General features: G+C 50.1%; 50 protein-coding genes, 6 tRNA genes and 1 riboswitch (1 of these 57 only partly in view). Of the genes, 31 read left to right on the forward strand and 25 right to left on the reverse strand.

Annotated features, from left to right (window positions below; all coding sequences use genetic code 11):
• The 8 genes from ACM67B_RS03480 to ACM67B_RS03515 form a co-directional block, all read left to right on the forward strand.
• On the forward strand, positions 1–404 hold the end of the coding sequence (locus tag ACM67B_RS03480) for a CobW family GTP-binding protein (protein WP_416190164.1). It extends 520 nt beyond the left edge of the window; the window shows 404 of its 924 coding nt (coding positions 521–924); the start codon falls outside the window, past its left edge; it ends in the stop codon at positions 402–404.
• 120 nt (positions 405–524) lie between these two features.
• Complete coding sequence (locus ACM67B_RS03485) at positions 525–1,571, forward strand: ABC transporter permease subunit (protein ID WP_416190165.1); 1,047 nt, start codon at positions 525–527, stop codon at positions 1,569–1,571.
• Between the two features lie 43 nt (positions 1,572–1,614).
• The gene (locus tag ACM67B_RS03490; protein WP_416190166.1) at positions 1,615–1,920 is read left to right on the forward strand and encodes a hypothetical protein; all 306 of its coding nucleotides are present in this window, start codon (positions 1,615–1,617) and stop codon (positions 1,918–1,920) included.
• Between the two features lie 42 nt (positions 1,921–1,962).
• A complete protein-coding gene (locus ACM67B_RS03495; protein ID WP_416190167.1) occupies positions 1,963–2,985 on the forward strand; it encodes an ABC transporter permease in 1,023 nt (340 codons plus the stop codon).
• Positions 2,986–3,158: 173 nt separating this feature from the next.
• Complete coding sequence (locus tag ACM67B_RS03500; protein WP_416190168.1) at positions 3,159–4,709, forward strand: fatty acid--CoA ligase; 1,551 nt, start codon at positions 3,159–3,161, stop codon at positions 4,707–4,709.
• A gap of 51 nt (positions 4,710–4,760) precedes the next feature.
• A complete protein-coding gene (locus tag ACM67B_RS03505) occupies positions 4,761–6,308 on the forward strand; it encodes an ABC transporter ATP-binding protein (RefSeq protein WP_416190510.1) in 1,548 nt (515 codons plus the stop codon).
• 62 nt (positions 6,309–6,370) lie between these two features.
• Complete coding sequence (gene trxA, locus ACM67B_RS03510) at positions 6,371–6,703, forward strand: thioredoxin TrxA (RefSeq protein WP_165009972.1); 333 nt, start codon at positions 6,371–6,373, stop codon at positions 6,701–6,703.
• 486 nt (positions 6,704–7,189) lie between these two features.
• Positions 7,190–8,509, forward strand: coding sequence for a DUF445 domain-containing protein (locus ACM67B_RS03515; protein WP_416190169.1), 1,320 nt, complete (start codon positions 7,190–7,192; stop codon positions 8,507–8,509).
• Between the two features lie 807 nt (positions 8,510–9,316).
• On the opposite strand, the gene ACM67B_RS03520 is transcribed toward ACM67B_RS03515, so the two are convergent.
• Entirely contained in the window at positions 9,317–10,513 is a 1,197-nt protein-coding gene (locus ACM67B_RS03520) for an acetate kinase (RefSeq protein ID WP_416190170.1), read from the reverse strand.
• A 297-nt stretch (positions 10,514–10,810) separates the two neighbouring features.
• On the opposite strand from ACM67B_RS03520, the gene ACM67B_RS03525 reads away from it, so the two are divergent.
• From ACM67B_RS03525 to ACM67B_RS03555, 7 genes are all read left to right on the forward strand, one after another.
• The gene (locus ACM67B_RS03525) at positions 10,811–11,128 is read left to right on the forward strand and encodes an HLGFF motif protein (protein WP_416190171.1); all 318 of its coding nucleotides are present in this window, start codon (positions 10,811–10,813) and stop codon (positions 11,126–11,128) included.
• A complete protein-coding gene (ccoS, locus tag ACM67B_RS03530; protein WP_095502862.1) occupies positions 11,128–11,322 on the forward strand; it encodes a cbb3-type cytochrome oxidase assembly protein CcoS in 195 nt (64 codons plus the stop codon). Before ACM67B_RS03525 ends, ccoS begins: the two co-directional genes overlap by 1 nt.
• Positions 11,319–12,617 (forward strand): MFS transporter, encoded by a 1,299-nt coding sequence (locus ACM67B_RS03535; RefSeq protein WP_416190172.1) that lies wholly within the window; start codon positions 11,319–11,321, stop codon positions 12,615–12,617. The genes ccoS and ACM67B_RS03535 overlap by 4 nt, the downstream gene beginning before the upstream one ends.
• A gap of 90 nt (positions 12,618–12,707) precedes the next feature.
• Positions 12,708–13,685: a DNA polymerase III subunit delta' gene (locus ACM67B_RS03540; protein WP_416190173.1), complete on the forward strand. Its 978-nt coding sequence runs from the start codon at positions 12,708–12,710 to the stop codon at positions 13,683–13,685.
• Between the two features lie 9 nt (positions 13,686–13,694).
• Complete coding sequence (locus ACM67B_RS03545; RefSeq protein WP_416190174.1) at positions 13,695–14,051, forward strand: PilZ domain-containing protein; 357 nt, start codon at positions 13,695–13,697, stop codon at positions 14,049–14,051.
• 20 nt (positions 14,052–14,071) lie between these two features.
• Complete coding sequence (locus ACM67B_RS03550) at positions 14,072–14,848, forward strand: TatD family hydrolase (RefSeq protein ID WP_416190175.1); 777 nt, start codon at positions 14,072–14,074, stop codon at positions 14,846–14,848.
• Between the two features lie 60 nt (positions 14,849–14,908).
• The gene (locus ACM67B_RS03555) at positions 14,909–15,148 is read left to right on the forward strand and encodes a DUF333 domain-containing protein (protein ID WP_416190176.1); all 240 of its coding nucleotides are present in this window, start codon (positions 14,909–14,911) and stop codon (positions 15,146–15,148) included.
• An 88-nt stretch (positions 15,149–15,236) separates the two neighbouring features.
• Here ACM67B_RS03555 and lysM read toward each other — a convergent pair whose 3' ends face one another.
• Positions 15,237–15,713: a peptidoglycan-binding protein LysM gene (gene lysM, locus ACM67B_RS03560; protein ID WP_095502856.1), complete on the reverse strand. Its 477-nt coding sequence runs from the start codon at positions 15,711–15,713 to the stop codon at positions 15,237–15,239.
• A gap of 178 nt (positions 15,714–15,891) precedes the next feature.
• Between lysM and ACM67B_RS03565 the strand changes: the two genes are divergently transcribed.
• Positions 15,892–16,560 (forward strand): sulfite exporter TauE/SafE family protein, encoded by a 669-nt coding sequence (locus ACM67B_RS03565; protein WP_416190177.1) that lies wholly within the window; start codon positions 15,892–15,894, stop codon positions 16,558–16,560.
• Positions 16,561–16,758: 198 nt separating this feature from the next.
• Here ACM67B_RS03565 and ACM67B_RS03570 read toward each other — a convergent pair whose 3' ends face one another.
• The 3 genes from ACM67B_RS03570 to xseA form a co-directional block, all read right to left on the reverse strand.
• Positions 16,759–17,565, reverse strand: coding sequence for a sulfite exporter TauE/SafE family protein (locus tag ACM67B_RS03570; protein WP_416190178.1), 807 nt, complete (start codon positions 17,563–17,565; stop codon positions 16,759–16,761).
• Positions 17,566–17,571: 6 nt separating this feature from the next.
• Entirely contained in the window at positions 17,572–18,324 is a 753-nt protein-coding gene (gene pssA, locus ACM67B_RS03575) for a CDP-diacylglycerol--serine O-phosphatidyltransferase (protein ID WP_416190511.1), read from the reverse strand.
• Positions 18,325–18,457: 133 nt separating this feature from the next.
• Positions 18,458–19,813, reverse strand: a complete 1,356-nt coding sequence (gene xseA / locus ACM67B_RS03580; RefSeq protein WP_416190179.1) for an exodeoxyribonuclease VII large subunit — start codon at positions 19,811–19,813, stop codon at positions 18,458–18,460.
• A gap of 393 nt (positions 19,814–20,206) precedes the next feature.
• Here xseA and lpxK point away from each other — a divergent pair, with 393 nt between their 5' ends.
• From lpxK to thiC, 8 genes are all read left to right on the forward strand, one after another.
• On the forward strand, positions 20,207–21,253 hold the full coding sequence (lpxK, locus tag ACM67B_RS03585) for a tetraacyldisaccharide 4'-kinase (protein ID WP_416190180.1): 1,047 nt from the start codon (positions 20,207–20,209) through the stop codon (positions 21,251–21,253).
• A 51-nt stretch (positions 21,254–21,304) separates the two neighbouring features.
• Entirely contained in the window at positions 21,305–21,487 is a 183-nt protein-coding gene (locus ACM67B_RS03590) for a Trm112 family protein (protein ID WP_096294814.1), read from the forward strand.
• Entirely contained in the window at positions 21,484–22,242 is a 759-nt protein-coding gene (gene kdsB, locus ACM67B_RS03595; protein ID WP_416190181.1) for a 3-deoxy-manno-octulosonate cytidylyltransferase, read from the forward strand. The genes ACM67B_RS03590 and kdsB overlap by 4 nt, the downstream gene beginning before the upstream one ends.
• A 111-nt stretch (positions 22,243–22,353) precedes the next feature.
• Positions 22,354–23,001 carry an adenylate kinase gene (gene adk, locus ACM67B_RS03600; protein ID WP_416190182.1) on the forward strand — a complete coding sequence of 216 codons (648 nt, stop codon included), beginning with the start codon at positions 22,354–22,356 and terminating at the stop codon, positions 22,999–23,001.
• A 147-nt stretch (positions 23,002–23,148) separates the two neighbouring features.
• The gene (gene pyrF / locus ACM67B_RS03605; RefSeq protein WP_416190183.1) at positions 23,149–23,886 is read left to right on the forward strand and encodes an orotidine-5'-phosphate decarboxylase; all 738 of its coding nucleotides are present in this window, start codon (positions 23,149–23,151) and stop codon (positions 23,884–23,886) included.
• A gap of 124 nt (positions 23,887–24,010) precedes the next feature.
• Positions 24,011–24,973, forward strand: coding sequence for a D-glycero-beta-D-manno-heptose-7-phosphate kinase (rfaE1, locus tag ACM67B_RS03610; RefSeq protein ID WP_416190184.1), 963 nt, complete (start codon positions 24,011–24,013; stop codon positions 24,971–24,973).
• A 68-nt stretch (positions 24,974–25,041) separates the two neighbouring features.
• Entirely contained in the window at positions 25,042–26,046 is a 1,005-nt protein-coding gene (gene rfaD / locus ACM67B_RS03615; RefSeq protein WP_416190185.1) for an ADP-glyceromanno-heptose 6-epimerase, read from the forward strand.
• 124 nt (positions 26,047–26,170) lie between these two features.
• A riboswitch (TPP riboswitch) is annotated at positions 26,171–26,268 on the forward strand.
• A 98-nt stretch (positions 26,269–26,366) separates the two neighbouring features.
• Positions 26,367–28,241, forward strand: a complete 1,875-nt coding sequence (thiC, locus tag ACM67B_RS03620; protein WP_416190186.1) for a phosphomethylpyrimidine synthase ThiC — start codon at positions 26,367–26,369, stop codon at positions 28,239–28,241.
• 425 nt (positions 28,242–28,666) lie between these two features.
• Here thiC and ACM67B_RS03625 read toward each other — a convergent pair.
• The 11 genes from ACM67B_RS03625 to ccoG form a co-directional block, all read right to left on the reverse strand.
• Positions 28,667–28,756 (reverse strand) — tRNA-Leu (locus ACM67B_RS03625).
• Between the two features lie 30 nt (positions 28,757–28,786).
• A tRNA-Cys gene (locus ACM67B_RS03630) sits at positions 28,787–28,860 on the reverse strand.
• A 41-nt stretch (positions 28,861–28,901) separates the two neighbouring features.
• Positions 28,902–28,977: transfer RNA gene (locus ACM67B_RS03635), tRNA-Gly, on the reverse strand.
• A gap of 22 nt (positions 28,978–28,999) precedes the next feature.
• A tRNA-Gly gene (locus tag ACM67B_RS03640) sits at positions 29,000–29,075 on the reverse strand.
• A gap of 28 nt (positions 29,076–29,103) precedes the next feature.
• Positions 29,104–29,179: transfer RNA gene (locus tag ACM67B_RS03645), tRNA-Gly, on the reverse strand.
• 17 nt (positions 29,180–29,196) lie between these two features.
• Positions 29,197–29,272, reverse strand: a tRNA-Gly gene (locus tag ACM67B_RS03650).
• A 94-nt stretch (positions 29,273–29,366) separates the two neighbouring features.
• Positions 29,367–29,939, reverse strand: a complete 573-nt coding sequence (pgsA, locus tag ACM67B_RS03655; protein ID WP_416190187.1) for a CDP-diacylglycerol--glycerol-3-phosphate 3-phosphatidyltransferase — start codon at positions 29,937–29,939, stop codon at positions 29,367–29,369.
• 129 nt (positions 29,940–30,068) lie between these two features.
• Positions 30,069–30,605 carry a type IV secretion protein Rhs gene (locus ACM67B_RS03660; RefSeq protein ID WP_416190188.1) on the reverse strand — a complete coding sequence of 179 codons (537 nt, stop codon included), beginning with the start codon at positions 30,603–30,605 and terminating at the stop codon, positions 30,069–30,071.
• Positions 30,598–31,140, reverse strand: coding sequence for a DUF2062 domain-containing protein (locus ACM67B_RS03665; RefSeq protein ID WP_416190189.1), 543 nt, complete (start codon positions 31,138–31,140; stop codon positions 30,598–30,600). Before ACM67B_RS03665 ends, ACM67B_RS03660 begins: the two co-directional genes overlap by 8 nt.
• A gap of 154 nt (positions 31,141–31,294) precedes the next feature.
• Complete coding sequence (locus ACM67B_RS03670; protein WP_416190512.1) at positions 31,295–31,789, reverse strand: FixH family protein; 495 nt, start codon at positions 31,787–31,789, stop codon at positions 31,295–31,297.
• A 58-nt stretch (positions 31,790–31,847) separates the two neighbouring features.
• Positions 31,848–33,383: a cytochrome c oxidase accessory protein CcoG gene (ccoG, locus tag ACM67B_RS03675; protein ID WP_416190190.1), complete on the reverse strand. Its 1,536-nt coding sequence runs from the start codon at positions 33,381–33,383 to the stop codon at positions 31,848–31,850.
• Between the two features lie 203 nt (positions 33,384–33,586).
• On the opposite strand from ccoG, the gene ACM67B_RS03680 reads away from it, so the two are divergent.
• On the forward strand, positions 33,587–34,888 hold the full coding sequence (locus ACM67B_RS03680; protein ID WP_416190191.1) for an aminotransferase class I/II-fold pyridoxal phosphate-dependent enzyme: 1,302 nt from the start codon (positions 33,587–33,589) through the stop codon (positions 34,886–34,888).
• Positions 34,889–35,034: 146 nt separating this feature from the next.
• Complete coding sequence (gene tkt, locus ACM67B_RS03685; protein WP_095503749.1) at positions 35,035–37,014, forward strand: transketolase; 1,980 nt, start codon at positions 35,035–35,037, stop codon at positions 37,012–37,014.
• 66 nt (positions 37,015–37,080) lie between these two features.
• Here tkt and mutY read toward each other — a convergent pair whose 3' ends face one another.
• Positions 37,081–38,130, reverse strand: coding sequence for an A/G-specific adenine glycosylase (gene mutY, locus ACM67B_RS03690; protein ID WP_416190513.1), 1,050 nt, complete (start codon positions 38,128–38,130; stop codon positions 37,081–37,083).
• Between the two features lie 184 nt (positions 38,131–38,314).
• On the opposite strand from mutY, the gene ACM67B_RS03695 reads away from it, so the two are divergent.
• Positions 38,315–39,355 carry a zinc-dependent alcohol dehydrogenase family protein gene (locus ACM67B_RS03695; RefSeq protein WP_416190192.1) on the forward strand — a complete coding sequence of 347 codons (1,041 nt, stop codon included), beginning with the start codon at positions 38,315–38,317 and terminating at the stop codon, positions 39,353–39,355.
• Positions 39,356–39,535: 180 nt separating this feature from the next.
• Here ACM67B_RS03695 and acnB read toward each other — a convergent pair whose 3' ends face one another.
• Positions 39,536–42,121, reverse strand: a complete 2,586-nt coding sequence (gene acnB / locus ACM67B_RS03700; protein WP_416190193.1) for a bifunctional aconitate hydratase 2/2-methylisocitrate dehydratase — start codon at positions 42,119–42,121, stop codon at positions 39,536–39,538.
• Positions 42,122–42,371: 250 nt separating this feature from the next.
• Positions 42,372–43,670 carry an ATP-dependent Clp protease ATP-binding subunit ClpX gene (gene clpX / locus ACM67B_RS03705; RefSeq protein ID WP_416190194.1) on the reverse strand — a complete coding sequence of 433 codons (1,299 nt, stop codon included), beginning with the start codon at positions 43,668–43,670 and terminating at the stop codon, positions 42,372–42,374.
• Positions 43,671–43,942: 272 nt separating this feature from the next.
• On the opposite strand from clpX, the gene ACM67B_RS03710 reads away from it, so the two are divergent.
• Entirely contained in the window at positions 43,943–44,884 is a 942-nt protein-coding gene (locus tag ACM67B_RS03710) for a serine hydrolase (protein ID WP_095503744.1), read from the forward strand.
• 133 nt (positions 44,885–45,017) lie between these two features.
• Positions 45,018–45,788, forward strand: a complete 771-nt coding sequence (locus ACM67B_RS03715) for a M48 family metallopeptidase (protein ID WP_416190195.1) — start codon at positions 45,018–45,020, stop codon at positions 45,786–45,788.
• Between the two features lie 94 nt (positions 45,789–45,882).
• On the opposite strand, the gene ACM67B_RS03720 is transcribed toward ACM67B_RS03715, so the two are convergent.
• From ACM67B_RS03720 to ACM67B_RS03745, 6 genes are all read right to left on the reverse strand, one after another.
• Positions 45,883–46,587, reverse strand: coding sequence for an SIMPL domain-containing protein (locus ACM67B_RS03720; RefSeq protein ID WP_416190196.1), 705 nt, complete (start codon positions 46,585–46,587; stop codon positions 45,883–45,885).
• A 121-nt stretch (positions 46,588–46,708) separates the two neighbouring features.
• Positions 46,709–48,115: a Trk system potassium transporter TrkA gene (gene trkA / locus ACM67B_RS03725; RefSeq protein WP_100563446.1), complete on the reverse strand. Its 1,407-nt coding sequence runs from the start codon at positions 48,113–48,115 to the stop codon at positions 46,709–46,711.
• 109 nt (positions 48,116–48,224) lie between these two features.
• Positions 48,225–49,706 carry a DASS family sodium-coupled anion symporter gene (locus tag ACM67B_RS03730; protein WP_416190197.1) on the reverse strand — a complete coding sequence of 494 codons (1,482 nt, stop codon included), beginning with the start codon at positions 49,704–49,706 and terminating at the stop codon, positions 48,225–48,227.
• Positions 49,707–50,011: 305 nt separating this feature from the next.
• Positions 50,012–51,268: a complex I 51 kDa subunit family protein gene (locus tag ACM67B_RS03735; protein WP_416190198.1), complete on the reverse strand. Its 1,257-nt coding sequence runs from the start codon at positions 51,266–51,268 to the stop codon at positions 50,012–50,014.
• Positions 51,265–52,893, reverse strand: a complete 1,629-nt coding sequence (locus ACM67B_RS03740) for an FAD-binding protein (RefSeq protein WP_416190199.1) — start codon at positions 52,891–52,893, stop codon at positions 51,265–51,267. Before ACM67B_RS03740 ends, ACM67B_RS03735 begins: the two co-directional genes overlap by 4 nt.
• A gap of 1 nt (position 52,894) precedes the next feature.
• Positions 52,895–53,530, reverse strand: a complete 636-nt coding sequence (locus ACM67B_RS03745; RefSeq protein WP_416190200.1) for a 2Fe-2S iron-sulfur cluster-binding protein — start codon at positions 53,528–53,530, stop codon at positions 52,895–52,897.
• An 826-nt stretch (positions 53,531–54,356) separates the two neighbouring features.
• Between ACM67B_RS03745 and ACM67B_RS03750 the strand changes: the two genes are divergently transcribed.
• Positions 54,357–55,880 (forward strand): fumarate hydratase, encoded by a 1,524-nt coding sequence (locus ACM67B_RS03750; protein WP_416190201.1) that lies wholly within the window; start codon positions 54,357–54,359, stop codon positions 55,878–55,880.
• Positions 55,881–56,063: 183 nt separating this feature from the next.
• The gene (locus ACM67B_RS03755; RefSeq protein ID WP_416190202.1) at positions 56,064–57,479 is read left to right on the forward strand and encodes a PhoH family protein; all 1,416 of its coding nucleotides are present in this window, start codon (positions 56,064–56,066) and stop codon (positions 57,477–57,479) included.
• The last annotated feature ends 192 nt before the right edge of the window (positions 57,480–57,671 follow it).

Raw genomic sequence — 57,671 nt, forward strand, 5'->3', positions numbered from 1 at the left:
CCAAATTGTTCCCGCCCAAAGCCAAAGTGGTTGAAGTGGAAAATGCCCAGCTTGATATCCAATGGCTGGATATTCCGGTGGTGGAAAAATCACGCTACCGCATCAAAGCCTTGCCCGACAACACCATGGGTTTCCAATCCGAAGGCTTCACTTTCCCTGCCGGTAAAGAATTTGACGGCGAACGCCTGACCCACTTTTTCAACGACCTGCCGAAAATGACCGAAGGTTTAGTGCGCGCCAAAGGTGTGTTCCAAGTGCTTGGCACATGGGTGTGGCTCAATTGGGTGGACGGCCAGTGGGGCGCCAACCAAGTTTCATGGCGACGTGATTCGCGTTTTGAACTGATTGCCAAATCGTTTGATGCGGATTTGATTCAGCAGAAATTGAATGAAGCGATGGAGTAAGGCCGTTTGAACAGTTAATACACGGCAAACACATTATTGAGCCATTGATAAGCGCAACAAGGCCGTCTGAAAACCTTAAACCTTTTTCAGACGGCCTCAACACTCAAGAAAGCAAATCCCATGTGGCGTTATATTTTCCAACGCTTGTTACTGTTAATCCCCACGCTGCTCGGTATTCTGGCGGTAACGTTTGCGATTATCCAATTCGTACCCGGCGGGCCAGTGGAGCAGATGGTGCAGCAGTTGACCCAAAGCGCGGCGGTGGGTGAAGCGGGCAGCGGTGCGGCGAATATGATGAAATCGGGCAACTTAAGCGCCGATGACATGGCGGCGTTGAATGCGCTTTATGGGTTTGACAAGCCGCCGTTGACGCGTTTTGTCGAGATGGTCGGCCGTTTTGCCCGCTTTGATTTGGGCGAGAGCTTTTTTCATCATCAAACGGTGTTTGAATTGGTGAAAGAAAAAATGCCCGTGTCGATGAGCTTGGGGCTATGGACGTTTTTCCTGACCTATCTGATTTGTATTCCGCTCGGCATTGCCAAGGCGGTGCGCGACGGCAGCCGTTTTGATATGGTCACCGGCATGGTGGTGTTGGTCGGCTATACCATTCCGCCGTTTGTGTTGGGTTTGGTGTTGCTGGTGTTGTTTGGCGGCGGTAGCTTTTTTTCGTGGTTTCCGCAGGGCGGTTTGGTGAGCGATGATTGGGAAAATTTCAGTACGTTTGCCAAAATCAAAGATTATCTGTGGCACATGGCCTTGCCGATTACCGCTTCGGTGGCCGGTAATCTGGCGGTGATGACGGTGTTGACCAAAAACGTATTTCTCGAAGAAATCCGCCGTCAATATGTCTATACCGCCCGTGCCAAAGGCTTGCCGGAAAAGCAGATTTTGTGGAAGCACGTGTTCCGCAATGCCATGATTCCGCTGATTACCGGCTTTCCTGCCGCCTTTATCGGCGCGTTTTTCACCGGCAGCCTGCTAATTGAAACGCTGTTTTCGCTCGACGGGCTGGGCTTGTTGTCATACGAAGCGGTAATGAAGCGCGATTATCCGGTGGTGATGGGGACACTGTATGTGTTCACGCTGATGGGGCTGCTGGCGAAATTGTTGTCGGATATTTCTTATTCGTGGGTGGATCCGCGCATTCATTTTGGCGGGCAGAAATAGGGCGATACATGGGTAGGAAGCGCAAAATTTTCTGGGTATGGTGTTGGCTATATTTGCTGTTGGCTGGGTTTATGCCCAATACCGCACCACTAATCAAGCCATTACCGGTGAAGTATGGGCAAGGCCGATAGGCGGTGATTCTTTGGAATTATCCAACTGGACTTGCTGCGGCGGAATGTGCAGCGTCAACGATAAAAACCAATACATCATTACATATGAAACAGGTCAGTCGAAAATATTGGGCAAAGTAACCGATCGCCGCTGGCGCTTGGATAACGATATTGAGATTACGATTACGACCGATGACGGCAAGCGGGCAGATTTTTTACTGCATGAAAAAGAATGGTAACAGGCCGTCTGAAACCTTTCAGACGGCCTCAAAAGCACAACGATGAAGACACTTTCCCAAAATCCCACATGGCAGGCTTTTAAGCAGCACAAGCGCGGTTGGTTGGCGTTACGCGTGCTGGCGGTGCTGTTTGCCGTGGCGTTGGCCGCGCCGCTGTGGAGCAACGATAAGCCGCTGTGGATTCAATATCAGGGCAAGACCTATTTTCCGCTCGTCAACACTTATCATGAAACCGAATTCGGCGGTGATTTCGATACGCCTACCGATTATCTCGACCCCTTAATCCGCCAAAACATCACGTCCGACGGCAATTTCGCCTTTTACCTGCCCAATCCTTACGCCGCCAACACTTTAAACGATTTCGATACCGAACCCGATCCGGCGAGGCCGTCTGAACGGCATTGGCTGGGCACGGACGACCGTGGCCGCGATGTGTTGGCGCGTTTGGTGTACGGTTTCCGCGATTCGCTGCTGTTCGCCTTGGCTTTGACCGCCATCACCACATTTATCGGCGTGGTGATGGGCGCGGTGCAAGGCTATTTCGGCGGCAAAACCGATTTGCTGATTCAGCGTTTTTTGGAAATCTGGGGCGGCTTGCCTGAGCTTTATTTGCTGATTATTTTGTCGTCGTTTTTTAATCCGAGCTTGCTGATTCTATTGCTGCTGTTGTCGCTGTTCGGCTGGATGGGCTTGTCGGACTATGTCCGCGCCGAATTTTTGAAAAACCGTCAGGCCGATTATGTGCTGGCGGCAAAAAGCATGGGCGTGGGCAACGGCACGATTATGTGGCGGCACATTCTGCCCAACAGCCTCACGCCGGTGTTGGCATTTTTGCCGTTCCGTATTTCCGGCGCGGTATTGGCTTTAACCAGTTTGGATTTTTTAGGATTGGGCGTACCCGCTTCGCAAGCCAGCTTGGGCGAACTGTTGGCGCAGGGCAAAGATAATCTTGATGCATGGTGGATAGGCTTGTCGGCAGTTGGCGCGTTGACCGTGATGTTGCTGCTGTTGGTAATGGTCGGCGAAGGCTTGCGCCATGCGTTTGACGTGCGGGCACGGAATTGATTTTCAGACGGCCTTTGCTGAATAATCTTGCCTGTTTGCCGAAAATCTCATCAGAACTTGCTTGTTTTTACGCGAGATGCCTTACTTTCTTTATGCCGATTCTATAAAATACAGGCGGCTCGCCAACGGGCGTTCATGCTGGGCATATCAAATCATTCCAATAAGAAAACTTTATGAATTATCTTTATTGTAATTTTTACCAAATGTTGTCGGCGGCAAACCATAAATCCGCCAAAAATACAGCTATTTTCAATGATCAGGAAAAAATCAGCTATCGCGAGCTTAAGCAGAAAGTCGATGCGGTCTCCGCTTATTTGCAAAGCATTGATGTAAAGTTTAGCGACAAAGTGGCACTGGCGGTATCGAATTCACCTGAATTTATCGTGGCTTACTTTGCTGTTACGGCGCTGGGCGCAGTGGCGGTGCCAATGAACACGTTTTTGAAAAACGATGAATTTGCCTATATTCTCAATGATTGCGGTGCCAAGTTTTTGTTTGCTTCAGACGGCCTGAAAGAAATCAAAGGCTTGGAAGACAAAACCAAGCTGGAGAAAATCATTTGGATCGGCGATAAACCGTTGGCTAATCCAAAACACGGCCATTTTTCGGCGGCTTTGTCGTTTCCGGAAAAGCCGGATTTAAGCCATCAGCCCGCCATTGATGATTTGGCGCACATTATCTACACATCGGGCACCACGGGTCATCCTAAGGGTGCGCTGATTACCTATAAAAACCTGTTTTCCAATCTGCAAGGCGTGGAGCAGGTGTTTAAAATTTCGCGTAAAGACCGCTTTGTCGTGTTCCTGCCGATGTTCCACAGTTTCACGCTGACGGCGATGGTGTTGCTGCCGATTTATATGGCCTGCTCGATTATTTTGGTGAAATCGGTGTTTCCGTTTTCCAATGTGTTGAAACAGGTTTTGCTCAAGCGCGCGACCATTTTCTTGGGTGTGCCGGCGATTTACACTGCAATGGGTAAGGCGAAAATTCCGTGGTATTTCCGCTGGTTCAACCGCGTGCGCCTGTTTGTCAGCGGCGGTGCACCTTTAGCCGAACAAACCATTTTGGATTTTAAGGCCAAGTTCCCCAAAGCCAAGCTGATTGAAGGTTATGGCTTGAGTGAGTGTTCGCCGGTGGTTTCTGTCAACACACTAGAGCAGCAAAAAGTCGGCAGCGTGGGAAAACCTTTACCGGGCTACCAAATCAAAGCGGTTGACGACGAATTGATGGAAGTAGAAAAAGGCGGTGTAGGCGAACTCATCGTCAAAAGCGATGCGGTGATGCAGGGTTATCTGAATATGCCGGGCGCAACCGATGAAGCGATTGTCAACGGCTGGCTGCGCACAGGCGATTTGGTGCAGATTGATGATGATGGCTTTATTTTCATTGTCGACCGCAAAAAAGATTTGATTATTTCCAAAGGCCAAAACATTTATCCGCGCGAGATTGAAGAAGTGCTGTATAAAATGGATGCGGTGGAAGCAGCGGCGGTGATTGGTGTGAAAGACCAATATGCTGATGAAGAAATCGTTGCTTTTGTGCAGATCAAAGACAAAATGACGCTGGATGAAAAAGAAGTGCGCGCTTATTTGCGTAAAAATCTGGCGAATTTTAAAGTGCCCAAGCACATTTATTTTAAAGACGAGCTGCCAAAAAACGCCACCGGCAAGGTGTTGAAACGCATATTGAAGCAGCAGTTGCAAGCAGAGCAATCGGCCGGATAAGGCCGTCTGAAAAGCGTGGTTGGCCAATCACGCTTTTATGCTATGGAATCCATCATGACCCCGATTTTACACATCGAAAATCTCAATGCTTCATTCCCGGGCAAGCAGGTGTTGCACGACATCAACCTCACCGTGCAAGCCGGGCGCAAGCTGGCGATTGTCGGCGAGAGCGGCAGTGGCAAAACCGTGTTGGCGCAGGGCATCATGCAGCTGAATCCGGCGGTATCGTTGACAGGCCGTCTGAAATTTGAAGACACGGATTTGTTGACGCTGCCTGAGCGTAATCTGCAAAAGCTGCGCGGTCACGACATCGGCATGGTGTTCCAAGAGCCGATGACGGCCTTAAACCCCGTGATGCGCGTGGGCAAACAAATTGCCGAAGTGTTGACCCTGCATTTGGGATTGACCGCCAAACAGGCATGGGCGCGCGCCATCGAACTTTTGCGTGAAACCGGCATTCAGCAGCCCGAAGAAAAAGCCTTTGCCTATCCGTTTCAATTATCGGGCGGGCAGCGGCAGCGGGCGATGATTGCGATGGCGGTGGCGGCAGAACCGAAACTGTTGATTGCCGATGAGCCGACTACCGCGCTGGATGTGGCAGTGCAGGCGCAGATTCTTGATTTATTGTCGCGCTTGCAACAGGCGCGCGGCATGACTTTGGTGTACATCAGCCACGATTTGAATTTGGTGCGCCGTTTTGCCGATGACGTGGTAGTGATGCAGCATGGCCGCATTGTCGAGCAGGGTAGCGTGGAAGACGTGTTCAGACGGCCTCAACATGAATACACCAAAATGCTGCTCAATGCCGGCGCGGTGCGGCAGGTGGTGGATTTGCCGCAAAATCCTGCGACGGTGTTGGAAGGCGAAGCCATCAGCGTGTCGGTAAAAGAGCAGGCCGGTTGGTTTAAGAAACGCCGCAAAACGCTGCTTCAGCCATTGGATTTTCATTTGAAAGCGGGCGAAACCTTGGGCATTATCGGCGAGAGCGGCAGCGGCAAAACCACGCTGGCCAAAGCGGTAATGCGTTTGATGGAGTCGGAAGGCCGTCTGAAAATCAGCGGGCAAGCATGGCGGCCTGAATTGCGTAAAGACATCCAAATGGTGTTTCAAGACCCATTCGGCGCATTTAATCCGCGCATGAATGTGTTTGATATTGTGGCCGAAGCCTTACGCGTACACGAGCCGCAGCTGAGCCGCGAAACCATGCACGCACGAGTGGAGGAAACCTTGCGCCAAGTCGGGTTGCCTGAAGATGTGATGACGCGTTATCCCCATGCGTTCTCCGGCGGCCAACGCCAACGTCTCGCCATTGCACGCGCGATTATCGTGCGCCCGAAAATTTTGGTGCTCGACGAGCCGACGAGCGCGCTTGATGTGCAATGGCAGCAGCAGATTTTGGCCTTGCTAGCCGATTTGCAGCGTCAGCACGGCTTGAGCCTCATCATCATCAGCCATGATTTGGCGGTGATTCGCGCCTTGTCGCACCGTGTGATGGTGTTGAAAGACGGGCAGATTGTCGAAGAAGGGGATTTGGACGCGGTGTTTGCAAATCCTCATGCCGCTTATACGCAAAATCTATTGTTGCACGCAGGGGCTTGAAATTTTCCGCCATTAGCCCTATTCTGCAAATATACAAAAACCCTCATCTGAAAGGAAACACTATGAGCAGCGAACTGATTGTACACACCACTGATGCCAACTTCGAACAAGACGTTTTGAAATCAGACGTGCCGGTATTGTTGGATTTCTGGGCACCATGGTGCGGCCCTTGCAAAATGATTGCCCCGATTTTGGACGATGTTGCCGCTGAATACCAAGGTAAAGTGAAAGTGGTTAAAATCAACATCGACGACAACCAAAACACCCCGAACCAATTCGGCGTGCGTGGTATCCCGACTTTGATGGTATTCAAAGACGGTCAAAACGTAGCCACTAAAGTGGGCGCGTTGGCAAAAGGCCAATTGACTGCATTCTTGGATGCATCTATCGCTTAATTTTTGAGTGAGTTTAAAAGGCCGTCTGAAACCATATGGTTTCAGACGGCCTTTTTGCTGTAGAAAAGATATAGACAGAATATTGAGACAAGCTGTCAGCAAGCTGTGGAAAAGTAGTTTTGAGCGTTGAAAGATATATGAAAAAATAAATTGCTTAAAATTTAAGCAGATTGATAATATGGAAAACAAGGCCGTCTGAAATAAAAAACACACAATTCCCATCATCAAAACTGTGTGCAGCCTGTGTATAAATCTCCTTGTCTATTGAAAGATAAACGAAAAATAATTCTGCTTAAAATTTAAGCGGGGATTGTGTTTGATCACAGTATCGCTGGCAAGCATTGTGTGCATTCTGTTGATAACTCATCTATCTTAATGAAATCTCAACATAAAAATACCATGATTAAAAATTAAGCAAATGAGGGCAAGCGGTTTCAGACGGCCTACGTTATAATTTCATTATCGGTTGCCATATAAAGGAACATTATGCACACATTATCGGCAGAAGTGCGCTTGGCGCAGGCCAAAACGCGGTTGCGTCGCAGCCGCCGCTGGGCAACCGGCTTGCTGCTGGCCGCTTGTATGTTGTTTGTGTTGTCCACGCTGTATCTCAAGCATTATCCTTGGCTCGCGTATGTGAAAGCCTTTTCCGAAGCGGCGATGGTGGGCGCACTGGCCGATTGGTTTGCCGTGACCGCGCTGTTCAGACGGCCTTTGGGCTTGCCGATTCCGCATACCGCCATTTTGCCGCGTAATCAGGTGCGGATTGCCGATGAGTTGGGGCGGTTTATCGAAAACAACTTTTTGCAGGGCAAACCGATTGCGCTCAGGGTGTATCAGGCGCAGCCGAGTGACAAGCTGCTCGGCTGGCTGGCGAGCGAATCGGTGTGCAGCCAATGGCTGCCGTGGGCGGCTAAGCAGGTTCCGCTGTTGCTGAATATCGCCAAGCCCGAGCAAGTGGCGCGCTTTTCCGGCATGATGTTAGCGCAGCAATACAACGGTGAAAAAATTGCCAAAACGCTTTCAGACGGCCTGATTTTACTCAAAGCACACGGCATGCACGAAACCCTGTATTACGGCTTATTGAAGCAATTGCGCCGCTGGCTGAAAAATCCGGAAACGTGCGAAATGCTGGAGCAAAACCTGCGCGAGTGGGCGGCCAAAATCGAAAGCGATGCGCCGAGTACATGGGATAAATTCAAAGCCGCGCTGAAATCGACGGTGGTGGAAAAAGTGGACGATTGGGCGGCTGCCAAAGCTTTGGATTGGGCGGATGGTTATTTGGCCGCGGCCATGCAGGGCGACGACAATGCCATGCGCCGCCGTTTTGACGAGCAATACGATGCGATTATCGAGCGGCTGCAAACTTCACGCTTGTGGCACCGCCGTTTGGAAGCGGCCAAAATGCAGATTGCCGAATCACCGGCCTTGCAAAACAGCTTGGAAAGTTTCTGGAAAGGGCTGCAAAACTGGGCAGAAAATGATGTGGCCAAAACCGATTCACTGTGCGCCGCGCAATTGCAAAAGCTGGTTGATCATATGTTGGCACAGGCCGAAGCCTATCCACAGTTTATGCGTAGGGTCGATGTGCGCCTGTCGCTGATGGTGCGCGATTTTGTGATGCGCTACAAAGAGCAGGCGGCGCAATTTGTGGCGGATAAAGTGAAAAGCTGGGACAGCGCGCAGATGGTGGAAAAACTCGAGCTCAGCGTCGGCAAGGATTTGCAGTATATCCGCATCAACGGCACACTGGTCGGCGGCTTGGTCGGGCTGGTGATTTATGTGGTGTCGCAATGGTTGGGATAGCAAAATAAGTTTGAGGCCGTCTGAAAGCAAATGACTTTCAGACGGCCTTGTTTATGGGGTGGTGAATCGAACAAAGTAAAATCATTTTCAGGTAGAATTTCTTTGATGAATCAGTTGCTTAGAAAATTTTAGACGGCCTAGGTCAAGATTTGATGGCAGCGTATTGCTTATTTTTATCTTATTGGAAATAGCTATTAAAAGTGACAAATTCTGTCATGTGCCAAAAAAGTAACATCATACCTGCCGAGAATCACAAAAAGATGACAAAAAAAGGCATATTGCCGAAATAGTGTGCCATCAGGTAATATGGATATTTGATGACGTGTGGGTATTTTTATATATTTTTATATTTAAAACAATATATTATATATTTAAAGTGTGGTTTATTAATTTTGGCACGCACTTTGCTTGATAGTCAGTAAGAAACAAAACGGTGCGCAAGAAAATAACGGCAATCTGTTGGGTTTCTTCATGAAAAAAGCAAACATATTACGCGGAAGTAATAAAACGGGAAACCGTTGCAACACTCAGCAATAAAATTGCGGGAAAACGTCATCACCATCCTCGGATGGTGGTGACATCTACAGAATAAAAAAAGTAACACGAATCTTACCAAATCAAAACAACAACAGGATTTAAAAATCCGATTATCTCCCAAAAACTATTACGGAAAACGCAAAGGCCGTCTGAAAAGCTGGTGATGAAGTCTGTATCACACCTGCTTGCAAGACGGCCACTTTTTTGCTGAATTGCTTAAGACAAATACAAAAAAGCCCTGTCGCAATCAACAGGGCTTTTTCGGATGAATTACAGGCCGCTCAAGCGCGCGGTGTCGTGTGCAATCATCAATTCTTCGTTGGTCGGAATCACCACGGCAACGGCTTTGCTGTCGGCAGTGGTAATCACGCCGGCATTGCCGAAGCGGGCTGCCAAGTTGGCATCTTGATCGACATTCAAGCCCAAGAAGCCCAAGTAGCCCAATACTTTGCTGCGGATCAATTCAGAGTTTTCACCGATACCGCCGGTAAAGGCCAATACGTCCAAACCGCCTGCGGCAACCGCCATGCTGCCGATGTATTTCGCCAAGCGGTAGCAGAACACTTCCAGCGCCAATACTGCGCCGGAGTGGCCGTTGGCTGCTTCTTCTTCGATGGTGCGGCAGTCGCTCGACAATTCAGACAAGCCCAGCAAGCCTGATTTTTTGTTCAGCATGTCGGTCACTTGCGCGATGGTCATGTTGGCATTTTCAGCCAAGAAACCGAATACCGCTGGGTCAACGTCGCCTGAGCGCGTACCCATTACCAAGCCTTCCAGCGGAGTCAAGCCCATGCTGGTGTCTTGGCATACGCCGTTGGCAATGGCAGCAATCGATGCGCCGTTACCCAAGTGGGCAATCACCATGCGCAAATTGTTTTTGTCTTTACCCAAGAAGCGGGCGGCTTCGTCAGACACATAGCGGTAGCTGGTGCCGTGGAAACCATAGCGGCGCAGACCGTATTTGCTGTACAACTCGCGCGGTACGGCATACATGTAAGCGCGTTCCGGCATGGTTTGGTGGAACGCGGTGTCGAATACGGCCACGTTTGGCAGGCCTTTGAAAATGTTTTGTGCAGCACGCACGCCCAACAGGTTGGCAGGGTTGTGCAACGGTGCCAATGGGATGCATTTTTCGATACCGGCAATCACATCTTCGGTAATCAAAGTAGATTCGCTGTACTCTTCGCCGCCGCTGACGATGCGGTGGCCGATGGCAGCGATTTGGCTGTCGAAGCCGTGTGATTTCAATTCTTCCATCAAGGCTTCCACTGCGCCGGTGTGGTTCGGGTTGGCAGCCAATTCAACTTTGTGTTTTTCGCCGTTGAATTTGAAGGTGATGTAGGCATCAGGCAAGCCCAGCTTTTCAGCCAAGCAGCTCAGCAACACGTCGCCGCTGTCGTTATCCAAAACAGCACCTTTTAACGATGAACTGCCGCAGTTTAAAACCAAAATCAATTTTTGAGACATCTGTAGGCTCCTAAAGGTTTGCAGACGGCCTGTGGCATGATTGCCAAAATGTGGGGAGAGCGTCTGAAACAGGTTAATAAAAACATTCAAAGGCTAGTCTATTCGATATAAAAAGTCAATGCTGCCGGGCGACTATCTTGATGTGGCTCAGGTAGTTTGCTTCATTGAAGAGCAGGTAATGGCAAACTGTGATCCGCAAAAAGATGCTAAGATAGGAGGCCGTTTGAAAGAGTCAGGGCAGAGGACATTGATTTGCTTTTCAGACGGCCTTTTATTTATATGATTTAAAGACAAACCATGCATTATTTCAGTATTCATACTCAACAAGGCGAGCATCTGGGCTTTTTCATCATGCTGGCCGATGACGAATCCGAAGCGCAGCCGCAAAGCGGGCAGTTTGCCGTTAAGTTGCAAAGCGAAGCAGTGCCCCGCGACCAAGTGGCAGTTGCTGCCTTGCAGCCTTGGCAGGAAGTGGCCGAACCGCTGTTTTGGCGCGTGGAAAAGGACCGCGTCGAACTCTTTGCTGGTGACGCCAACATCGGCACCATCCGCAACGAATACCTGACCTTATCCGGCCAAATGCTGGTTTTAAACGATTTAACAGGGATGATGTAATGGAAAGTATGTTTATTTTGGTGCCGATCAGCATCATTTTGGCCTTTATTATCGGCTATTTTTTCTGGTGGTCGGGCAAACACGGCCAGTTTGACGATTTGGAAGGCCCGGCACACCGTATTTTGATGGACGACGATTCCACTGACAAACTGCTGGAAAAAGAACAAGATTCCGCTAAAGACGACACCAAATGAGCGTAAAAAAAGATTATTTGAATTTCAAAACCAGCCGCCGCTTTGCGCCTTTATTTGGCACGCAGTTTCTCGGCGCGTTTAACGACAATGTGTTCAAAACCGCGCTGTTTGTGATGATCAGCTTCTACGGCTTGGGTGGCAACGAATGGATTCCGGCCAGCCAAATGCTGAATCTGGGCGCGTTGCTGTTTATCCTGCCGTATTTCCTGTTTTCTGCCTTGTCCGGCCAATTGAGCAACCGCTTTGATAAAGCCGTGTTGGCGCGCTGGATTAAATTGTTGGAAATCATCGTGATGAGTGTGGCGGCGTATGGTTTTTATATTCAATCCGCGCCACTGTTGCTGTTTTGCCTGTTTTGCATGGGCACGCAATCGACTTTGTTCGGTCCATTGAAATACGCCATTTTGCCTGATTATCTGAATGATAAAGAATTAATGATGGGCAACAGCCTGATTGAATCGGGCACGTTTATCGCCATTTTGTTCGGCCAAATTTTAGGCACATCTTTGGCAGGCATTCCGCCCCACATTGTTGGTATTGTGGTGATGGTGGTGGCAATTTGCGGCACCTTGACCAGCCTGTTTATGCCGTCGGTGCCTGCCAAAGCGCCGGATAGTAAAATCGAACTCAACATTGTCAAAGGCACGATGGATTTAATGCGCGAAACCGTGGCGCAAAAATCCGTGTTCACTGCCATTATCGGCATTTCGTGGTTTTGGTTTGTCGGCTCGGTCTATACCACCCAATTGCCGACCTTCACCCAAATCCATTTGGGCGGCAACGATAATGTGTTTAACCTGATGCTGGCACTGTTTTCCATCGGCATCGCCATCGGCTCGGTATTGTGCGCCAAACTCAGCCACGAACATTTGCGCTTGGGGCTGGTCACCGTCGGTGCCATCGGTTTGACGGTGAGCGGTTTGCTGCTGGTGTGGCTCACGCACGGCCAACGCTTTGCTGCGCTCAACGGCATCATGTGGTTTTTATCGCAAGCCAATGCTTATCCGGTGATGCTGACCATGACGGCCATCGGCTTTTTCGGCGGCTTCTTTTCCGTGCCGCTCTACACATGGCTTCAGACGGCCTCCAGCGAAACCTTCCGCGCACACGCCGTGGCAGCCAACAATATCGTCAACGGTATTTTCATGGTAACGGCAGCGATTCTCAGCGCGGTGTTGTTGATGCTGTTTGAAAGCATTACTTTGTTGTATCTGATTGTGGCGCTGGGTAATGTGTTGCTGCTGGTTTATTTGATTAAACGCGAACCCCGGTTTATTTTGAAAAAGGGTAGTTAATCAATCATCCTAAAGGCCGTCTGAATTTTCAGACGGCCTTTCTTGTTTATCTGTATAATAAACGCTTATTTCAACCCGATTTTCAAGCGCATGATTTATCCGTGGCACCAGCAAGAATGGCAGCAGCTTGCCGCGCATTGGCAAAACCAACCCAATGCGTGGCTGTTTACCGGTAAGGAAAATACCGGTAAAACAGCGTTTGCGCGTTATGTGGCACAGGCGTTGCTGTGTGAAAGGCCGTCTGAAAACCATCAGCCTTGTGGTGAATGCGCTTCGTGTCATTTGTTTTCGCAAAACAGCCACCCCGATTTTTACGAACTCACGCCCGAATTGCCGGAAGATGGCAGCGTGGGGCGAAAATTGTTGCAGATTAAAATCGATGCTGTGCGCGACATTGTCGAAAATATTTACCTCACCGCTGTGCGCGGTGGGCGGCGCGTGGTGTTGGTGTATCCGGCTGAAAGCATGAATGTGCAGGCAGCCAATGGTTTACTCAAAGCTTTGGAAGAGCCGCCACAGCATGTGATTTTCCTGCTGGTAACGCACGCGCGGGATAAGCTGTTGCCGACGATTAAAAGCCGCTGCCGCCAAATGGTATTGCCTGCGCCGAGCCATGATGAGGCTTTGGCTTATCTGCAAAGGCAGGGTGTGGATAATGCCGCTTCGTTGCTGGCATTTCACAGCGGTGCGCCTTTATTTGATGTCGCACCTGAGTTGGATGATTCGCGCCAAGATTTGCTGAACATACTTGCCGCCCCGCGTTTGCTGGCGATGCTGGATTATGCGGCGGCGTTCGACAAACAAAAGCAGCCGCTGGCTGTGGTCATCGATTGGCTGCAAAAATGGCTGATTGATGTCGGCTTGGCGCAGCAAAACATGCCGCCGCTTTATTATCCCGATTTTGCGGCGCAATCGGCAGCTGTTGCCGCCAAAACCGAACCACACCGCTTATTTGCACTCACAGGCCGTCTGAATCAACTCAATCCTTACGGGCATCATACTTTGAGTGTCAAAATGCAACTTGAATATCTCCTGATTGAATATCTCAATTTTTGGCAAAATAAATAAGGGTTCAGGATGGATACTCAAGAAATTCTGACTCAGCCTAAGATGCTGGTTTTAAAATTAGAAGAGAAGCATACGCTTTACAATTGCTATATGCCGTTTTTTGAATACGGTGGTTTATTTGTGCCGACCGATGATGCATTTTCGCTGGGCGAAGACATTTTACTGGCAGTAGAAATCGCTGGACATCCCAAGCTGTATTTGCCAACCAAAGTGGCATGGATTAATCCGGCGCGCACATCGGCCAACCGCCCGAAAGGTATTGGTTTGGCGTTTTCATCACACGAAAACTGCCTGCAAATCCAATCCATTATCGAAGGTGAACTGGGGAGTGCATTACATAGCGACCGGGCCACTTTTACTCTTTGATTACTTTAACGTTTAAATTTATGCAACTCATTGATTCACATTGTCATCTGAATTTTGAAGGCTTGGCCGACCGTTTGCTGGAAGTGTTGGCCAATATGACGGAAAACGAAGTCAAGCAAGCGCTCGCCATCAGCGTGAGCAAGCAGAGCTTTGACGAAGTGTTTGCCATCGCCCAAGCTCATGAGCAGATTTACTGCACCATCGGCGTGCATCCCGACAGCGAAGAAGCGGAAGAATTTACCGTGGCCGAAATGGTGGCGCAGGCGCAGCATCCGAAAGTGGTCGGCATTGGCGAAACCGGTTTGGATTACCATTGGTGCAAAGGCGATTTGGCTTGGCAACATCAGCGCTTTGCCGACCATATTCAAGCGGCGAATGAAAGCGGTTTGCCGGTGATTGTGCATACCCGCGATGCCGGCGCAGACACGCTGCGCATGTTGAAAGAATGCCAAACGAATTCGGGGGTGATTCATTGCTTCACCGAAGACGTGGCCTTTGCCAAAGGCGCATTGGATTTGGGGCTGTATATTTCGTTTTCCGGTATCGTGACCTTTAAAAACGCACCGCAGATTCAGGAAGCGGCAAAATATGTGCCGAAAGACCGCATGCTGGTGGAAACGGATGCGCCTTTCCTTGCACCGGTACCAAAGCGCGGTAAACGCAACGAGCCGGCTTATGTGCGTCATACTGCCGAATTCATCGCCCAATTGCGTGGCGAAGCGGTAGAAGACGTGGCTGCATATACCACGGAAAACTTTTATCAGTTGTTTCAAAAAGTACCACGCTGGGTGGGATAAGGCTGCCTGACGGATTTTATGTTTTCAGACGGCCTGTCTAAATGATGAGAAGGAAACGAAATGTTGAAAGTTTTAATGATGACTGCTGTCACTGCTGCTACATTAAGCGCTTGTGCGCAACAAAGCGAGTCTGAATCGCCAAGAGTTGGCGTAGCCAATCCCGCTGCCGAATTTTGCGTGAAGCAGGGTGGTAAATCGGTAATCAAAAAAGATACGCAAGGCAATGAATACGGCGAATGTCATTTGCCTGATGGCAGCGTGGTAGAAGAATGGGCGTATTTCCGTCAGCACCATCAATAATATAGCTTTTTTAAACAATGATATAAGCATACAAAAGGCCGTCTGAAAGAAAACTTTCAGACGGCCTTTTGTTCATGAAATCAATTTATTAGGCAGGAATGCGCAATTTTTGACCCACGTAGATTTTATCAGGGTGGCTCAACATTGGTTTGTTGGCTTCAAAGATCTTCATGTATTGGTTGGCATCGCCGTAGTATTTTTTCGCGATGGCAGACAAAGTGTCGCCGCTGACTACGTCGTGGTATTGTGCTGCTGCTTCGGCAGGGAATTGCAGGTTGTTGTCGACATCAGAAACCCCGGTCACGTTGCCCGCTGCCAAAACGGCTTTTTCGGCTGCTTCTTGTGAAGGGGCGGAGCCGCTCAAGGTTACTTTACCACTGGCGCCATCGAAAGCCACGGCCAAGCCGGTCAGGCCTAAGTTTTGTTTTTCGATGTATGTTTGAATAGCAGCCGCTGCTTTGGTGTTCAAATCATCGACGTTGGCAGCTGCTTGTGCCGCCACTTCTTTTTCGTCTTTACCAAACAGTTTTTCGCCTGCATTTTTAATAAAGCTGAACAAACCCATAAATCCACTCCTTTAAATGTGTTTAAAAAATTCAGTTGCTCCGAATAAATCAATAATCATATGAAACGCGCCGAAATACAAGCAGGGCAAGGCTTGTATTACCTTGTTTTACAAATACAGGCGGCCAGCGTTCATTATTGCTACAATAACAATCTGAAACTTTACCCACAAACCTACCATGAACAACGAAATCACTTTGCTCACTCTTTTTCTGCTCGGCTTTTTCGGCGGCGGCCATTGCGCAGGCATGTGCGGCGGCTTGAGCAGCGCATTTGTGTTGCAGCTGCCGCCCAATCTGAATCGGGCAGGGCTGATTATCCTGCTGAACTTGGGGCGTGTGAGCAGCTATGTGTTGATTGGTGTGATTTTGGGCTTGGTCGGACAAGTCGGGATTTCGCTGGATGAAACGCGTTGGCTGCAAAATATTCTGTATGTGGCGGCCAATGTGTTGCTGTTGCTGTTGGGGCTTTATTTGGCGGGTATTTCCAGTATGGCGACTAAAATCGAAGGTTTGGGGCGGCCGGTATGGAAACGTTTGAATCCTGTGTTGAACAAGCTGTTGCCCATCCGTTCGATTCCGGCTTGTTTCGCGGTGGGTATGCTGTGGGGCTGGCTGCCGTGCGGTTTGGTGTACAGCGCGTCTTTGTATGCTTTAGGCAGCGGCAACGCATGGCATGGCGGCCTGTATATGCTGGCGTTTGCATTGGGTACGCTGCCGAATTTGCTGGCGATGGGTTTCTTTGCCGCGCAGTTGAAGAGTTTTCTGCAAAATCGCAAGGTACGCTTAATCGCCGGGTTGTTGGTGGCAGCGTGGGCGGTGTGGCGTTTGGCTGTATTTTTCAGGTAAGCTTGGGCATGATGTTCAAAGGCCGTCTGAACGTTCAGACGGCCTGAGACCTTTGCAAAATCCCTATATCTGGCACATTTCTTCGTTGTGCGCTGCTCGAAAGCTTGCCTATCTTTGTGATATGTCTTCGCTTTCTGCGCTGCTACAACTTTGAACTGTACTCAAATCTAGGGTTTTGCAAAGGTCTCGGCCTTTCATTTATAACAACTTCCACAACATACGCAGTGCAATCAACAGCAACAACACACCAAAAGTTTTTTTCAATTTATCCGCAGGCAGTTTGTGCGAAAATTTCACGCCCAGCGGGGCAAACAACATGGTTGCAATGCTTAATACCAATACCGCAGGTAAATAAACAAAGCCCAGCGAGCCTTCAGGTAAATCCGCAATCTGCCAGCCTGCGGCCAAATAACCGATTGTGCCCGCCACCGCAATCGGCCACGCCAATCCGCTGGAAGTGCCGATGGCGCGGTGTGCCGGCATATTGCAATACATTAAAAACGGTACCGACAATGAACCACCACCCACACCAACCCAGCTTGATGCCGTGCCGAAAATCACGCCTACGCTGCTGAGTCCGGCAAAACCGGGCAGATGGCATGAAGGCACGGTTTTGCTGTTCATCAGTGTGCGCAGGGCAATTAGTGTGATGAATACGATAAAGAAAATTTGCAGCCCGTAAGTGGGGATAAATTTGGCCGAAGCCGCGCCGATAAACACGCCGCCAATCATACCGGGCGACATTTTGCCGACAGTCGGCCAATCGATAGCGCGCTTTTTGTGTTGTGCATACATGCTGGATAAAGTGGTGAACACCATGACGGCAAACGATGAACCAATGGCCAAATGCTGGGCGTAAGGGTGTTCGTCGCCATATTGCAAATGCAATGCCCACAAAACAATCGGCACGATAATCGTGCCGCCGCCGACGCCAAACAGACCGGCCAAAAAACCGGCCGCGCTGCCGCCGGCCAGCAGCGCGAGAATCACATCAAGATTATCCATTGAATATTAAGCGGTTTTATGGCGGCGTTTGCGCAACCAACGGCGCGCCGCCAAAATATAGCCCGACAGGCTGTAGCCGAAGAAGAATAAGAATAACACCAGCGACGGCTCCCACGTCACCAGCAGCAAAATCAACACGGCCAGCACCATGCCCATAAACGGCACTTTGCGGCGGATATTGATTTCTTTAAAGCTCCAAAACGGAATCTGCGCAATCATCGACAAACCGGCAAACAGCGTAATACCCAGCGCCCACCAATGCACACCAGGGAAACGCTCGACGCTATGGTTAACCCAAATCAGGCCGACAATCAGCGCGGCGGCGGTCGGGCTTGGAATGCCGATAAACCAGCGTTTGTCCACTTTGCCGATTAAGGTGTTGAACAAAGCCAAACGCAAAGCAGCGCAGGCACAATAGATAAAGGCGACCGAATAGCCGATTTTGCCGAACTGCCAAAGCTGCCATTTATAGGCAATCAAGGCAGGTGCCACGCCGAAGCTGACCATATCGGCCAAGCTGTCGAGCTGCTCGCCGAACGCACTTTGCGAATTGGTCAGGCGGGCGACGCGGCCGTCCATGCCATCGAGCAGCATGGCGATAAACACCGCAATCGCCGCCGTTTCATATTGGCCGTGCATGGCTTGGGTGATGGCGTAAAACGCGGCAAAGAGCGCCGCAATCGTGAAGGAATTGGGCAAAAGGTAAATGCTGTTCTGACGTAAAGACGCGCGTGGCGGAACCGGGTTGGGGTTTTCCATGTTTTCCATATTTTTCCGTAAGAATGCATGTTATTGAATGTAGGGATACCTTATACCGTTTCTCAAATGATGGCAACTCTCAAAGAGCTCAGGTATCGGCGGTTTTCGTATTTTTACCGGCCTGACGACGGCTTCACGAAAAATCAAACAAATCGGGTTGTGCCGTTTCGCCGGTGACGCGCACATCGGTTTCACCGTCGGCAAACACAATATGCAGCTTTTGGCCTTGCTTCAATTCGGCCGAACTTTGCACCACTTGGCCGCGGCTGTTTTTCACCACCGAAAAACCGCGTGCCAAAATGTGTTGCGGCGACACGGCTTCCAATAGCGCAGATTGTTTTTCCAAGGTTTGACGGCGTTGTTTCAGCAAAATGGCAAACGATTGCGCTAAGGCCGTCTGAAATTGTGCTACTTCACGTTTCGGCTGCGAAACATCAAGGCGCAAATGGAGTAAAGCCTGTGTTTGGCGCGACAATTGTTGCGTGTTGAAGCGGTGGTTTTGCTGCATGGCAAAGCGCAAATGCTGCGCCAAGCCTTGCACTTGCACGCGCTGCTCGGTTAATTTTTGGCGCGGATGACGGATTTGTCGCGCCAGCCAATCCACTTTCTGACTGGCATCATAATAACGCTGTTGCAACACCGTTTTCAGACGGCCTTGCGCCTGCGCCAATTTATGCAGCGATTCCAAACGGTTGGGGCTGACCAATTCCGCCGCGCCGGTTGGCGTGGGTGCGCGCACATCGGCCACAAAATCCGCCAGCGTGAAATCCGTTTCATGACCTACACCGCTGACCACCGGAATCGCGCATTGCTCAATCGCCCGCACTACCGGCTTTTCGTTAAACGCCCACAAATCTTCAATGCTGCCGCCGCCGCGACACACAATCAACACATCACATTCCGCCCGCGCCGAGGCCGTCTGAATCGCTTGGGCAATCTGCAATTCGCTGCCCGCACCTTGCACCGCAGTCGGATAAATAATCACCGGAATTTCCGGCGCACGGCGTTTCAGCGTCGACACCACATCACGCAAAGCCGCTGCTGCCAAACTGGTGACAATGCCGATGGTTTGCGGATGGGGGGGCAGCGGCTTTTTGCGTGCCAAATCGAACACGCCCTCAAGCTGCAATTTGGCTTTCAGCTTTTCATACGCCTCATACAAACGCCCCAAACCAACCATGCGTACTTCGTTGACCGTAATCTGAAATTCGCCGCGCGCCTCGTAAATGCTGATTTTGCCGCTGACTTCGATGTGATCGCCTTCCTTCAAAGGCTGGCTCAAACGTACCGCCGCCCCCTTAAACATCGCACAACGCACCTGCGCGCGGCTGTCTTTCAGCGAAAAATAATAATGCCCGCTCGCCGCCCGCGTGAGATTCGACACCTCGCCCGCAATCCACAAGCCGGAAAGATGGTCTTCCAGCAAGTTTTTGGCCAGCGCGTTGAGTTCGGAAACGGATAGGGAAGCAGCGGTGAATAAATCGGACATGGCGGGTGTTGGGGATTAGGGGAAAGTGGGGATTATAAAGGTTTTCGCTGTATTCAAGCTATGCTTTCAGACGGCCTTGTAAAGAAAAGGCCGTCTGAAAGCAGGTTATATTGAGGGTAAACACAATCAAACTGAGACCTTTGCAAAACGCATTCAAATGCCGGAACGCACATAACCGCCGTCATTCCCGCGTAGGCGGGAATCCATCTCAGCACCTAAGAAACCTTTTCCATTCAATAGGTTTCCGCTCTCATAAATGGATTCCCGCCTACGCGGGAATGACGGCGTTTTTGGTTTTTATTGGTGGGTATGGCGTTTTACAAAGGTTTCAAACTTTATATCTTTTCCCTTTCAATGCTATATTATCGTTCCCAGTTTATAAAGGCCGTCTGAATGCCCAAGCTGCATCAAATTATTGAACAACATTGGCAACAGCCCAAGCCGTGGCTGCGTGTGTTGCTGAAGCCTTTGTCGGCCGTGTTCGCCCGCATTGCGATCAAGCGGCGGCAGGATTTTTTGGCGGGGCGCACGCCGAGCGAAAAATTGCAGGTGCCGGTGGCGGTGGTGGGCAATATTCACGCGGGTGGCGCGGGTAAAACGCCGATTGTGTCCGCGCTGGTGTCGGGTTTACAGCAGCGCGGGGTAAGCGTGGGCATCATCAGCCGCGGCTATGGGCGGACGGAAAAAAACGTGCATGTATTAACTGCAAGCAGCACTGCCGCGCAAACCGGTGACGAGCCTTTGCTGCTGTATCGTCAAACCGGTGCGCCGGTGGCGGTCGGCAGCAGTCGGGTGGCGGCAGGGCGGGCGTTGTTGGCGGCTCATCCGCATGTGCAAATTATTGTGGCTGATGACGGTTTGCAACACTATGCTTTGCAGCGCGATATTGAAATTGTGGTGTTTCCGTTTGCCGATATCGCGCGTAACGATTTGGATTTGCTGCCCAACGGCGGTTTGCGCGAACCTTTATCGCGCTTGGCTTCGGTGGACGCGGTAGTGGTGAGCGGCGGGCAAAATCCGACCTTTAGGCCGTCTGAACATATGTTTGCCAGTTGTGTGGAAAGCGGCCAGATTTACCGCTTGAACCAGCCGTCTGAAAAATTAGACTTAGGCCGTCTGAAAAACAGCCGCGCCGCTGCAGCGGCAGGCATTGCCAAGCCCGAGCGTTTTTTTAATTCCCTGCGTGCGCTGGGCATTGAATTGCAACAAACGCTCGCATTACCCGACCATGCCGCCATCACGCCGCAGGATTTGCCACACGCTGATTTTGTATTCATCACCGAAAAAGACGCGGTGAAACTTTCAGACGGCCTTGATTCCGATGCTTTAAATCATGTGTGGGTGTTGCCTATTTGTGCGATAATCGAGCCTGATTTAGCTGATTTTGTATTAGGCCGTCTGAATATCGAATCGCCAGCTAAGCGGTGTGATGAAGATTGAAGCAAACCCGTCAGACGACCGCCAAACACTTTCTCAAAGAAAGCCGAAACCATGGAAAAAAAATTCTTAGACATCTTGGTCTGCCCCGTAACCAAAGGTCCGCTCGAATACCATCAAGACAAGCAGGAATTGTGGAGCCGCCAAGCGAAATTGGCTTATCCGATTCGTGACGGCATTCCTTATATGCTGCAAAACGAAGCGCGTGAATTGACCGAAGAGGAATTGCACGCATGACCGAATTTGTGGTGTTGATTCCGGCGCGTTTGTCGTCTTCACGCTTGCCGGGTAAGGCATTGGCCGATATTCACGGCAAGCCGATGGTGGTACGCGTGGCCGAGCAGGCCGCTAAAAGCCAGGCTGCGCGCGTGGTGGTAGCGACCGATCATGCCGACATTCAAGCGGCTTGCCAAGCGCACGGCGTAGAAGTGGTGATGACGGCCGATACGCATGAGAGCGGCAGCACGCGTCTGGCCGAAGCGGTGAAAAAGCTTAACCTGCCGCAGCATTTAATTGTGGTAAACGTGCAGGGCGATGAGCCGTTAATCGAGCCGGAACTAATCAACCGCACTGCCGAAGTGTTGGTGGAAAACAATGTGCAAATGGCCACTGCCGCGCATGAATTGCACGATTTTGATGAATTTATGAATCCGAACGTGGTCAAAGTGTTGCTGGATAAAAACCGCAATGCTATGTATTTCAGCCGTGCACCGATTCCGTTCCCGCGCGATACCATGCGCGAAAACCTGCGTGAATTGCCGCAGGAAACGCCGGTTTTGCGTCACATCGGCATTTACGCCTACCGCGCCGGTTTCCTGCAACGCTATGCCGAAATGAGCGTGTCACCGCTGGAAACCATTGAATCGTTGGAACAATTGCGCGTATTGTGGCACGGCTTCCCGATTGCGGTGGAAGTCACCGACCACGCACCGGCCGCCGGTGTGGACACGCAGGAAGATTTAGAACGCGTGTTGCAGGTGTTTCAAGCATAAATATGAGCAGGCCGTCTGAAAAACCGTGCGCTTGCCGCAAACCTTTTCAGACGGCGTGTAAAGTATTATGATAGTAATGTAAAAATCATGAACACAAACAGAGGACAAACCATGAAAGTATTATTGTTGGGTGCACCGGGTGCAGGTAAAGGCACACAGGCGCAATTCATTACCGCCGCTTTTGGCATTCCGCAAATCTCGACCGGCGACATGTTGCGCGCGGCCATCAAAGCCGGCACACCGCTGGGCTTGGAAGCAAAAAAAATCATCGATGAAGGCGGCTTGGTACGCGACGACATCATCATCGGCATGGTTAAAGAACGCATCGCCCAAGACGATTGCAAAGATGGTTTCCTGTTCGACGGTTTTCCACGCACTTTGGCGCAAGCCGAAGCCATGGTTGAAGCCGGTGTGGATTTAGACGCGGTAGTCGAAATCGATGTACCCGACAGCGTGATTGTTGACCGCATGAGCGGCCGCCGCGTGCATTTGCCATCAGGCCGCACTTACCACGTTTCTTACAATCCGCCGAAAGTTGAAGGCAAAGACGACGTAACCGGCGAAGATTTGATCCAACGTGATGACGACAAAGAAGAAACTGTGAAAAAACGATTGGACGTGTATCACGAGCAAACCGAAGTGCTGGTGGGTTTCTACAGCAAATTGGAAGGCGAACACGCACCGAAATACATTAAAGTTGACGGCACGCAAGCCGTTGAAGCAGTGAAAGAGCAGGTATTGACTGCATTGGGTAAATAATTTTGTACCCATGAAAAGATAAAAAGGCCGTCTGAAAAATTTCTTTCAGACGGCCTTTTTGTATGGAAAAACTGTTAAAATCCAGATGAACTGATGATAAAGGCCAGTGCGGATGTTGCCGCGCGGCTTGCTTTGATAGGAATCATAATGAACCCGTTAATCACTGATTTTCACCTGCCGCAAACCCGCACGCCGGTGATTGTGGCCTTGGATTTTGCCAACGAAGCCGATACACTGAATTTTGTGCGCACGCTCGACCCGAGCTTGTGCCAAATCAAAATCGGCAAAGAATTGTTTACCGCAACCGGCCGCCCGTTGGCGGAAAAGCTGATTAACCAAGGCTTTAAATTATTCTTGGATTTGAAATACCACGATATTCCCAATACCGTAGCCCAAGCTTGCCGCGTGGCCGCTGATATGGGCGTGTGGATGGTTGATTTGCACGCTTCGGGTGGCCGCCGCATGATGGAAGCTGCGGCGGAAGCCATTGCCAATCATGCGCAAAAACCTTTGCTAATCGGCGTGACCGTATTGACCAGCATGGAACAAAGCGACATGGCGGAAATCGGCTTGGATATTGAGCCGGAGCAGCAAGTATTGCGTTTGGCAAAATTAACCCAAAGCTCGGGCTTGGATGGTGTGGTTTGCTCTCCTTTGGAAGCCACGCCGCTGCGCCGTGAGTTGGGCGAAGATTTTGTGTTGGTAACGCCGGGCATCCGCTTGGATATTGCCGGTAACAACGATGACCAACGCCGCATCATGACGCCGGCTCAAGCTTTGGCCACTGGTTCGACTTATTTGGTGATGGGTCGTCCGGTCACGCAAGCAGCCGACCCGATTGCCGTGTTGCGCGAAGTAAACCGAGTGGCCAATCCGGCGGAATAGTTCAGACGGCCTTAAGGATGGTTAGAATCATAAGGCATTGAATTGAAAATATAACCATATCGGTGTGAACGGAAAACCGATTCACGCCATCAAGCAGCATACCCAAATCAGGAATTGATTCAATATGGTACAAAAATTCCAAGCAGCAGATGTACAGCAGCGTTTCGCCCAAGCGCGCGTGTTGGTGGTGGGCGATGTTATGCTCGACCGCTATTGGTTCGGTGACGTATCGCGTATTTCGCCTGAAGCGCCGGTGCCGGTGGCGAAAATCAACCAAATCGACCAACGTGCGGGCGGGGCGGCCAATGTGGCGCGCAATATTGCTTCTTTGGGCGGCAAGGCCGGATTATTGTCGGTTACCGGTCATGACGAAGCCGCCGATTCGCTCGACCAGCTGATGCAGCAAGACGGCGTGGAATCTTATTTGATGCGCGACGAACAAATCGCCACGACGGTGAAGCTGCGCGTGGTCGCCCGCAATCAGCAATTGATTCGTCTGGATTTTGAAGAACTGCCGCATCACGAAGTATTAGAACAGGTCAAATCACGCTATCAAGAAGTGTTGCCCGATTACGATGCGGTGATTTTTTCCGATTACGGCAAAGGCGGCCTGACCCACATCGCCGACATGATTGATTGGGCGAAACAGGCGGGCAAAATCGTGTTGATTGACCCGAAAGGCGACGATTACGAAAAATACGCCGGTGCGACCTTGATTACGCCCAACCGCAGTGAATTGAAAGAAGTGGTCGGCAGCTGGCGCAACGAAGACGAGCTGACAGACAAAGCACAACACCTGCGCCGCCATCTCGATTTAACCGCCATTTTGCTGACCCGCAGCGAAGAGGGCATGACGCTGTTTAACGACGGCGAAGCGGTGTACCAGCCGACGCGTGCGCAGGAAGTGTATGACGTGTCCGGCGCGGGCGATACCGTGATTGCCGGTATGGGCTTGGCAATGGCCGCCGGTTTTACCATGCCCGAATCCATGCATTTGGCCAATACCGCCGCCGGTGTGGTGGTGGCGAAATTGGGTACGGCGGTTTGCTCGTTTGACGAGTTGCAAACCGCATTAGCCGACCAATAAACATTGAATATTCAACGATTCAGACGGCCTTGATTGAATAGGCCGTCTGAAAAACAAAAGGAATTGTTATGACCATCATCGTAACCGGCGCGGCCGGCTTTATTGGCAGCAACATCGTCAAAGCGCTGAATGCACGCGGCATCACCGACATCGTGGCGGTGGATAACCTGACGCGCGGCGAAAAATTCAAAAATCTGGCCGAATGCGAAATCAGCCATTATCTCGACAAACACGAATTCATCCGCCAAGTGCGCGAACATGCCTTGCCTTACGACGACATTCAAGCCGTGTTCCACCAAGGCGCGTGTTCCGACACCATGAACCACGACGGCCTGTATATGATGGACAACAACTATCAATACACGCTGGATTTGCTCGATTGGTGCCAAGATGAACGTATTCCGTTGCTCTATGCGTCTAGTGCGGCGGTGTACGGCAAGGGCGAGATTTTCCGCGAAGAGCGCGAATTGGAAAAGCCGCTGAATGTGTATGGTTATTCAAAATTCCTGTTCGACCAAGTATTGCGCCGCCGCATGGAAGAAGGCTTGACCGCGCAAGTGGTGGGTTTCCGCTATTTCAATGTGTACGGCCAAATGGAGCAACACAAAGGCCGCATGGCTTCGGTAGCTTTCCATCATTTCAACCAATACCGTGAAAACGGCTATGTGAACCTGTTCGGCGCCAACGACGGCTACGGCAACGGCGAGCAAACCCGCGATTTCGTCAGCGTGGAAGACGTGGCCAAAGTGAACCTATTCTTCTTCGATAATCCCGAATTATCCGGCATTTTCAATTTAGGCACCGGCCGCAGCCAGCAATTTAACGACTTGGCCGCCGCCACCGTCAACGCCTGCCGCGCTGCCGAAGGCAAACCGGAAATGAGCTTGGAAGAATTGGTGAAAGAAGAACTGATTCGCTACATTCCGTTCCCCGACGCATTAAAAGGCAAATACCAAAGCTTTACCGAAGCTGACATCAGCAAGCTGCGTGCAGCCGGCTATGATGAATCTTTCTTTGATGTCAAAGAAGGTGTGAGCCGCTATGTGCAATGGATGTTGGCAAACTTGGTTTAATCATTGAATTTAATTCAACAGGCCGTCTGAAAAATTTTCAGACGGCCTGTTTCTTTTTGAGAAAGGATGGGAACTCATGCAAATCAGGATTTACAATATTTGCCGTTTATGCTTTAATTTTCCTTAACCGAAACAGGGGTGCTGCGCCATGCGCGGCTGAGAATTACCCTTATACCACCCGATCAGGATAATACCTGCGTGGGGAGTTTCAGCGAGTTTATTGTTCAGACGGCCTGATTTTATCCATCAGGCCGTCTGAAAGCCCAAACACCGCTCCTGTTTCGTTTTATTCTGATAAACGAGAAACAGGAGCACTTTTTATGGCACTCAAAACCAACGGCAACGAAGCCGCCCAACTCGACCAGCTCTCCCATGATTTGGGTATTCAGTTTGCTTATCCCAATTCCGACAAAGTCTATCTTTCCGGCAGCCGCGCCGACATCCGCGTGCCTTTGCGCGAAATCCGCCAAGATGATACCGTGAGCGACCGTGGCCGTGAGCCGAATCCGCCGATTCCGGTGTACGATACCAGCGGCGCATACGGTGACCCGACCGCCAAAATCGATTTGAAACAAGGCTTGCCGCATATCCGCAGCGCATGGCTGGACGAACGTGGCGACACGGAAATCTTGAGCGGCTTATCCAGCGAATATGGCTTGGAACGCGCCCATGATCCGCAAACTGCGCATCTGCGTTTCAACCAAATTACCCAGCCGCGCCGTGCCAAAGCCGGTAAAAACGTCACGCAAATGCACTACGCGCGCCAAGGCATCATCACGCCGGAAATGGAATTCGTTGCCTTGCGCGAGCGCATGAAGATGGACGAAGTGTTCAGACGGCCTGAATACGCCAAATTAGTCAAGCAACACGCGGGCGAAAGTTTCGGCGCCAATCTGCCAACCCATCCCGACCAAATAACGCCTGAATTTGTGCGCCAAGAAATCGCTGCCGGCCGCGCCATCATTCCAGCCAACATCAACCCCCCTGAATTGGAGCCAATGATTATCGGTCGCAATTTCCGCGTCAAAATCAATGGCAACTTGGGCAACTCGGCGGTAACGTCCAGCCTGACCGAAGAAGTGGAAAAAATGGTGTGGGCGCTGCGCTGGGGTGCGGATACGATTATGGATTTGTCCACCGGTGCGCATATTCACGAAACGCGCGAATGGATTATCCGCAACGCACCCGTGCCGATTGGTACTGTGCCGATTTATCAGGCTTTGGAAAAAACCGGCGGCATTGCCGAAGATTTAACTTGGGATTTGTTCCGCGATACCTTGATTGAGCAGGCGGAACAGGGCGTGGATTATTTCACCATTCATGCCGGTGTGCTGCTGCGCTATGTGCCGCTGACTGCTGACCGCCTCACCGGCATTGTGTCGCGCGGCGGCTCGATTATGGCGAAATGGTGCTTGGCGCATCATCAAGAAAACTTCCTCTACACGCATTTTGACGAGATTTGCGAAATCATGAAGGCGTATGATGTGTCGTTCAGCTTGGGCGACGGCTTGCGCCCCGGCTGCGTGGCCGATTCCAACGATGCGGCGCAGTTCGGCGAATTGCACACGCTGGGCGAATTGACCGCCAAAGCATGGGAGCACGATGTGCAGGTGATGATTGAAGGCCCCGGCCATGTGCCGCTGCAGCGCGTGAAGCAAAACATGACCGAAGAATTGCAGCATTGTTTTGAAGCGCCGTTTTATACCTTAGGTCCGTTGGTGACCGACATCGCACCAGCTTACGACCATATTACTTCCGGCATTGGCGCGGCCAATATCGGCTGGTACGGCACGGCTATGCTGTGTTACGTCACCCCGAAAGAACACTTGGGCTTGCCGGACAAAGAAGACGTGCGAACCGGTATCATCACGTATAAGCTCGCCGCGCACGCCGCCGATTTGGCCAAAGGCTGGCCGGGTGCACAAGTACGCGATAATGCCTTATCCAAAGCACGCTTTGAATTCCGCTGGCGCGACCAATTCCGCCTAAGCCTCGACCCCGAGCGTGCAGAAAGCTATCACGATGCCACTTTGCCTGCCGAAGGCGCGAAAATTGCCCATTTCTGCTCAATGTGTGGCCCCAAATTCTGCTCGATGAAAATCACGCAGGAAGTGCGCGATTATGCCGCCGCGCAAAAAGGCATGGCGGAAAAAGCGGTGGAATTTGTGCAAAAGGGTGCGAAGATTTATAGTTGATAGAAATATGCCGTCTGAAAGGAATGTGTTTCAGACGGCATATTGTTGCGGTTTAAGGTGAAAGCTTGAGCGAAGATTATTTAAAGGTAATGTCGGAGCTGATTTTCAATTTGATGGAAAGGCCGTCTGAAAAAATACCGTCATTTATATAGTGTTTTACAGACAATATGGGACCTTTGCAAAATCCCCATCTTTGGCACATTTCTTCGTTGTGCGCTGCTCGAAAGCTTGCCTATCTTTATGATATATCCTGCGCTTTCTGTGCTGCTACAACTTTGAACTGTACTCAAATCTAGGGTTTTGCAAAGGTCTCAATATATTTATTACAAAACAGCATTCAGAACAACATAGAATAAAAGCCGTCTGAATTTTTCAGACGGCTTTTTATATTGGTTTCCTGAATAAGCAGGAATAAAAATGAGTGGTGGTGCCCGGAGCCGGAATCGAACCGGCACGACCTGTTTAGGGTCGACGGATTTTAAGTCCGTTGTGTCTACCTATTTCACCACCCGGGCAATAGTTTTATTGGAATAAAACTATTGAAGTGGAGGCGGGAGTCGGAATCGAACCGGCGTAGACGGATTTGCAATCCGCTGCATAACCACTTTGCTATCCCGCCATAATCAAAAAGTTGCTCTATTTCAAACAACTTTGTTATTTTGGAGCGGGAAACGAGTCTCGAACTCGCGACCTCAACCTTGGCAAGGTTGCGCTCTACCAACTGAGCTATTCCCGCAGGATAAATGTAAGCAGATGAATGGAGCGGGAAACGAGTCTCGAACTCGCGACCTCAACCTTGGCAAGGTTGCGCTCTACCAACTGAGCTATTCCCGCATTCGGTGTTACATTTAACGATAAACTTTGGAGCGGGAAACGAGTCTCGAACTCGCGACCTCAACCTTGGCAAGGTTGCGCTCTACCAACTGAGCTATTCCCGCATTTGATTAAATTTGAATGGAGCGGGAAACGAGTCTCGAACTCGCGACCTCAACCTTGGCAAGGTTGCGCTCTACCAACTGAGCTATTCCCGCTCAAATTTAATCCGATTGTTACGCGCTGTAACAAGGAAGACGCTATTATTATGGATTTGCTTCCAATCGTCAAGCTGTTTGTGCCATTTTTTTTTTAACTTTTTTGCGCCATTTCTTTCCAAGCCATTTTTAGGTAATAAAACATCGACCAAAGTGTGAGCACGGATGCGATAAACATCAACATGTTACCAATCATGATTAAATCAAGGCCGTGAAAATTAGGCAGTCCGATGAGCAGCAATAAGATGGCGGCCATTTGCGCGGTGGTTTTTAATTTCCCGATGGTGGCAACGGCCACGCTGTTGCGCCGTCCCATTTGTGCCATCCATTCGCGCAGTGCGGAAATGGTGATTTCGCGGCCAATGATGATCATGGCGAAGATGACGTAAGTGCGGCCTAGGCTGACCAGCAATAGTAGGGCAACGGCTACCATCAGTTTGTCGGCAACTGGGTCGAGAAACGCGCCGAAGTCGGAGGTTTGCTTCCATAGACGCGCTAAAAAGCCGTCAAACCAGTCGGTAATGGCGGCCACGGCAAAGATAATGGCGGCTGTCCAATTGACGGTTTGTGGATCTATCCAGTTTTCCGGCAGATAAAAGAGTACGGTAAACACCGGAATGAGCAAAACGCGCATCCAAGTGAGAAGAATGGGAATATTCCAAGGCATTTGGCGACCTTTTCGGTAGGCTGGTGGTTCGCTTGATATCAAGTTGGCTATTATAGCGAATTTCATTGGCTACCGATAATTTCTGAGGGTAAAAATTCCGTCACTAGGCGCTGGATTATTCAAATAGGTTTAGATAATCATAAAACGTCGATAACGTGGCAGTAATTGTCGCTGTAAAGGGTTGTCTAAGAAATCATGTAAGGCCGTCTGAAAAGCAGGTAGGTGTTGGCTATGCGGATTATGTGGTAAATAACGCGCGGCATAATAGTGGGCAAGAAGGTCGGCTTGCTGCTCCATATTTAAGTCGCTGAAGTGTTGAATGCTGTGTGGCGAGGGATACACATAGGCTTTGCGACGCACATAGCCGCCGATGGCCATCAGAAATATACCGGCATACCATGTTTTGAAACCCAGCTGATGCTGCCAAACATGAGTGAGCTCGTGAATCAGCCACATTTGATGGCTGTGGCCGGCCAGCGCAAAATCGGCAGGGCAGTTTTGGCGCGGAAAATAAATGTGGCCGTTGGGCGCAATGGCTACATTGATGTTGGGCAGATAGGGAATGCCGCGATAGATTTTGACACGCGCATAATCGATGCCGTCTGAAAAAACGCGGCGCGCTATTTCGATTTCGTTTGCTGTCAAACGCCGCCAATGCTTACTCACGCGCTTCCTTTCGTTTGCGCCAATGGTATTGGGTGCGCAACCGCCAGCCGACCAATACGGCGACATAACCAATCACAGCCAAAATCGAACCCAAAACCGGCACGCCGACCAACAATGGTTTGCCTGCGCCCAACAGCCAAGTGCCGAGTTCGCTGAAAAAGTGTGTATCCGACCAGCTTGGAAATTCCAGAGAATCGGCAGCTTCCACGCCCAAAATCAGCGAGCCAATTTTGTAGGAGGCATAATAAAGCGGCATATAGGTAATGGGGTTGGTGTAGAGTGTGCTGAACACGGCTACTGGTAGGTTGGTGCGCAAGAAATAGGCGACAATGAGTGCGCTCAGCATTTGCGTGGGTCCGGGCATTAAACCGCAGAACATACCCACGGCAACCGATACTGCAGCTTGACGGCGGTTCAGTGTCCAGAAATAGGGTTTGTCAAACAAGGGCGCAAAAGGCTTGCTCCAGCGTGATGCGAAAATCTGCTGGCGGTTGGGTAATTTTTGGCGTAAACCGTTAGGCTTGGGTTGGCTCATGGATGGGTGTTGAAGTGAAATATACAAGATAATATGGTGGGTGGTGGGCGAGTTTTAAAGAGAAGGCCGTCTGAAAAAATAAATCGGTAAGCTTTATTAAATGATAGATACGAAAAGGCCGTCTGAAAACTTTGCTTTCAGACGGCCTTGATTTTTATTGGGCGTTATCCGTACCGAATAATTTATCCATCGGGGTCAAGTTAATGGCATTGCCTTGGCTGGTGATCCATTTATCTTCCACGCGCCAGATACCGGCTTCATCCGCCACACGTACATACCAGTGGTTGGTCGCAGGCAAAGGTCTGAATACGGCATCGTATTCCATGCGCTCGGCTGAACTGTTGCTGTCTACTGCTTTAAGCGTAATGGTTTGATCTTCCGCTTTTTTGGCAGGATGCATCAATTGCAGGTGAACCGGTTGCTTGGTGTCAAAATCGCCGCTGACGAACACTTTGGCTTTATCCATATCCGGGCTGATTAATACCTGCGCCTGAATGTGGCGGTTCACTGCTTCTTCATCACGATGCAATTCAATTTCGATGTGTTTACCGTCTTTGTAGTAATCGTCGGATACCAAGTCGGTCATGTTTTGCTTGGCGACAAAAAACATGGTAACACTGGCAATCACCACAAAGATGGGACCGACCATCAAGAACCACGGCCAAAAGTTTTTATACCAAGGTTGTGCATTTTTTTTCTGTGACACATTACTCTCCAATAAAGGTTGCTTCTTCTTCAATCACCACTTTATCCGAATCGGCTTTGCCTGATTCTTGGTAAACGAAGATAAATTCAATAGGGTGGCTGCCTTTGTCGGCATATTCCGGAATGGTGGATACTTGCACCGGAATGGTGATGGTTTCGCGGGCAGGCAGTTTCAAGCCTTCTTCCGGTAAACCGGTCAACGCGATTTCTTCAAAGCCTTTTACACTGGCGGTTAAGACTTGGTCGTATTCGCTGTTGTTGATGATGCGCAGATTATACGCATTTTCCAGCCAGCCTTGGTTGTTTTCACGAACCATTACACCGCGGTCTTTTAAGATATCCACTTCAACCATTTTACGGGTGGAAAGGCCGGTAACAAAGGCAATAATCACAACGGCCAATATGGCGCCATAACCGGCCACACGTGGGCGTTTTAAGCGTTTTTTGATATCGGATTCAGGATATTCATGTTCCAGTGCACCTTCGGTGGTGTAGCGGATCAGGCCGCGTGGATAGCTCATTTTATCCATGATTTCATCACAGGCATCAATACAGGCGGCGCAACCAATACATTGGTATTGCAAGCCGTCGCGGATGTCGATGCCGACCGGACACACTTGCACGCACATATTACAGTTGATGCAGTCGCCCAGTGAGGTTTCTTCGCGCGAAACGCTTTTCTTACGTGCGCCACGCGGTTCGCCACGCTCGTAATCATAAGAAATAATCAGCGTGTCTTTGTCAAACATGGCACTTTGGAAACGTGCGTAAGGACACATGTGCAAACACACTTTTTCGCGCATGATGTGCGCCATGAAGAAGGTCATGAAGCCGTAGAAAGCTGCGGCAAACATGGCGCCACCACCGGCCGAACCGTTAAACAAGGCCGGTACAAACTCACGGATTGGGTTAAACCAACCGGCAAAGGTAATGCCTGTCCATGCGCAGAATAGGAAAATCAGCAGGTATTTAGTGGCTTTGATGCGGATTTTGGTGAAATTCCACGGCGATTTCTCGAGCTTTAAACGTTTGTTGCGGTCACCCTCGACTAAATGGTCTATCCACAGCATGATTTCGGTGTAAACCGTTTGCGGGCAAGAATAACCGCACCACAAGCGGCCGGCGATGGTTGTCCACCAGAACAGGCCGAAGGCGCAAATCATCAGCAATAATGCCAGGTAAATCAAGTCACCCATACCCAACGATAAACCAAAGATATAGAAATGGCGGTCGGGAATGTTGAACAATACCGCTTGGCGGTCTGACCAATTAAACCAAGGCACAATATAGAACACAAATTGCGTCGCCAATACCGCGGCAATACGCAACTTGGCAAAGCGGCCTTCGGCTTTTCTCGGGTGAATGCGTTCGCCCACCGGATGAATTTGAATCGCAGCCGATTTCGGTTTGGCAGGTTTTGGCGGTGTTAATTTTTCCGCTTTAGCTTGCGCTTGACCGTCTTTTTTCGGCTCGGCTTGCGGCTCGCTGGCATGATGTTCGGGTTCGGCGGCCGGTGTTGGTTTTTCTTCGGCAGACATAGCTTGTTCCTTAATATCAATATATTTTTAATCGTGGTAGTGGGTGTGGCAATTCTATTTCAGACGGCCTAGGCCATCTGAAAATGTTTTGCAGCGGGAACTTTATAATCATAACATTTTCTGCCGTTCCTGCCGACCAAACCACTTGCTAATTTGTAGAAATTCATCTAATATTTTTTGAACTAATACAAAAAAAGCTTTGTATGACTCAATTAAAACCTAAAGGCAATACCGCTGTCAATATTGCCCAATCTATCGAGCAGCTTATCCGCCGTAAAGTGTGGCCTGAAGGCTACCGTTTGCCGACGGTGCGCAGTTTGGCTGATGAACTGGGCGTCAATCCCAATACGGTATCCGCCGCTTACAAACAATTGCGCGATGCCGGTATTATCGATACCGATGGCCGCCGTGGCAGCTTTGTGCCGCATAAAACTGAAATTCTGCACAGCGAAACTGCCATTCCGCAAGGCTTGGTCGATTTGGCTTCGGGCAATGTTGATCGCCGTTTGTTGCCGCCTTTGGAATCGGATTTATTCAATCATTACAACTTGAATGCGGATGTGGGCAATTATGGTGACCATCCGGAATTGATGAAATTTCTTAAAAACTGGTTGGTTAAACATATTGGCATTGAGAGCGAAGTGATGCTGCTTTCGAGCAGCTTGGATATTATCGAGCGCATTCTCATGCAGCGCTGCATCAGTGGCTGTAAAGTCTTGATTGAAGACCCATGCTGGCCGCCGTTGCCTGCTTTGTTGGCCACTTTGCGCTTAGAAGCTGTGCCTTTGCAGATGGATGATGAAGGCGCGGTGATACCCGAGCAATTGAATGATGATTTTTCCGTGGTGATTCTCACACCACGCGCGCACAGCCCGACCGGTATCAACTACAGCCGCGCGCGTTGGCAGCAATGGCAGGCATTTTTAAATCAGCGCGATGCCTTGCTGATAGTCGATGACCATTGGGCGGCTTTGAGCCAGCAGCCTTTTTACGGCATGCAAGGTTTTGAAGGCGAGTGGATGTATACTACCTCCACCAGTAAATTTCTCGGCACCGATGCGCGCATAGCGATTGCGGCGGGCAACAGCAATATCCTGCATGCCATGAAAAAACGTTTTGCATTGGGGCCACGCTGGATCAGCAAAATTCTGCAGCATTTGACTTGGCAGCTGTGGCAGCGGCTGGAAGGCGAGGCCATGCATGAGATTTCGGAAAACTACCGTATCCGCCGCCAAACCTTGTTTGCATGCTTAAATCAACACGGAATTTTCCCTTTAGGCAAAAATGGCGAAGGTTTCCATATTTGGCTGCCGGTCGCCAATGAAGCGCAGGTGATTCAGTTTTTAGCGGCGAAAGGTTGGGCGGTGCAAAGCTGCGCGGCATTTCACTTTGCCAAACGTGGCTCGGTGCGCATTACCTTTAGTAATCTGGATTTGGCTGATTGCGCACGTTTGGCTGACGATATTGCTGAAACACTGAATGCAGGCCGTAAAACCATTTACTAAGCTTAATAGGCCGTCTGAAAATTTTCTGCATAGTTTTCAGATGGCCTTTTGCTTTGTCGCAATACTGTGCTTGAAAGCCTTGCAAAATCAAGCGATAATTCAAACCGTTTCCCCATATTCACATCTTTAAAAGAAAGAAGGTACTGATGTCACAACTGGCAAACGCAATCCGCTTCCTTTCCGCAGACGCGGTACAAAAAGCCAACTCCGGCCACCCGGGTGCGCCGATGGGCATGGCTGAAATGGCCGAAGTTTTGTGGACGCAATATCTCAACCACAATCCTGCCAATCCAAAATTCTACAACCGTGACCGCTTTGTGTTGTCGAACGGCCACGCGTCGATGATTTTATACAGCCTGTTGCATCTGACCGGTTACGACGTTTCTATTGAAGATTTGAAAAATTTCCGCCAATTGCACAGCAAAACACCGGGTCACCCGGAATACGGCTACACCGACGGCGTGGAAACCACCACCGGCCCGTTGGGTCAAGGTATTGCCAACGCAGTCGGCATGGCTCTGGCGGAAAAAATCTTGGCCGCTGAGTTCAACAAAGACGGCTTGGACATCGTCGATCACTACACCTATGTGTTCTTGGGTGACGGCTGCTTGATGGAAGGCGTGTCACACGAAGCCTGCTCGCTGGCCGGTACTTTGGGCTTGGGCAAGTTGATTGTTTTGTATGATGACAACAACATTTCCATCGACGGTAAAGTTGACGGCTGGTTTACCGAAGACATTCCACAACGCTTTGAAAGCTACGGCTGGCATGTGGTGCCGAATGTTAACGGCCACGATACCGCTGCGATTCAGACGGCCATTGATGCCGCTCGCGCCGAAACCGGCAAACCTTCTATCATCTGCTGCAAAACCTTAATCGGTAAAGGCGCAGCCACTAAAGAAGGCAGCCACAAAACCCACGGCGCACCATTGGGCGCAGACGAAATCGAAGCCACGCGCAAACACTTGGGCTGGACGCACGCCGCGTTTGAAGTGCCGCAAGAAGTGTATGAAGGTTGGGATGCCAAAGAAAAAGGCGCGCAACTGGAAAACGAATGGAACAAATTGTTTGCCGAATACCAAAGCCGCTTCCCTGAAGAAGCTGCCGAATTTGTTCGCCGCATGGACAAAGAATTGCCGAAAGACTTCGACGCTTATGTTCAGACGGCCTTGAAAGAAGTGTGCGACAAAGCCGAAACCATCGCTACCCGCAAAGCCAGCCAAAACAGCATCGAAACCTTGGCCAAAGTATTGCCGGAATTTGTCGGCGGCTCAGCGGACTTAACGCCTTCTAACTTGACCGACTGGTCAAACAGCAAAGCCGTGACCGCTCAAAACGGCGGCAACTATGTGCATTACGGCGTGCGCGAATTCGGCATGGGCGCCATCATGAACGGCTTGGCGCTGCACGGCGGTGTGAAACCGTTTGGCGCGACTTTCCTGATGTTCAGCGAATACCAACGCAACGCCTTGCGTATGGCAGCCCTGATGAAAATCAACCCGATTTTCGTGTTTACCCACGATTCTATCGGCTTGGGTGAAGACGGCCCGACCCACCAACCGGTTGAGCAAACCGCTACCTTGCGCCTGATTCCGAACATGGACGTATGGCGCCCTTGCGACACCGCCGAATCGCTGGTGGCATGGGCAGAAGCAGTGAAAGCAGCCGACCACCCAAGTAGCCTGATTTTCAGCCGTCAAAACCTGAAATTTCTGCAACGCAGCGATGAGCAGTTGGAGAATATCCAACGCGGCGGCTATGTGATCAGCGAAGCCCAAGGCGAAGCCAAAGCCGTGATCATTGCCACCGGTTCGGAAGTCGAATTGGCTTTGAACGCGCAAGCGGCTTTGGCTGAAGAAGGCATCGCTGTGCGCGTGGTGTCTATGCCGTCAACCAACGCATTCGACCGCCAAGATGCCGCTTACCAAGCCAGCGTATTACCGGCTAATCTGCCGCGCGTTGCCGTAGAAGCAGGCGTGACCGATGGTTGGTACAAGTATGTTGGCTTAAATGGCAAAGTAGTCGGCCTCGACCGCTTCGGCGAATCGGCTCCGGCAGAATTGCTGTTTAAAGAATTCGGCTTTACTACTGAGAATGTGGTTGCAACCGTGAAATCTGTTTTGTAAGTCAATAGCTTGAATAAAGGCCGTCTGAACTTCAGACGGCCTTTTTATTGCATTAAACCAGCAATATTAAAACAGGCTCTTTTGTGCTTGATTGAGATAGTTTAATAAAGGTTTGGGGAGTCCGTAATCAGCCAAATCTTCTTGTGCGACCCAGAGGCCGTCTGAAACGTTTTCAGACGGCCTTTCGTCTGTGGTAAACGGGGTAATCATCAAGAGGCGATGAGTCAGGCGGTGGGTGAATGTGGCTTCTTCATTAAGGCCGTCTGAATCCAGATTAAGGACTTGGGCGTATTGTTGTAAATCGGCCAAATTTTCAAAACACGGCACGCAATATAGGCCGCCCCAGATGCCTTTGGCCGGGCGTTTGTGTAGCAGAATTTGCTTGGCTTGGTTGCGCACAATCAGCCAATACAGCGGCAGGGTATGCACTTCAACCGCTGTTTTTTTGCGCGGCAGTTCGGCAATACGGTTTTGCTTTTTGGCTTCGCAAATGTCGTTCATCGGGCATTCGTGGCACAGCGGTTTGGTGCGTTTGCACACAGTTGCGCCCAAATCCATCAAGCCTTGGATATAAGCAGGTATATCTCCGCTTTCAGACGGCAACAGGCTTTCGGCAAGTTGCCAGAGCCGGTGTTCAAATTTTTTGTCTTGTGGATTGCCGTCAAGCGCATACACGCGGCACAGCACACGTTTGACGTTGCCGTCTAAGATGGTTTCGCGTTGGTTGAAGGCGAAAGCGGAAATGGCGGCGGCAGTGCTGCGGCCGACCCCGCATAGGGTTTCCAATTCAAGGCGTGTTTGCGGAAATTCACCGCCGAATTGTGCCACTACCTGCTTGGCCGCTTTGCGTAAATTACGCGCGCGGCTGTAATAGCCCAAACCTGCCCACAGCGATAAAACCTCATCTTCGGCGGCATTGGCCAAGCTTTCGACATCGGGAAAGCGGTTTAAAAAGCGCGGATAATAATCCAATACGGTAGCAACTTGCGTTTGCTGGAGCATGATTTCCGACAGCCAAACAGCATAAGGATTTTTGACTTGCCAAGGCAGATGATGGCGACCGTGTTGGCGTTGCCATTGAATAAGGCGGTTTGAAAAAGTAGCAGATTGGGGCATGGTTCTAGATTGACTCATAAGAGTTTGCGTTGTATCAAAAATAGTTTAAAAACATAGTGTTGTATTATAACATGTAACAAAACTGAAATTGACTTTCATTAGTAGTAGGGCTATAAATAGGGTATGCCGTAATGTGAAGCTTCATCTTTTTTTCGTTTCATCAAACAATAAAAGGAGTTGTACTATGAAAGCTATGGTGTACCACGGAGCGAACGATATCCGTTTTGAAGAAAAACCACGCCCTGAGATTATCGACCCGACCGATGCAGTGGTAAAAATCGTGAAAACCACGATTTGCGGTACCGACTTGGGGATTTGGAAAGGCAAAAACCCAGAAGTAGCCGATGGTCGTATTCTCGGTCATGAAGGTGTAGGCATTGTAGAGGAAGTGGGCTCGGCTGTAAAAAATATCAAAGCGGGCGACAAGGTCATCATCTCTTGCGTGAGCAAATGCTGTACTTGCGACAACTGTAAAAAACAACTTTATTCACACTGCCGCAACGGTGGTTGGATTTTGGGCTACATGATTGACGGCACACAAGCCGAATATGTGCGTACGCCTTATGCAGACAACAGCTTGATTCCATTGCCTGATTCGGTAAATGATGAAGTGGCTTTGTTGTTGAGCGATGCGCTGCCGACCGCGCATGAAATCGGTGTGCAATATGGTGATGTAAAACCGGGCGATACCGTGTTTATCGCGGGCGCCGGCCCTGTGGGTATGTCGGCTTTGCTGACTGCACAGCTGTATAGCCCTACTGCATTGATTGTATGCGACATGGACGAAAATCGCCTGAAAATGGCGAAAGAATTGGGCGCAACTCATGTGATTAACCCAAGCTCAGGCAATGTTGAGAAACAAGTATTCGATATTGTCGGTGAAGACGGTGTAGATTGCGCGATTGAAGCAGTCGGTATTCCGGCTACTTGGGAAATGTGTCAAGAAATCGTGAAGCCGGGCGGCCATATCGCGGTAGTGGGCGTACACGGTCAGTCAGTTGATTTCAAACTGGAAAAACTGTGGATCAAAAACCTTGCCATTACTACCGGTTTGGTGAACAGCAATACCACTGAAATGTTGCTGAAAGCGATTTCGACCAGCTCAGTAGATTACACCAAGATGATTACCCACCGCTTCAAATTCAGCGAATTGGAAGAGGCGTATGATGTGTTCAAGCACGCATCTGAAAATCAAGCCATGAAAGTGGTGTTGACTGCGGATTAATCATTAAGATGTAACTTGCATTTTTATGATGTAAAAAAGCCGTCTGAAACATATGGTTTCAGACGGCTTTTATTTTTATGCGTTAAGCCATCATGACTGATTGATTAATCACAATCAAACTAAAAGGCCGTCTGAAAGCAAATACTTTCAGACGGCCTTTGATGGTTTAGCCTACGCTAATTATACATTCACTTTTTCGGCAACTTCGTTGTAGCTGGCGATTTCGTTGAAGTTCATGTAGCGGTAAATTTGATCACCGTTTTCATCGATGATACCGATGTTGGCTTGGTATTCTTCGATGGTTGGGATTTTGCCCAGTTTCGAACAAATCGCGGCCAATTCTGCCGAACCCAAGAACACGTTGGTGTTTTTACCCAAGCGGTTCGGGAAGTTACGGGTAGAAGTAGACATTACAGTCGCGCCTTCGCGTACTTGTGCTTGGTTACCCATACACAATGAGCAGCCCGGCATTTCCATACGCGCACCTGCGCGGCCTAATACGCCGTAGTGACCTTCGTCGGACAATTGTTTCGCATCCATTTTGGTCGGCGGTGCAATCCACAGGCGAACAGGGGTATCGTTTTTGCCTTCCAGCAATTTAGAAGCGGCACGGAAGTGACCAATGTTGGTCATACAAGAGCCGATAAACACTTCGTCAATCACGGTGCCTGATTTTTCAGACATGAAGCATACATCGTCTGGGTCATTAGGGCAGGCGATGATTGGCTCTTTGATGTCGTCCATGTTGATTTCGATAACCGCTGCGTATTCGGCATCGGCATCGCCTTCCAACAATTGTGGATCAGCCAACCAAGCTTCCATGGCTTTAATGCGGCGTTCCAAAGTGCGGGCATCTTCATAACCATCGGCGATCATGTTTTTCATCAACACGATGTTAGACGTCATGTATTCGATGATTGGCTCTTTGTTCAGTTTCACGGTACAGCCGGCTGCTGAACGCTCAGCAGAAGCATCAGATAATTCAAACGCTTGCTCAACTTTCAGATCAGGTAAACCTTCAATTTCCAAGATGCGGCCAGAGAAGATGTTTTTCTTACCGGCTTTGGCAACAGTCAGCAAACCGTCTTTGATGGCATACAATGGAATCGCGTTCACCAAGTCACGCAAGGTTACGCCCGGTTGCAGTTTACCGCTGAAGCGTACCAATACAGACTCAGGCATATCCAAAGGCATCACGCCAGTTGCCGCAGCAAAGGCTACCAAGCCAGAACCGGCAGGGAATGAAATACCGATTGGGAAGCGGGTGTGTGAGTCGCCGCCGGTGCCGACTGTATCAGGCAACAGCAAACGGTTCAGCCATGAGTGGATCACGCCGTCACCCGGACGCAGAGAGACACCGCCGCGAGTAGAGATGAACTCAGGCAATTCTTTGTGGGTGCGTACGTCAACCGGTTTCGGATAAGCTGCGGTATGACAGAACGACTGCATCACCATATCGGCAGAGAAGCCCAAGCAAGCCAAGTCTTTCAGCTCGTCGCGGGTCATCGGGCCGGTAGTGTCTTGTGAGCCGACAGTGGTCATGCGTGGTTCGCAGTAAGTACCTGGGCGAACGCCTTGGCCTTCAGGCAATCCACATGCGCGACCCACCATTTTTTGTGCCAATGAGAAGCCGGCATTGCTTTCAGCAGGGGCTTGTGGCAAACGGAATTTATCAGAAGCAGGCAAGCCCAAAGCTTCGCGTGCTTTAGCAGTCAAACCACGGCCGATAATCAGGTTAATACGGCCACCGGCTTGCACTTCGTCCAGCAATACTTGAGATTTCAGCGTAAATTCGGCAACGGTTTCGCCGTTTTTCACGATTTTGCCTTCGTATGGCAAGATGTCGACAACATCACCCATTTGCAGGGCAGATACATCTACTTCGATTGGCAGTGCGCCAGAGTCTTCTTGGGTGTTGAAGAAGATTGGGGCAATTTTGCCACCCAGGCATACGCCACCGAAGCGTTTGTTTGGTACGAAAGGAATGTCTTCACCGGTATGCCAAATTACAGAGTTGGTTGCCGATTTGCGTGAAGAACCGGTACCCACTACGTCGCCAACGTAAGCGACAGGGTGGCCTTTGGCTTTCAATTCTTCCAATAATTTGATTGGACCCACTTCGCCCGGTTTGTCAGGATTGATACCGTCGCGTGGGTTTTTCAGCATAGCCAAGGCATGCAGAGGGATGTCAGGACGGCTCCATGCATCAGGTGCTGGAGACAAGTCGTCGGTGTTGGTTTCGCCATCAACCTTGAATACGGTAACGGTGATTTTTTCTGGAACAGCTTCGCGAGAAGTAAACCATTCGGCCTCAGCCCATGATTGCAACACTTCTTTAGCGTGCGCATTGCCTTTTTCGGCTTTTTCTTGAACGTCGTGGAATGAATCGAACATCAACAAGGTGTGTTTCAAACCTTTGGCTGCGATAGGCGCCAATTGGTCATTGTCGAGCAATTCGATTAACGGATGAATATTGTAACCGCCGAGCATGGTACCGAGCAATTCGGTCGCGTATTCGGCAGAAATCAGCGGGCTGGAAGCACTTCCTTCGGCAACGGCAGCCAAGAAAGAGGCTTTCACTTTGGCGGCATCATCCACGCCCGGTGGAACGCGGTTAACCAACAGATCAACCAAGAATTCACCTTCGCCTTCAGGCGGGGTTTTCAACAGCTCGATCAAATCGGCAGTTTGCTGTGCATCGAGGGCAAGGGCAGGAATACCAAGGGCAGCGCGCTCAGCAGCGGCTTTGCGATAGGCTTCTAACATCTCTTTGTTCCTTTATGGTGTTTTTCTTCTGAGGGATTGCAAAAATTTGCGTTAAAGATTGTGAACAATCCTTCTTCATTATCATAGACTAATTTTAAGGAATTGAAAATACTCTTGTTGTAAGATGTAATAAAGATTTTTTATCATATTAAAGAATTAGGCCGTCTGAAAATATCTGTGTATAAAGTAAGACTTTAAACAACAGATTTTTTCAGACGGCCTGATTGATACAATAATCTGATATGGTTGATTATTTGTTGCTTTTACGCGTTTTCTTTGCCGCTGCTTTAGGCTCTTGGTATTCGCTGCCGTCAGCCAGCAGTAATTTTGGTGCTTCGCCTTTGTCAATGACGCTTTGATTAATCACGACTTTTTTCACGTCTTTCAAATCCGGCAGCTGATACATGGTGTCGAGCAGGCAGCGTTCAACAATCGAACGTAAGCCGCGCGCGCCGGTTTTGCGTTCCATGGCTTGCTTGGCAATGCTGCGCAGGGCATCTTCTTCTATTTCCAATTCAACATCTTCCATGCCGAACAAGATTTGGTATTGCTTAACCAAAGCATTTTTCGGTTCAGTCAGAATATTGATCAGGGCATCTTCATCTAATTCGGCCAAAGTGGCGATCACCGGCAAGCGGCCGATTAACTCAGGAATCAGGCCAAATTTGATTAAGTCTTCCGGCTCGACGGTTTCGAATAATTCGGAAATATTGACGTTTTCATCTTTGCTGTGTACTGCTGCACCAAAGCCGATGCCGCCTTTTTCCGTGCGTTGGCGAATGACTTTTTCCAAGCCGGCAAATGCGCCACCACAGATAAACAGGATATTGGTGGTATCGACATTGATGAATTCTTGATTCGGATGCTTACGGCCACCTTGTGGCGGAACGCTGGCAACGGTGCCTTCAATCAGTTTCAGCAAAGCTTGTTGCACGCCTTCACCTGATACGTCGCGGGTAATAGACGGGTTGTCGCTCTTACGGGAAATTTTGTCGATTTCGTCAATATACACAATACCGCGCTGGGCTTTTTCGACATCGAAATCACATTTTCCCAACAGTTTGGTGATGATTTGCTCTACGTCTTCACCGACATAACCTGCTTCGGTTAAGGTAGTGGCATCGGCCATTACGAAAGGCACGTCCAATTTACGTGCCAAGGATTGGGCTAGTAAGGTCTTGCCCGAACCGGTCGGACCGATCAGCAGGATATTGGATTTGGATAATTCAACATTGCCGTTGGCTTTAGGGTGGCGCAAGCGTTTGTAATGGTTGTAAACGGCAACAGCCAAGGCTTTTTTTGCGTGTTCTTGCCCGATAACGTGATCGTTGAGATTGGCTACGATTTCGGCGGGTGTCGGCAGAGGGGCGTTCTCAGCAGCTTTGGGGCCATCCGGTTCGGCAGGGCTATCGCTCTCGGAATCTTGCAGCATGACACCGCAGGTTTCCACGCATTCGTTACAGATAAAAGCGTGCTCGCCTTCAATCAAATTTTTGACTTCATGTTCTGACTTGCCGCAGAACGAGCATGAGCGTTTTTCTTCAGACATAGTTTTTATTCTTTAAAATATTAATATGACAGCAGGGAAATCTTCCTAGAATGATTTCTTGATAAAGTTGTTTAGTATAATAAGTATCGTCGGGTTTATCAAATTTGCTGTCGGATTGTTGCGAAAATTTCGACATTGGGTGAAAGGTTGGCGGGATAACTTGCAAACAAACGCAAAGATTCAATGACTTGCTTTACATTTTTTTAAAAATTGTCGAAAATGACGGAATATTTTAATTGAAATGTTGTAACAAATCCGTGAAAGATACCGCTATGTCAGTAAAAAAATGGTGTAACAAATTAAGTGCGGCCTGCTTGGGTGTGACACTTGCAGCAACGGCTTTTCCTGCTGCTGCCAATGATATGGATGTATTGGGTCAGTTTCTAGAACAGAATTTCCCAACCCAGCAAGACCCGTTGGGCGCATTTGCCGAAACACAAGCTGAGAAGGTAGAAGCCCAAGCCATGATGGCGGGGCCGTTGTTGTCGTCGCAATCTGCGCTGATTCTGAATAACCGCACGGGTGAAGTGTTGTATCAGAAAAACGCCAACCGCGTGATGCCGATTGCGTCGATTTCAAAATTGATGAGTGCGATTGTGATTTTGGATGCCAAATTGGACATGAATCAAATGGTTGAGATTACACCGGCTGAGATTGACCGCTTGAAAGGTACCGGCAGCCGGCTCAGTATCGGTACTACATTACCGCGTAGTGAATTACTGCATTTAAGTCTGATGAGCAGTGAAAACCGCGCCACGCATGCGTTGGGTCGCACTTATCCGGGCGGCATGAGTGCATTTGTGGCGGCGATGAATGCCAAGGCGCAAAGCTTGGGTATGTACAACAGCCGTTTTTATGAGCCAACCGGTTTGGATTTTCGTAATGTGTCAACGGCACATGACTTGAGCCGTCTGGTTGCGGCAGCCAGCAAATATCCGCTGATCCGTACAAATTCAACTTCTAACTATGGTTCTGTCCAGACTGTGCGCGGTCGCCAGAATTACAAAAATTCCAATGCCTTAGTGCGTGAAGGCGCATGGAATATTGAGTTGCAAAAAACGGGTTATATCCGTGAATCAGGCCGCTCGATGGTAGTGAAGGCGAATGTACAAAACCAGCCAGTGACCATCGTTTTGTTGAATTCACCAAGCTCGGTACTACGTGTTAAAGATGCACGCAGTATCCAATCGTGGATGTTGCAAACCCGTTCTTAATGATGTGATTAAGAAAGGCCGTCTGAAGATTATCGGTAAGATAGAAGGGTTCAGACGGCCTTTTTGCGTATGAAAAGTATTTGAACAAACCGCATTCACACGTTATATTGTGTACATTAACTGGGAGCCATTGATGACGATTCAGAATAAACACTATGCTTGGTTAACTGCTGCTGTATTGGCAGTGAGCGGTTGTACTTCAGTAGCGGACATGGTCGGCTATGATTCAGCTACCTTGAACGAGGCTGCAGCAAAAAATTACACACAGGTCATGCAAAAGGCACAAAGCCAACGCATTTTGGATACGACTTCACAAACTGCGCGCCGCGTGCATGCCGTATTCAACCGTATGAAACCATACGCCAATCAGGCCAACCGCACGGGTGTGCCGTTTAACTGGCAGATGAGCGTGATTCGCAGCAACGAAATGAACGCATGGGCGATGCCGGGCGGAAAAATGGCAATGTATACCGGCATGGTCGAGCGCTTGAAGCTTACTGATGATGAAATTGCAGCTGTGGTCGGCCATGAAATGACCCATGCCTTATTGGAACACAGCAAAAAAGCCATCGGCGGCCAAGTGTTGACCGGTTTGGGCGGTTCGATTTTGGCAAGCGCCACTGGTGTTGATGGCAGTTTGATTGGTTTGGGTACGGATTTAGCGGCGACAAAACCGTTTTCACGCCGTCAGGAAAATGAAGCCGATGCCGGCGGTGTGCGCTTGATGGCGCAGGCCGGTTACAATCCGCAAGCGGCCATCAGCGTTTGGCAGAAAATGAATCAAGCGCAAAGCGGTACGTCGATTTCAGTATTGTCGACCCATCCGGCCAACGATGCGCGTATTAGTGCTATCCGTAAAATGTTGCCGGAAGTGATGCCAATTTACGAGCGCAGCAAACGCTGATTGGAAGATTGAATAGCAATAAGGAGGCCGCCTGAAACGAATAATCTGTTTCAGACGGCCTTTTATCATGAAGCTGCTGATGCCGTGTGAAAGCTTACATCTGAATCGAACCATCAACCGTAATGCTGATTTCTTCCGAACCCGGTGAGGTAGTTTCTACTGTATCCGCCATCATGGCAGGTGCCGGTGCGGCGGCGCGGTACATTCTGCCTGCTGTCATGTTTTCTGATTGCACGCTGTTGCTTCCGATGTGGCCTAAGTTGATTTTAACGATTTTGTAATCGCGGTGGCCTAAGGTTTCTGCCAAGGTTTGGGCGCGTTGTTTGAAGCGGGTGATGGCGGACTTGCTCACTTCGTCAATCACCGATTCGCGTTTTTCTTTGGATACGCTGAAATGAGTGTATTGGAGATGGGCATCATTTTGGGTGTCGGCGATCAGGCGGTTGAGCGCGGTGAAGTCTTTGCTTTCTACTTTGAAATCAGCGCGTTCTTCCCAGCCGGTTTGGGTGCGTTTGCCGTTGGTGTATTGATAACGCGGCGAAACATTGCGGCTGAGCAATTCAGTTTTGAAGGCGCTGTTTTTGGCTTGGCGGTTAAAACTGTTGAATTTTTTGATAAAGGCAGCATTCACCGCTTGTCGCTCTTTACCCTCGGCGCGTACTTGGAAACGGGCGGTCATGGTGTCGCGCGGTACTTCCATTACGGCGCTTTCGGAGAATTCAACGATGTTGTAATGTAAAGGCTCGGCGGCTACAGGCAGGGCAGCGAGTAATAAAGCAGTTAAGGTCGGGCGGAGCATGGCTTTTCCTTTTGGGGATGTTATAAGGTAATAATCTAGCATATTGTTATGCAAAATGGTGTAAGGCCATCTGAAAGAATGTGTTTCAGACGGCCTTTATCATATTTTACGCGCTGGTTGGTTAGCCAAAGAAGCCCATTTTCACTTGAATCAGTTTTTCCAATTCGCGCAACACACGGCGGCGGGAAACGAAGAAAATCACATGGTCACCTTCTTGCAGGATTTCATCGGTGTGGTGTCCCATAATCACTTCTTCACCGCGCACCAAGGCCGCAAAATGGCAGCCGGTCGGCCAATCAACATCGCTGATTTTGCGGCCGACAATGGCGGAAGTGTTTTCATCGCCGTGCACAATCACTTCAATTGCTTCAGCCGTACCGCGGCGCAGTGGATGCACGGCCACCACGTCGCCGCGGCGGATATGCGCCAGAATCGATCCGATGGTGGTTAAGTGCGGTGAAACCACAATATCGATTTTGTTGCCTTCTAATAAATCAACGTAGCTGGAGCGGTTGACGATGGCAATCACGCGCTTGGCGCCGAGATTTTTGGCCAACAGGCTCGACATGATGTTGTTTTCATCGTCGTTGGTCAGTGCACAATAAATATCGATTTCGTCGATGTATTCTTCGTTGAGCAGCGATTCGTCATTGGCCGAGCCGTGCAGCACCAAGGTATTGTCGAGATTTTCTGCCAACCATTCGGCGCGGGTGGCATTGTATTCGATGATTTTGATGTCGTATTTGTTTTCCAGCTTTTTGGCCAAGCGGTAACCGATGTTGCCGCCGCCGGCAATCATGATGCGGCGGCTGCGTTGCTCTTTCGGCCGCAATTCGCGGATGATGGCATCAATATTGTCGATGTTGGCGACAAAAAATACTTCATCGCCTTCGATAATCACGGTTTTCGATGATGGCACAATCAGGCGGTTGTTGCGGTAGATGGCGCAGATTTGGCAGTCGATGCCTTCGGGTAGGTGGGCGTTGATGTCAGCGATTTCCTTGCCGACCAGCAAACCGCCTTGTCGCGCCTGCACAATGACCATCTGCACTTTATTGTCGGCAAAGTTCAAGACCTGTAATGCGCTATTGTAGCTGAGCAGACCGACCAATTGTTCGGTCACCAATTGTTCGGGGCTGATGGTTTCGGTGATGTCGAAGATGTTCAGGCTGTTGCTGTCCTCGCCTTCTTTATTGGGAAAACTGTATTCCAAATACTCACTCGAACGCACGCGCGCGATGCGGTTGGGTACGTTGAAAATATCGGCAGCGATTTTACAGGCAACGATGTTGGTTTCGTCACTGCGGGTCAGTGCGAGCAGCAAATCGGAATCAGCAGCGGCAGCGCGTTCCAATACGGAAGGCGATGCTCCGTTGCCAATAATGGTTTGCACATCGAGCTTGCTGCTGAGCAGATGCAGGGCTTTTTCATCGACATCGACAATGGTCACATCGTTGCTGGGCAGGGAAGCAAGGTTTTGGGCAACGGTCGAGCCGACTTGGCCGCTGCCGAGAATCAGGATTTTCACGGTGATTGAATTTGAGAGAAACAGAATGCGTTTATTGTATAACAAAGGCCGTCTGAAAACGAAGTTTTCAGACGGCCTTTGTCGATTTCAGGTCAGTTTACCGGAGTGATTACCAGTAGCCCAGCACCTTCCACCACATGATGCCGATGGTGCCGAAAATCAGCAATTCCAACACGCTCATGATAAAGCCTGCTTTCCACCATTCCTGCATGGTAACGAAATTAGAGCCGTAAATCACCGGAGATGAACCGGAAGCGTAGTGGGTCAGCGACATCATGATGCCGGTCGAAGCAGCCATCACCAAGGCAAACAGCATCGGTGGTGCGCCCAAGGCCAAACCTGCGCCGTAGAATGCACCGAACATGGCAGTGACGTGGGCGGTGCCGCTGGCGAACATATAGTGTGAATACACATAAGCCGCCACCAATAAGGCACAACCGCCGACCCAATCCAAGCCCATACTGGAAATACCGGCTTGCAGGTAATCAGACAGCCAGCCGATTAAGCCCAATTTGTTTAAGAAGTTGGCCATCATCACCAAGGCGGCAAACCAAACGATGGTATCCCATGCGCCTTTTTCTTTCAGTGCGTCTTCCCAAGTCAATACACCGGTGAGCAGGCACAATGAAAAGCCCAAGAAAGTAGTGGCCGTAGCGTCGATTTTCACACCGAACAGCATTTCCGGCACACCTGCCCATAACACCAGCAGCAACAGGAAAATGCCCAGCATGATTTTTTCGTTGCGTTGCATCGGGCCCATTTTGTGCAATTCTTCTTTGGCTAACGCAGTGGCATTCGGCGTTTGCTTAATTTCAGGCGGATACAGGAAATACAGCACAATCGGCATAATCAGCAAGGCAACCAAGCCCGGCACGACCATGGCCATAAACCAAGTGCCCCAAGTCAGGTGAATGTCGGAATTGGTGGCTTTGGCAACCAGCTCGACCACCAAAGGGTTAGGCGCGGTGGCGGTAATGAAGATACAGCAGGTAATGATGTTGGCGTGATAGTTGACCAAAGCCAGATATTTACCGATTTTGCCTTCTGTACCGTTTTCCGGATTGGAATCAAAGCTCAAGGCAATGGATTTCATAATCGGGTGCACAATCGCGCCACCGCGTGCGGTGTTACTCGGGGTAACCGGTGCGATGAACAAATCGGCAATCGCCAAGCTGTAGCCCACGCCCAAGGTGCGTTTGCCGAACCATGAAATCAACAGATAACCGATGCGTGCGCCCAAGCCCGTTTTCAACAGGCCGCGTGAAATCATGATGGCGACACCAATCATCCAAATCAGCGAGTTGTTCAAGCTGCTCAAGGCATCTTTCATGGCTTGGCCGGCCGGATTTTTCACCGGTTGGCCTTCCACCAATTCAGGCACGGTCACACCGGTGAGCGCCACCAAAGTAATCGCCAACATCGCCATCGCACCAATCGGCATGGCTTTGCCGATGATGCCCGCGATGATGCCGACAAACAATGCCAACAAATGCCACGCTTGCGGTGACACACCTTCCGGCACCGGAATGCCGAACCAAATCAGCAGCGTCAGCGCCAGCGCGACCGCCGCAGGGATAGGTTTAAAACCCATGTTTCATCTCCAATCAGAAGTATCGTCAAAACTGTTTTCAGACGGCCTTTTTCATCAGGCCGTCTGAAAGATTAAAAGAATGTGCAGTTTGATGTTTTTCTTATGTTTGTCAGACGGCCTTGAAAGAAACTAGGCAGCCTGTTTTGGTGTGGTTTTTATGTTTGGTAGCGATTCAGGCGGCATCATAGCGCAAAACTTTGAGGCCGTCTGAGCTCTTAGCCAACACTAAAAGGATTGATGACATACATCAATTTTCAGACGGCCTTTTTAAACAACAAAGGTTTTAAGGCCGTCTGAAAGCGGGTTTACTCGTGTTCGCTCGGCGCCAAACCGTATTCTTCCGGGAAGGTACGCAATGAGCTTTGCAATACGGTGACTGCGCCGTCAATCAAGCCGCAGCGGCCGCTTCTTGGCAACAGTTGGCACAGGCTTTGCAAAGCGCGCAAGTCGTCGGCGGTACCGATGCCGGTATCCACGCGGTTAAGCAGTCGCGACAATTGGAAGGTGCCGCCTTTGCACGGCGGGCATTGGCCGCAAGAGTTGGCCGCGAAAAATTCCACGTATTCCGACACTTTACGCACCACGCTGGTGCCTTCCGAAATCACAATCATCGCACCGGTGCCGAGACTGGATTTGCGTTCGCGCACGGACACAAAATCCAGTGGCACATCCAAATCTTTGGCCGTCAGCAAGGTATTTGACGGGCCGCCGGTAAACACGGCTTTGAAGGTGCGGCCTTCGAGCATACCGCCGCCGTATTCAAAAATCAGCGTGTAAAGCGTGGTGCCCATCGGTAATTCGTATAAGCCCGGGTTCAACACGTCGCCCGATAGCGAATACAGCTTGGTGCCCACCGCATCGCCCAAGCCCAAGCTGCGGTACCATTCTGCGCCTTTGGCCAAAATTTGCGGGATATTGGCGAAAGTTTCGGTGTTGTTAATCAGCGTTGGTTCGCCGTTAACACCGCTTTCGGCAGGAAATGGCGGCTTGCGGCGTGGGAACGGGAAACCGCCTTCCAGCCATGAAATCACCGCGGTTTCTTCGCCACCGATGTAGCGGCCGGATGTTTCCACCAGCTGCAAATCCAAAGGTTTGCCCAAATAGTTTTCAATGCGGATAAACAAATCGCTTTGTTTCCATTGCTCAATCGCTGGAATCAAGGAAGCAATTGATTCGGTTTGGTGCGGGTTCACATATAACACCGCTTTGTTGGCGCGACAGGCAACCGCCGCAATCAACACGCCTTCAATGACTTGGTGCGGGGTTTGTGCCAGTAAGACGCGGTCTTTAAACGTACCCGGTTCGTCTTCATTGGCGTTGCACACAACATATTTGTCGCCGTTTTTGCTTTGCGCTGCGACCGCTGCTTCCCATTTGCGCCAAGTCGGGAAACCCGCACCGCCCATGCCGCACAAGTTGGCTTCTTGCAGCTTGGACACAATGTTTTGCGGGTCGGCCAATGCCGCCAACAAGCCTTCGCCGCCGCCGACATTGCGCCAAGCGGCTAAATCCGCGCCCACTCGGCGGGCAGGGTGTAATAAGTTTTGGTTGGCCTGATTCATGATTGCACCTCCTGCAAGCCTGCGTGTTCGCGTAAATCGAATGTGCCGTAATCCGGATACAATACCGGCGCTTTGACATCGCTGGTCAAACCGGCGCGGGTCATTTCACGTTGCAAATCATGCACATGATCAACACCACCGCGCACTTTTTTCAATGGTAAGCCGCAGTTGGCTGCTGCCACACCGGCACGTCGGCCGAAGCTGATGATGTCGAGCAGGGCATTGCCCATCAGGCGGTTGCGGCCGTGAATGCCGCCGGTCACTTCGCCTGCCGCGTATAAGCCCGGTACGGTGGTTGAGCCGTCGCTGTTGATTTCCATGCCGCCGTTTTGGTAGTGCAGCGTCGGGTGAATCATCATTGGTTCGACTTTGGGATTCACGCCGCATTTGTGGGCAACGTGGCCTAAAGTCACCAAGCGGTTCAACACTTCGGGATCGTTTTCAATCAGGCGCGGGGTGTCTAAGAACACGCCGACTTGACCGTCGCGCACCACGCCTCGGCCTTCGGCCACTTCACGCAAAATCGCAGCGGCAACCACGTCTCGCGGTTGCAGTTCATCCACAAAACGCTCGCCCAAACCGTTGACCAATTTGGTGCCTGCCGAACGCACGGCTTCCGAAATCAACGCACCGGCCAAATGCGGCGGATGCGCCACGCCGGTCGGGTGGTATTGGAAGGAATCGACATCGCGCAATTTCACGCCGATGCGGTAGGCCATCACCAAACCATCGGCGGTGGCGCCGTAGTGATTGGACGTGGCAAAACCCTGCAAATGCAGACGGCCTGAACCGCCGGTTGCCAACACCACAGATTTGGCGTGTACCAACAGCAGGCTGCGTTTTTCCAAATCGTACAAAATCGCACCGACACAGCGGCCGTGTTCGTCAGACAACAATTCAATGGCCGGATGGCGGTTGAGCTGGGTGATGTTTTCGTCGAGCTCCACCGCTTCACGCAACACGCGCATCATTTCCAAGCCGGTAAAGTCGCGGTAGTGCAGAATGCGTGGCACGGTGGTGCCGCCGGCGCGTTTGCGGCTCAAATGGCCGTTGCTGTCGGCACCTTGCGCCAAATCAAAGGTCATGCCCAAGCCAATCAGCCAACGGATGGCCGATGGCGCATCGGTGACCATTTGTGCGACCAAGGCTTTTTTTGCCGCGTTGTGGCCGCCTTTGATGGTGTCATCGAAGTGTTGCTGCAGGCTGTCTTCTGCGCCGACAGCTGCTTGGATGCCGCCTTCGGCCATCACGGTGTTGCTGTCGCCGATACGCAGTTTGTTCGCCATCATCACGCGGGCACCGGTTTCGCTGGCCGACAACGCCGCCGCCGCACCTGCACCGCCGCCGCCAATCACCAATACATCAGTGTGAACGTGTTCGGCACGCGATAAATCGTAATCGTCAATCAAGGGCTGGCTGATTAAGAGTTTGGCCAAATCAGGGTGACAATAGTCGCCGGCATTCGGGCCAATCGGCAGCTTCACGCGTGCGCTTGGTTGGTAATCGGGGTGGAAGCGGCTTAATAATTCGTCTTTCGGCGGCAAATCGGTGCGCATTTCCAATGATGAGGCACGCAGATTGGCCAATGCGGTTTCGTAATCAATACCGGTTACTTGCTTTTCCATTTCAGACGGCCTCCTCTTCAAATTCCACGCGCATTTTGCCGCTGTCGATTTCGCGCAGACGGCGCATTAAATCTACCGGACGTAATGTACGCGCGGCTTTCATGCGGCGGGCAAACAAGCCCAAGTGGTTGGGGCGGATATGCTCAGGGCAGGCCAGCGTGCATAAATTACACATCACGCATTGGTCGAAGGTATCGGCTGCCGCTCCAAAATCACCCAAGACCACTTGTGCCACACCGTTTTCAACCTGCAAGCCTTTCGGGCAGGCGCGGTTGCAGCCACCGCAGTGACGGCAGTTTTGCGCTTCGGGGAAAGATTTGGCGGTGTCGTCGAGCCAGTTCCAGCCGTCGCCGATTTCTTTGATGTCGTAATACTGAATATGCTCAGGGATAAAGTAATCAATAAAGCTCACCTGCATACCGGCTTCGACTTTAGTTTCGCAGGCAAGGGCGGTGGTGACATCGCGTTCACCTTCTTTGCGCACCATGCAGCGGCATGAGCCGCACACGCCTTGACCCATACAGCCGACATTGGCGGTAATCGCGCTGCCGGCACGGGCGTAGGCCTGAATAATGGACGAGTCGGGCGAAGCGTGTACTTCGTGGCCGTCGATGGTGAGGGTAATCAAATCACTCATGGGTTGTGTCCTGTTGAAAAGAAAAAAGTAATGGTAGTGTGTTGCTTTGTATTTTTATTACTTGGCTTTGATTTTTTAAATCTGAGTAAACTTGTCAGGAATTTTTCATTATAAATCAAGGCTTATTTGATGGAATAAGTGTAGCAGAAATCGAAGTCGATGGGATGACACGGAGAGGTAATGAGGCCGTCTGAAGGGTTGTGAACAAAAAAAGCGTGATTTTAGGCCACCTAAACACTAAAAAACTGATTATCAAAGAAAAATAATTTCATGATAGATAGAAATTGAAGAAAATTACGATGATGTTTAAGAATAAATCTCATTATTTATAAATCAGATATTTTTATAATTTATTGAATATTATTATAAAAAAATTTATTTAAGGCTGATGGATTGCTGTGTTATTTAATTTCATTAATTGAATGTAACTTGATGTTGGTCAAACGCTGCCGTTAAAAAGATGACAAAAATTTTGCGATTGTGTAGTTTACATTATCCAAAAAGGCCGTCTGAAAACAGGGTGATAGCGAATTAGGCTTGAAAACAGCCAGTTATCCGAGTGATGGGGCGGCATAGGCAAAGCTTAACCATAGCCTTGATGAAATGTAAGATTATTCCAAATTGGTGCCCAGATAAAAGATTCATGTTCTCAAATTCTGAGTAAATTTATCAATTATTAAATTAAAGTAAAATCAAAAGATTAGCAAATGCAGACTGTTTTTCTGCCTTAAAAACAAGCACTATACAGCCTACCAATAGGCCGTCTGAAAACAGACTCTGCCCACAACAACACAAACCAAACTTTTTTATCTAAAAAGGAACTGCCATGACCATCATCAAACAAGAGGATTTCATCCGCAGCATTTGCGATGCCTTCCAGTTTATCAGCTATTACCACCCGAAAGATTACATCGACGCGTTGTATCAGGCGTGGCAGAAAGAGGAAAATCCGGCGGCCAAAGATGCGATGACGCAAATCTTGGTCAACAGCCGCATGTGTGCCGAAGGCCACCGTCCGATTTGCCAAGATACCGGCATTGCCACCGTGTTTTTGAAAGTCGGCATGAATGTGCAATGGGATGCCGAAATGAGCGTGGAAGACATGGTAAACGAAGGCGTGCGCCGTGCCTACACTTGGGAAGGCAACACCTTGCGCGCTTCCGTATTGGCCGACCCTGCGGGCAAACGCCAAAACACCAAAGACAACACACCGGCCGTGATTCACATGAGCATTGCGCCGGGCGACAAAGTAGAAGTGACCTGTGCGGCCAAAGGCGGCGGCTCGGAAAACAAATCCAAATTGGCGATGCTCAACCCTTCTGACAACATCGTCGATTGGGTGCTGAAAACCATTCCAACCATGGGCGCGGGCTGGTGTCCGCCGGGCATTTTGGGCATCGGTATCGGCGGTACCCCTGAAAAAGCCGTGTTGATGGCCAAAGAATCGTTGATGGATCACATCGACATTCAAGATTTGCAAGCCAAAGCCGCATCAGGTGCCGAATTGTCGACCACTGAAGCGCTGCGTTTGGAATTGTTTGAAAAAGTCAACGCATTGGGTATTGGCGCACAAGGCTTGGGCGGCTTGACTACCGTATTGGACGTGAAAATCTTGGATTACCCAACCCATGCCGCTTCTAAACCGATTGCCATGATTCCAAACTGCGCGGCAACCCGCCACGTTGAATTTGAATTGGACGGTTCAGGTCCGGTAGAACTCACCCCGCCGAGCGTAGAAGACTGGCCGGACATCACCTACAATCCCGACAACGGCAAACGCGTTGACGTAAACAACCTGACCAAAGAAGAAGTGGCCACATGGAAAACCGGCGACGTATTGCTGCTCAACGGTAAAATCTTGACCGGCCGCGATGCCGCGCACAAACGCATGGTGGATATGCTGAACAAAGGCGAGCAATTGCCGGTTGATTTCACCAACCGCCTGATTTACTACGTAGGCCCGGTTGATCCGGTGGGCGATGAAGTAGTGGGCCCGGCCGGTCCGACCACCGCGACACGCATGGATAAATTCACCCGCCAAATGCTGGAACAAACCGGCCTGCTCGGCATGATCGGCAAATCCGAGCGCGGTGCCGCCACTTGCGAAGCCATTGCCGACAACAAAGCCGTGTATCTGATGGCGGTGGGCGGCGCGGCCTATCTGGTGGCTAAAGCCATCAAAGGCGCAAAAGTGTTGGCGTTCCCAGAATTGGGCATGGAAGCCATTTACGAGTTTGACGTCAAAGACATGCCGGTAACGGTAGCAGTCGACAGCGACGGCCAATCCATCCACGCCATCGCGCCGAAACAATGGCAAGCCAAAATCGGTATTATTCCGGTGGAAAGCTAATCAGGTTTAAATCATCAAAGGCCGTCTGAAAACAGAGTTTTCAGACGGCCTTTTTCATATTTGTCACAATCAATTCATCTATAAACCTATTAAAATCAAGGCGTCTATATTGTTTTCATGCCGCTGTAACACAGCTTTGCCAAACTGAAGCCGATTTCACCACAACCATAAAAGGAACACACAATGTCTCCAAAGCTCACTGGTGGCGGCCGCAAGCTGTTTATTCTCGATACCAATGTGATGTTGCACGACCCGTCTTGCCTGTTCCGTTTTCAGGAACACGACATTTTCATTCCAATGGTGACCTTGGAGGAAATGGACAACCATAAAAAAGGCTCGTCCGACGTGGCGCGTAATGCCCGTCAGACCAGCCGTTATCTGGATGAATTGCTTAATGCCGAGCCGCACGGGCTGCATCAGGGCATTGCGCTGAATGTATTGGGGCATGTCGATGCCAAAGGTAAATTGTTGCTGCAAACCGAAATGCTGCAAGCCGATTTGCCCGAAGTATTGAGTGGGCAAACCGGCGATAATCAGATTTTGGCGGTGGTGATGAGCCTGTCGCATCGAATTTGCGGCGATTACGATTATGTCGCGCTAGTGTCGAAAGACATCAATATCCGCATCAAAGCGCGTACGTTGGGTTTGAATGCCGAAGACTACATCAACGATAACGTATTGGAAGACAGCGATATTTTATACAGCGGTTTGCGCAGGCTCACGCCGGAATTTTGGGCAAACAACGGCACGCATTTGAATTCATGGCAGGAAAATGGCCGCGCCTATTACCACATCGAAGGCAATGATACGCCGCATTTACTGCTCAACGAATTATTGGTGGATGAACACGGCGAACCGCCTTTGAGCGCACGTGTTATCGAGCAGAACCACGGCAAAGTGTTGCTCGAAACCTTAAAAGATTACAGCGGCCGCAACAATGTATTCGGCATTTCCGCCCGCAACCGCGAACAAAACTTTGCCTTAAATTTATTGATGGATCCCGAAATCGATTTGGTAACGATTTTAGGACAGGCCGGCACCGGCAAAACGCTGCTGACGCTTGCTGCCGCGTTGACGCAAACCTTTGATGACAAGCGCTACAACGAAATCATCATGACCCGCATCACCGTACCGGTGGGCGAAGACATCGGTTTTTTACCGGGCACGGAAGAAGAGAAAATGAATCCGTGGATGGGCGCGTTGGAAGACAATTTGGAAGTATTGACCCAGCAAAACGATGGTGACGAATTCAGCGCGTGGGCGAAAAAAGCCACGTCCGACTTAATCCGCGCCCGCATTAAAGTGCGCTCGCTTAATTTTATGCGCGGGCGCACGTTTCAAAACAAATTCGTCATCATCGATGAAGCGCAAAACCTGACCGCCAAGCAGATGAAAACCCTGATTACGCGTGCAGGCAAAGGCACGAAAGTGGTGTGTTTGGGTAATTTGGCACAAATCGACACGCCGTATCTCACCGAAGGCAGCAGCGGCTTAAGTTATGTTGTGGAGCGGTTTAAAGGTTGGCAGCATTACGGCCATATTACACTGCAACAAGGCGAGCGATCACGCTTGTCGGATTTTGCGGTGGAAGTGTTGTAGGCTAAAGAATAATCATGCCGAGACCTTTGCAAACTCCCCATCTTTGGCACATTTCTTCGTTATGCGCTGCTCGAAAGCTTGCCTATCTTCGTGATATGTCTGCGCTTTCTGTGCTGCTATAACTTCGAACTGCACTCAAATCTGGGGTTTTGCAAAGGTCTCATGCCGTCTGAAATGTTTCAGACGGCATTT

It is taken from the genome of Neisseria sp. CCUG17229 (genome assembly GCF_047839235.1).
Lineage (GTDB): Bacteria > Pseudomonadota > Gammaproteobacteria > Burkholderiales > Neisseriaceae > Neisseria > Neisseria brasiliensis.

What these genes read in the sequence shown, in the direction of transcription:
- ACM67B_RS03485 (WP_416190165.1), top strand. Translation starts at nt 525, where the DNA reads ATGTGGCGTTATATTTTCCAACGCTTGTTACTGTTAATCCCCACGCTG.
- ACM67B_RS03495 (WP_416190167.1), top strand. Translation starts at nt 1,963, where the DNA reads ATGAAGACACTTTCCCAAAATCCCACATGGCAGGCTTTTAAGCAGCAC.
- ACM67B_RS03500 (WP_416190168.1), top strand. Translation starts at nt 3,159, where the DNA reads ATGAATTATCTTTATTGTAATTTTTACCAAATGTTGTCGGCGGCAAAC.
- trxA (WP_165009972.1), top strand. Translation starts at nt 6,371, where the DNA reads ATGAGCAGCGAACTGATTGTACACACCACTGATGCCAACTTCGAACAA.
- ACM67B_RS03515 (WP_416190169.1), top strand. Translation starts at nt 7,190, where the DNA reads ATGCACACATTATCGGCAGAAGTGCGCTTGGCGCAGGCCAAAACGCGG.
- ACM67B_RS03520 (WP_416190170.1), bottom strand. Translation starts at nt 10,513, where the DNA reads ATGTCTCAAAAATTGATTTTGGTTTTAAACTGCGGCAGTTCATCGTTA.
- ACM67B_RS03525 (WP_416190171.1), top strand. Translation starts at nt 10,811, where the DNA reads ATGCATTATTTCAGTATTCATACTCAACAAGGCGAGCATCTGGGCTTT.
- ccoS (WP_095502862.1), top strand. Translation starts at nt 11,128, where the DNA reads ATGGAAAGTATGTTTATTTTGGTGCCGATCAGCATCATTTTGGCCTTT.
- ACM67B_RS03535 (WP_416190172.1), top strand. Translation starts at nt 11,319, where the DNA reads ATGAGCGTAAAAAAAGATTATTTGAATTTCAAAACCAGCCGCCGCTTT.
- ACM67B_RS03540 (WP_416190173.1), top strand. Translation starts at nt 12,708, where the DNA reads ATGATTTATCCGTGGCACCAGCAAGAATGGCAGCAGCTTGCCGCGCAT.
- ACM67B_RS03545 (WP_416190174.1), top strand. Translation starts at nt 13,695, where the DNA reads ATGGATACTCAAGAAATTCTGACTCAGCCTAAGATGCTGGTTTTAAAA.
- ACM67B_RS03550 (WP_416190175.1), top strand. Translation starts at nt 14,072, where the DNA reads ATGCAACTCATTGATTCACATTGTCATCTGAATTTTGAAGGCTTGGCC.
- ACM67B_RS03555 (WP_416190176.1), top strand. Translation starts at nt 14,909, where the DNA reads ATGTTGAAAGTTTTAATGATGACTGCTGTCACTGCTGCTACATTAAGC.
- lysM (WP_095502856.1), bottom strand. Translation starts at nt 15,713, where the DNA reads ATGGGTTTGTTCAGCTTTATTAAAAATGCAGGCGAAAAACTGTTTGGT.
- ACM67B_RS03565 (WP_416190177.1), top strand. Translation starts at nt 15,892, where the DNA reads ATGAACAACGAAATCACTTTGCTCACTCTTTTTCTGCTCGGCTTTTTC.
- ACM67B_RS03570 (WP_416190178.1), bottom strand. Translation starts at nt 17,565, where the DNA reads ATGGATAATCTTGATGTGATTCTCGCGCTGCTGGCCGGCGGCAGCGCG.
- pssA (WP_416190511.1), bottom strand. Translation starts at nt 18,324, where the DNA reads ATGGAAAACCCCAACCCGGTTCCGCCACGCGCGTCTTTACGTCAGAAC.
- xseA (WP_416190179.1), bottom strand. Translation starts at nt 19,813, where the DNA reads ATGTCCGATTTATTCACCGCTGCTTCCCTATCCGTTTCCGAACTCAAC.
- lpxK (WP_416190180.1), top strand. Translation starts at nt 20,207, where the DNA reads ATGCCCAAGCTGCATCAAATTATTGAACAACATTGGCAACAGCCCAAG.
- ACM67B_RS03590 (WP_096294814.1), top strand. Translation starts at nt 21,305, where the DNA reads ATGGAAAAAAAATTCTTAGACATCTTGGTCTGCCCCGTAACCAAAGGT.
- kdsB (WP_416190181.1), top strand. Translation starts at nt 21,484, where the DNA reads ATGACCGAATTTGTGGTGTTGATTCCGGCGCGTTTGTCGTCTTCACGC.
- adk (WP_416190182.1), top strand. Translation starts at nt 22,354, where the DNA reads ATGAAAGTATTATTGTTGGGTGCACCGGGTGCAGGTAAAGGCACACAG.
- pyrF (WP_416190183.1), top strand. Translation starts at nt 23,149, where the DNA reads ATGAACCCGTTAATCACTGATTTTCACCTGCCGCAAACCCGCACGCCG.
- rfaE1 (WP_416190184.1), top strand. Translation starts at nt 24,011, where the DNA reads ATGGTACAAAAATTCCAAGCAGCAGATGTACAGCAGCGTTTCGCCCAA.
- rfaD (WP_416190185.1), top strand. Translation starts at nt 25,042, where the DNA reads ATGACCATCATCGTAACCGGCGCGGCCGGCTTTATTGGCAGCAACATC.
- thiC (WP_416190186.1), top strand. Translation starts at nt 26,367, where the DNA reads ATGGCACTCAAAACCAACGGCAACGAAGCCGCCCAACTCGACCAGCTC.
- pgsA (WP_416190187.1), bottom strand. Translation starts at nt 29,939, where the DNA reads ATGCCTTGGAATATTCCCATTCTTCTCACTTGGATGCGCGTTTTGCTC.
- ACM67B_RS03665 (WP_416190189.1), bottom strand. Translation starts at nt 31,140, where the DNA reads ATGAGCCAACCCAAGCCTAACGGTTTACGCCAAAAATTACCCAACCGC.
- ACM67B_RS03670 (WP_416190512.1), bottom strand. Translation starts at nt 31,789, where the DNA reads ATGGTCGGTCCCATCTTTGTGGTGATTGCCAGTGTTACCATGTTTTTT.
- ccoG (WP_416190190.1), bottom strand. Translation starts at nt 33,383, where the DNA reads ATGTCTGCCGAAGAAAAACCAACACCGGCCGCCGAACCCGAACATCAT.
- ACM67B_RS03680 (WP_416190191.1), top strand. Translation starts at nt 33,587, where the DNA reads ATGACTCAATTAAAACCTAAAGGCAATACCGCTGTCAATATTGCCCAA.
- tkt (WP_095503749.1), top strand. Translation starts at nt 35,035, where the DNA reads ATGTCACAACTGGCAAACGCAATCCGCTTCCTTTCCGCAGACGCGGTA.
- mutY (WP_416190513.1), bottom strand. Translation starts at nt 38,130, where the DNA reads ATGCCCCAATCTGCTACTTTTTCAAACCGCCTTATTCAATGGCAACGC.
- ACM67B_RS03695 (WP_416190192.1), top strand. Translation starts at nt 38,315, where the DNA reads ATGAAAGCTATGGTGTACCACGGAGCGAACGATATCCGTTTTGAAGAA.
- acnB (WP_416190193.1), bottom strand. Translation starts at nt 42,121, where the DNA reads ATGTTAGAAGCCTATCGCAAAGCCGCTGCTGAGCGCGCTGCCCTTGGT.
- clpX (WP_416190194.1), bottom strand. Translation starts at nt 43,670, where the DNA reads ATGTCTGAAGAAAAACGCTCATGCTCGTTCTGCGGCAAGTCAGAACAT.
- ACM67B_RS03710 (WP_095503744.1), top strand. Translation starts at nt 43,943, where the DNA reads ATGTCAGTAAAAAAATGGTGTAACAAATTAAGTGCGGCCTGCTTGGGT.
- ACM67B_RS03715 (WP_416190195.1), top strand. Translation starts at nt 45,018, where the DNA reads ATGACGATTCAGAATAAACACTATGCTTGGTTAACTGCTGCTGTATTG.
- ACM67B_RS03720 (WP_416190196.1), bottom strand. Translation starts at nt 46,587, where the DNA reads ATGCTCCGCCCGACCTTAACTGCTTTATTACTCGCTGCCCTGCCTGTA.
- ACM67B_RS03730 (WP_416190197.1), bottom strand. Translation starts at nt 49,706, where the DNA reads ATGGGTTTTAAACCTATCCCTGCGGCGGTCGCGCTGGCGCTGACGCTG.
- ACM67B_RS03735 (WP_416190198.1), bottom strand. Translation starts at nt 51,268, where the DNA reads ATGAATCAGGCCAACCAAAACTTATTACACCCTGCCCGCCGAGTGGGC.
- ACM67B_RS03740 (WP_416190199.1), bottom strand. Translation starts at nt 52,893, where the DNA reads ATGGAAAAGCAAGTAACCGGTATTGATTACGAAACCGCATTGGCCAAT.
- ACM67B_RS03745 (WP_416190200.1), bottom strand. Translation starts at nt 53,530, where the DNA reads ATGAGTGATTTGATTACCCTCACCATCGACGGCCACGAAGTACACGCT.
- ACM67B_RS03750 (WP_416190201.1), top strand. Translation starts at nt 54,357, where the DNA reads ATGACCATCATCAAACAAGAGGATTTCATCCGCAGCATTTGCGATGCC.
- ACM67B_RS03755 (WP_416190202.1), top strand. Translation starts at nt 56,064, where the DNA reads ATGTCTCCAAAGCTCACTGGTGGCGGCCGCAAGCTGTTTATTCTCGAT.